The sequence below is a fragment of the Azospirillum sp. A26 genome, assembly GCF_042604635.1.
GTDB lineage: Bacteria > Pseudomonadota > Alphaproteobacteria > Azospirillales > Azospirillaceae > Azospirillum > Azospirillum palustre.
In genome coordinates this window covers 1-56,725 of the sequence record NZ_CP170475.1, presented here as the reverse complement: position 1 = coordinate 56,725, position 56,725 = coordinate 1, and the positions used below count along the sequence as shown (strand labels likewise).

The 56,725-nt window shown below is 67.8% G+C and carries 48 protein-coding genes (1 of these 48 cut by a window edge); 20 read left to right on the top strand and 28 right to left on the bottom strand.

Annotation, left to right across the window (positions count from 1 at the left end; translation table 11 throughout):
- Positions 1–2,562 carry the 3' portion of a phosphoenolpyruvate carboxylase gene (ppc, locus tag ABNQ39_RS29155; protein ID WP_376965478.1) on the top strand. Its footprint begins 210 nt before the window's first position, so 2,562 of the gene's 2,772 nt are visible here — the last part of the coding sequence; its start codon lies beyond the left edge, outside the window; it ends in the stop codon at positions 2,560–2,562.
- Positions 2,563–2,855: 293 nt separating this feature from the next.
- A complete protein-coding gene (locus ABNQ39_RS29150) occupies positions 2,856–3,047 on the top strand; it encodes a hypothetical protein (RefSeq protein ID WP_376965476.1) in 192 nt (63 codons plus the stop codon).
- A gap of 102 nt (positions 3,048–3,149) precedes the next feature.
- Here ABNQ39_RS29150 and ABNQ39_RS29145 read toward each other — a convergent pair whose 3' ends face one another.
- Entirely contained in the window at positions 3,150–5,786 is a 2,637-nt protein-coding gene (locus tag ABNQ39_RS29145; RefSeq protein WP_376965474.1) for a methyl-accepting chemotaxis protein, read from the bottom strand.
- Between the two features lie 344 nt (positions 5,787–6,130).
- Between ABNQ39_RS29145 and ABNQ39_RS29140 the strand changes: the two genes are divergently transcribed.
- Genes ABNQ39_RS29140 through ABNQ39_RS29130 form a run of 3 tightly spaced genes read left to right on the top strand, consistent with a single transcriptional unit; the run spans position 6,131 to position 12,355 of the window.
- Entirely contained in the window at positions 6,131–7,291 is a 1,161-nt protein-coding gene (locus tag ABNQ39_RS29140; protein ID WP_376965472.1) for an FIST signal transduction protein, read from the top strand.
- Positions 7,292–7,295: 4 nt separating this feature from the next.
- Positions 7,296–11,228 carry a PAS domain S-box protein gene (locus tag ABNQ39_RS29135; RefSeq protein ID WP_376965470.1) on the top strand — a complete coding sequence of 1,311 codons (3,933 nt, stop codon included), beginning with the start codon at positions 7,296–7,298 and terminating at the stop codon, positions 11,226–11,228.
- Entirely contained in the window at positions 11,225–12,355 is a 1,131-nt protein-coding gene (locus ABNQ39_RS29130; protein WP_376965468.1) for an HD-GYP domain-containing protein, read from the top strand. Before ABNQ39_RS29135 ends, ABNQ39_RS29130 begins: the two co-directional genes overlap by 4 nt.
- 27 nt (positions 12,356–12,382) lie before the next feature.
- Here ABNQ39_RS29130 and ABNQ39_RS29125 read toward each other — a convergent pair whose 3' ends face one another.
- Entirely contained in the window at positions 12,383–12,580 is a 198-nt protein-coding gene (locus ABNQ39_RS29125; protein WP_376965466.1) for a hypothetical protein, read from the bottom strand.
- A gap of 384 nt (positions 12,581–12,964) precedes the next feature.
- The gene (locus ABNQ39_RS29120; RefSeq protein ID WP_376965464.1) at positions 12,965–13,774 is read right to left on the bottom strand and encodes a DUF2076 domain-containing protein; all 810 of its coding nucleotides are present in this window, start codon (positions 13,772–13,774) and stop codon (positions 12,965–12,967) included.
- A gap of 377 nt (positions 13,775–14,151) precedes the next feature.
- Here ABNQ39_RS29120 and ABNQ39_RS29115 point away from each other — a divergent pair, with 377 nt between their 5' ends.
- From ABNQ39_RS29115 to ABNQ39_RS29105, 3 genes are read left to right on the top strand one after another with little or no spacing between them, the layout of a single operon-like run.
- Complete coding sequence (locus tag ABNQ39_RS29115; protein WP_376965462.1) at positions 14,152–14,832, top strand: chemotaxis protein CheX; 681 nt, start codon at positions 14,152–14,154, stop codon at positions 14,830–14,832.
- Positions 14,813–16,708: a sensor histidine kinase gene (locus tag ABNQ39_RS29110; RefSeq protein ID WP_376965460.1), complete on the top strand. Its 1,896-nt coding sequence runs from the start codon at positions 14,813–14,815 to the stop codon at positions 16,706–16,708. The genes ABNQ39_RS29115 and ABNQ39_RS29110 overlap by 20 nt, the downstream gene beginning before the upstream one ends.
- Positions 16,705–17,106 (top strand): response regulator, encoded by a 402-nt coding sequence (locus ABNQ39_RS29105; protein WP_098735247.1) that lies wholly within the window; start codon positions 16,705–16,707, stop codon positions 17,104–17,106. The genes ABNQ39_RS29110 and ABNQ39_RS29105 overlap by 4 nt, the downstream gene beginning before the upstream one ends.
- Positions 17,107–17,128: 22 nt before the next feature.
- On the opposite strand, the gene ABNQ39_RS29100 is transcribed toward ABNQ39_RS29105, so the two are convergent.
- From ABNQ39_RS29100 to gloB, 10 genes are all read right to left on the bottom strand, one after another.
- Positions 17,129–18,937: an ABC transporter ATP-binding protein gene (locus tag ABNQ39_RS29100; protein WP_376965457.1), complete on the bottom strand. Its 1,809-nt coding sequence runs from the start codon at positions 18,935–18,937 to the stop codon at positions 17,129–17,131.
- A gap of 263 nt (positions 18,938–19,200) precedes the next feature.
- The gene (locus ABNQ39_RS29095) at positions 19,201–21,315 is read right to left on the bottom strand and encodes a YgiQ family radical SAM protein (protein WP_376965455.1); all 2,115 of its coding nucleotides are present in this window, start codon (positions 21,313–21,315) and stop codon (positions 19,201–19,203) included.
- Between the two features lie 202 nt (positions 21,316–21,517).
- Positions 21,518–22,762 carry a TCR/Tet family MFS transporter gene (locus ABNQ39_RS29090; protein ID WP_376965453.1) on the bottom strand — a complete coding sequence of 415 codons (1,245 nt, stop codon included), beginning with the start codon at positions 22,760–22,762 and terminating at the stop codon, positions 21,518–21,520.
- Between the two features lie 370 nt (positions 22,763–23,132).
- On the bottom strand, positions 23,133–23,945 hold the full coding sequence (gene pstB / locus ABNQ39_RS29085; RefSeq protein ID WP_376965735.1) for a phosphate ABC transporter ATP-binding protein PstB: 813 nt from the start codon (positions 23,943–23,945) through the stop codon (positions 23,133–23,135).
- Positions 23,946–23,998: 53 nt separating this feature from the next.
- Entirely contained in the window at positions 23,999–24,880 is an 882-nt protein-coding gene (pstA, locus tag ABNQ39_RS29080; protein WP_376965451.1) for a phosphate ABC transporter permease PstA, read from the bottom strand.
- A 5-nt stretch (positions 24,881–24,885) separates the two neighbouring features.
- Complete coding sequence (gene pstC / locus ABNQ39_RS29075; protein WP_109051234.1) at positions 24,886–25,869, bottom strand: phosphate ABC transporter permease subunit PstC; 984 nt, start codon at positions 25,867–25,869, stop codon at positions 24,886–24,888.
- Between the two features lie 108 nt (positions 25,870–25,977).
- A complete protein-coding gene (pstS, locus tag ABNQ39_RS29070) occupies positions 25,978–27,045 on the bottom strand; it encodes a phosphate ABC transporter substrate-binding protein PstS (protein WP_376965733.1) in 1,068 nt (355 codons plus the stop codon).
- A 200-nt stretch (positions 27,046–27,245) separates the two neighbouring features.
- Complete coding sequence (locus ABNQ39_RS29065) at positions 27,246–29,855, bottom strand: methyl-accepting chemotaxis protein (RefSeq protein WP_376965449.1); 2,610 nt, start codon at positions 29,853–29,855, stop codon at positions 27,246–27,248.
- A gap of 283 nt (positions 29,856–30,138) precedes the next feature.
- A complete protein-coding gene (locus ABNQ39_RS29060; RefSeq protein WP_376965447.1) occupies positions 30,139–30,744 on the bottom strand; it encodes a glutathione S-transferase N-terminal domain-containing protein in 606 nt (201 codons plus the stop codon).
- A 38-nt stretch (positions 30,745–30,782) separates the two neighbouring features.
- Complete coding sequence (gene gloB, locus ABNQ39_RS29055) at positions 30,783–31,550, bottom strand: hydroxyacylglutathione hydrolase (protein WP_376965445.1); 768 nt, start codon at positions 31,548–31,550, stop codon at positions 30,783–30,785.
- 54 nt (positions 31,551–31,604) lie between these two features.
- Here gloB and ABNQ39_RS29050 point away from each other — a divergent pair, with 54 nt between their 5' ends.
- Complete coding sequence (locus tag ABNQ39_RS29050) at positions 31,605–32,414, top strand: methyltransferase domain-containing protein (RefSeq protein WP_098735257.1); 810 nt, start codon at positions 31,605–31,607, stop codon at positions 32,412–32,414.
- On the opposite strand, the gene ABNQ39_RS29045 is transcribed toward ABNQ39_RS29050, so the two are convergent.
- Complete coding sequence (locus ABNQ39_RS29045; protein WP_376965443.1) at positions 32,415–33,641, bottom strand: methyl-accepting chemotaxis protein; 1,227 nt, start codon at positions 33,639–33,641, stop codon at positions 32,415–32,417.
- A 168-nt stretch (positions 33,642–33,809) separates the two neighbouring features.
- Here ABNQ39_RS29045 and ABNQ39_RS29040 point away from each other — a divergent pair, with 168 nt between their 5' ends.
- Positions 33,810–34,358 (top strand): RBBP9/YdeN family alpha/beta hydrolase, encoded by a 549-nt coding sequence (locus ABNQ39_RS29040; protein ID WP_376965441.1) that lies wholly within the window; start codon positions 33,810–33,812, stop codon positions 34,356–34,358.
- Between the two features lie 74 nt (positions 34,359–34,432).
- A complete protein-coding gene (locus ABNQ39_RS29035; RefSeq protein ID WP_376965439.1) occupies positions 34,433–35,473 on the top strand; it encodes a 4-(cytidine 5'-diphospho)-2-C-methyl-D-erythritol kinase in 1,041 nt (346 codons plus the stop codon).
- A gap of 17 nt (positions 35,474–35,490) precedes the next feature.
- On the opposite strand, the gene ABNQ39_RS29030 is transcribed toward ABNQ39_RS29035, so the two are convergent.
- From ABNQ39_RS29030 to ABNQ39_RS29020, 3 genes are all read right to left on the bottom strand, one after another.
- Positions 35,491–35,808: a DsrE family protein gene (locus ABNQ39_RS29030; RefSeq protein ID WP_376965437.1), complete on the bottom strand. Its 318-nt coding sequence runs from the start codon at positions 35,806–35,808 to the stop codon at positions 35,491–35,493.
- A gap of 5 nt (positions 35,809–35,813) precedes the next feature.
- On the bottom strand, positions 35,814–36,896 hold the full coding sequence (locus tag ABNQ39_RS29025) for an ABC transporter substrate-binding protein (RefSeq protein WP_376965435.1): 1,083 nt from the start codon (positions 36,894–36,896) through the stop codon (positions 35,814–35,816).
- Positions 36,897–37,005: 109 nt separating this feature from the next.
- Positions 37,006–38,232, bottom strand: a complete 1,227-nt coding sequence (locus ABNQ39_RS29020) for a Bcr/CflA family multidrug efflux MFS transporter (protein WP_376965434.1) — start codon at positions 38,230–38,232, stop codon at positions 37,006–37,008.
- Between the two features lie 271 nt (positions 38,233–38,503).
- Here ABNQ39_RS29020 and ABNQ39_RS29015 point away from each other — a divergent pair, with 271 nt between their 5' ends.
- Positions 38,504–39,511 (top strand): BMP family lipoprotein, encoded by a 1,008-nt coding sequence (locus ABNQ39_RS29015; RefSeq protein WP_376965432.1) that lies wholly within the window; start codon positions 38,504–38,506, stop codon positions 39,509–39,511.
- A gap of 7 nt (positions 39,512–39,518) precedes the next feature.
- Here ABNQ39_RS29015 and ABNQ39_RS29010 read toward each other — a convergent pair whose 3' ends face one another.
- Complete coding sequence (locus ABNQ39_RS29010; protein ID WP_376965430.1) at positions 39,519–40,712, bottom strand: pentapeptide repeat-containing protein; 1,194 nt, start codon at positions 40,710–40,712, stop codon at positions 39,519–39,521.
- Between the two features lie 281 nt (positions 40,713–40,993).
- Between ABNQ39_RS29010 and msrB the strand changes: the two genes are divergently transcribed.
- The 4 genes from msrB (at position 40,994) to ABNQ39_RS28990 (ending at position 43,817) form a co-directional block, all read left to right on the top strand.
- Positions 40,994–41,410, top strand: a complete 417-nt coding sequence (gene msrB / locus ABNQ39_RS29005; protein WP_376965428.1) for a peptide-methionine (R)-S-oxide reductase MsrB — start codon at positions 40,994–40,996, stop codon at positions 41,408–41,410.
- A gap of 241 nt (positions 41,411–41,651) precedes the next feature.
- Positions 41,652–42,215, top strand: coding sequence for a hypothetical protein (locus tag ABNQ39_RS29000; RefSeq protein WP_376965426.1), 564 nt, complete (start codon positions 41,652–41,654; stop codon positions 42,213–42,215).
- Between the two features lie 28 nt (positions 42,216–42,243).
- The gene (locus ABNQ39_RS28995; RefSeq protein ID WP_376965424.1) at positions 42,244–42,873 is read left to right on the top strand and encodes a hypothetical protein; all 630 of its coding nucleotides are present in this window, start codon (positions 42,244–42,246) and stop codon (positions 42,871–42,873) included.
- Between the two features lie 50 nt (positions 42,874–42,923).
- On the top strand, positions 42,924–43,817 hold the full coding sequence (locus ABNQ39_RS28990; RefSeq protein ID WP_376965422.1) for an alpha/beta hydrolase: 894 nt from the start codon (positions 42,924–42,926) through the stop codon (positions 43,815–43,817).
- Here the strand turns inward: ABNQ39_RS28990 and ABNQ39_RS28985 are convergent, their stop codons facing one another.
- Complete coding sequence (locus ABNQ39_RS28985) at positions 43,818–44,513, bottom strand: response regulator (protein WP_376965420.1); 696 nt, start codon at positions 44,511–44,513, stop codon at positions 43,818–43,820. It abuts the gene before it with no gap.
- Between the two features lie 204 nt (positions 44,514–44,717).
- Between ABNQ39_RS28985 and ABNQ39_RS28980 the strand changes: the two genes are divergently transcribed.
- Positions 44,718–46,124: a PLP-dependent aminotransferase family protein gene (locus ABNQ39_RS28980; RefSeq protein ID WP_376965418.1), complete on the top strand. Its 1,407-nt coding sequence runs from the start codon at positions 44,718–44,720 to the stop codon at positions 46,122–46,124.
- A gap of 197 nt (positions 46,125–46,321) precedes the next feature.
- Positions 46,322–47,041 (top strand): hypothetical protein, encoded by a 720-nt coding sequence (locus ABNQ39_RS28975; RefSeq protein ID WP_376965416.1) that lies wholly within the window; start codon positions 46,322–46,324, stop codon positions 47,039–47,041.
- 12 nt (positions 47,042–47,053) lie between these two features.
- Here the strand turns inward: ABNQ39_RS28975 and ABNQ39_RS28970 are convergent, their stop codons facing one another.
- On the bottom strand, positions 47,054–47,722 hold the full coding sequence (locus tag ABNQ39_RS28970) for a response regulator transcription factor (protein WP_376965414.1): 669 nt from the start codon (positions 47,720–47,722) through the stop codon (positions 47,054–47,056).
- Positions 47,723–47,889: 167 nt separating this feature from the next.
- Positions 47,890–48,933: an OmpA family protein gene (locus tag ABNQ39_RS28965; protein WP_376965412.1), complete on the bottom strand. Its 1,044-nt coding sequence runs from the start codon at positions 48,931–48,933 to the stop codon at positions 47,890–47,892.
- A 212-nt stretch (positions 48,934–49,145) separates the two neighbouring features.
- On the opposite strand from ABNQ39_RS28965, the gene ABNQ39_RS28960 reads away from it, so the two are divergent.
- Entirely contained in the window at positions 49,146–50,237 is a 1,092-nt protein-coding gene (locus tag ABNQ39_RS28960; protein WP_376965410.1) for an MBL fold metallo-hydrolase, read from the top strand.
- Between the two features lie 6 nt (positions 50,238–50,243).
- On the opposite strand, the gene ABNQ39_RS28955 is transcribed toward ABNQ39_RS28960, so the two are convergent.
- Positions 50,244–50,450 (bottom strand): hypothetical protein, encoded by a 207-nt coding sequence (locus ABNQ39_RS28955; RefSeq protein WP_042696427.1) that lies wholly within the window; start codon positions 50,448–50,450, stop codon positions 50,244–50,246.
- A gap of 228 nt (positions 50,451–50,678) precedes the next feature.
- On the opposite strand from ABNQ39_RS28955, the gene ABNQ39_RS28950 reads away from it, so the two are divergent.
- A complete protein-coding gene (locus ABNQ39_RS28950) occupies positions 50,679–50,960 on the top strand; it encodes a hypothetical protein (protein WP_376965408.1) in 282 nt (93 codons plus the stop codon).
- Between the two features lie 99 nt (positions 50,961–51,059).
- Here ABNQ39_RS28950 and ABNQ39_RS28945 read toward each other — a convergent pair whose 3' ends face one another.
- From ABNQ39_RS28945 to ABNQ39_RS28920, 6 genes are all read right to left on the bottom strand, one after another.
- Positions 51,060–52,160 carry a branched-chain amino acid ABC transporter substrate-binding protein gene (locus ABNQ39_RS28945; RefSeq protein ID WP_376965406.1) on the bottom strand — a complete coding sequence of 367 codons (1,101 nt, stop codon included), beginning with the start codon at positions 52,158–52,160 and terminating at the stop codon, positions 51,060–51,062.
- A 201-nt stretch (positions 52,161–52,361) separates the two neighbouring features.
- The gene (locus ABNQ39_RS28940) at positions 52,362–52,715 is read right to left on the bottom strand and encodes a DUF6867 family protein (RefSeq protein ID WP_376965404.1); all 354 of its coding nucleotides are present in this window, start codon (positions 52,713–52,715) and stop codon (positions 52,362–52,364) included.
- 1 nt (position 52,716) lies between these two features.
- Complete coding sequence (locus tag ABNQ39_RS28935; protein ID WP_014189439.1) at positions 52,717–53,427, bottom strand: ABC transporter ATP-binding protein; 711 nt, start codon at positions 53,425–53,427, stop codon at positions 52,717–52,719.
- 3 nt (positions 53,428–53,430) lie between these two features.
- Positions 53,431–54,318 (bottom strand): ABC transporter ATP-binding protein, encoded by an 888-nt coding sequence (locus ABNQ39_RS28930; protein ID WP_376965401.1) that lies wholly within the window; start codon positions 54,316–54,318, stop codon positions 53,431–53,433.
- 8 nt (positions 54,319–54,326) lie between these two features.
- Positions 54,327–55,814 (bottom strand): high-affinity branched-chain amino acid ABC transporter permease LivM, encoded by a 1,488-nt coding sequence (gene livM, locus ABNQ39_RS28925; protein WP_376965399.1) that lies wholly within the window; start codon positions 55,812–55,814, stop codon positions 54,327–54,329.
- Between the two features lie 5 nt (positions 55,815–55,819).
- A complete protein-coding gene (locus ABNQ39_RS28920) occupies positions 55,820–56,725 on the bottom strand; it encodes an ABC transporter permease subunit (protein ID WP_109491242.1) in 906 nt (301 codons plus the stop codon).

Below are 56,725 nucleotides of genomic sequence, written 5' to 3'. Positions count from 1 at the left end.
AACAGCCTGTCGCCGCCGCAGACGGCGCGGGTGGTGCGGGCCTACAGCTTCTTCTCGCACCTCGCCAACATCGCGGAGGACCAGCACCACATCCGCCGCACCCGCGCCCATGCGCTCGCCGGGTCGGCCGCGCGCGACGGCACCATGGCCCATGCGCTGGACGAGGCGGCGAAGGCCGGCGTCACCACCCAGCAGCTGAAGGAATTCTTCGACGGTGCGCTGGTCAGCCCGGTGCTGACCGCCCACCCGACCGAGGTGCAGCGCAAGAGCATCCTGACCGTGCAGATGCTGGTCGCCAAGCTGCTCGCCGAGCGCGACCATGGGCCGATGACGCCGGAGGAGGAGGACACCAACCTCGAATCGCTCCAGCGCGCCGTCCTGACCCTGTGGCAGACCGCGATTCTGCGTGCCACCAAGCTGGCGGTGACGGACGAGGTGGCCAACGGCCTGACCTTCTACGACTACACCTTCCTGCGCGAGATGCCGCGCTTCTACGCCCAGCTGGAAGACCACCTGCGCAAGACCGACCCGTCCTGGACGACGACGGAACTGCCGTCCTTCCTGCGGATGGGCAGCTGGATCGGCGGCGACCGCGACGGCAACCCCTTCGTCACCGCCCCCGTGCTGCGTCAGGCGATGCGGATGCAGAGCACCCGCGCCCTGCAATTCTATCTGGACGAGCTGCACACGCTGGGGTCGGAGCTGTCGCTCAGCACCCGCGTCATCGACGTGTCGGAGCCGCTGCGCCAGTTGGCCGAGCGTTCGCCCGACCCGTCGCCGCACCGCAAGATGGAGCCGTACCGCCGCGCGATTTCCGGCATCTATGCGCGGGTCGCCGCGACGCTGCGGACGCTGGACGGACTGGAGGCGCCGCGCCACGCCGTGGGCGACGCGCCGGCTTACCAGACCCCGGCGGAATTCCGCGCCGACCTCGACATCATCGACCGCTCGTTGACCGTCAACGGCTCGGCCGCACTGGCGAAGGGCCGGCTGCGTCACCTGCGCCGCGCCGTCGATCTGTTCGGCTTCCATCTCGCCAGCATCGACCTGCGCCAGAACTCCGACGTGCATGAGCGTTCGGTGGCGGAGCTGCTGTCCTTCGCCGACGCCGGCGTCGATTACACGGCGCTGTCGGAAGACGAGCGGATCGAGATTCTGGTGCGCGAGCTGGACACCAACCGACCGCTGGCCTCCAGCTACGCCGACTATTCCGAAGAGACCAGTTCCGAACTGGACATCCTGCGCACCGCTGCCGAAGCCCGCGTCCGCTTCGGCACCGATGCGGTGGTGAACTGCGTCATCTCCAAGACCGACGGCGTGTCCGACATCCTGGAGGTCGCCGTCCTGCTGAAGGAAGCCGGGCTGCTGCGGCCGAAGGACAAGGCGCTGGACCTGAACATCGCCCCGCTGTTCGAGACCATCGGCGACCTGCGCAACTGTGCCGCCACCATGGACCGGCTGCTGTCGATCCCGGCCTACCGGCGCTTCCTGGAGAGCCGCGGCAATCTGCAGGAGGTGATGCTCGGCTATTCGGACAGCAACAAGGACGGCGGGTTCCTCACCTCCGGCTGGGAGCTGTACAAGGCCGAGATCGCGCTGGTCGAGGTCTTCGCCAAGCATGGCGTGCGTCTGCGTCTGTTCCACGGCCGCGGCGGCTCGGTCGGCCGCGGCGGCGGTCCCAGCTATCAGGCGATCCTGGCCCAGCCGGCCGGCGCCGTGCAGGGCGCCATCCGCATCACCGAACAGGGCGAGGTCATCGCCGGCAAATATTCCAACCCGGAGGTCGGCCGCCGCAACCTGGAAACGCTGGCCGCGGCGACGCTGGAAGCCACGCTGCTGCACCCGGAATCGGCCGCCCCCTGCACCGACCTGTTCCTCCAGACCATGGAAGAGCTGTCGGAGCATGCCTTCAAGGCCTATCGCGGGCTGGTCTACGAGACCGAGGGCTTCGAAAAGTATTTCTGGGAATCGACGGTGATCGGCGAGATCGCCAACCTCAACATCGGCAGCCGCCCGGCCTCGCGTAAGAAATCGACCAGCATCGAGGATCTGCGCGCCATTCCCTGGGTGTTCAGCTGGGCGCAGTGCCGCCTGATGCTGCCGGGCTGGTACGGCTTCGGGTCGGCGGTGAAGGCCTATCTGGCCCAGCATCCCGACGGGATGGAGCGGCTGCGCGCCATGCACCGCGATTGGGGCTTCTTCAGCACGCTGCTGTCCAACATGGACATGGTGCTGTCCAAGTCGAACATCGCCATCGCATCGCGCTATGCCGGGCTGGTGTCGGACCCGGCACTGCGCGACGCCATCTTCACCCGCATCCGGGCGGAGTGGCAGGACAGCATCGACGCCCTGCTGGCGATCACCGAGCAATCGGCCCTGCTGGAGAAGAACCCGCTGCTGGCACGGTCGATCCGCAACCGCTTCCCCTATCTGGACCCGCTGAACCACGTCCAGGTCGAGCTGCTGAAGCGTCACCGCACCAGCGACAGCGGCGAGCAGATCGCCCGCGGCATCCATCTGACCATCAACGGCATCGCCGCCGGCCTGCGCAACAGCGGCTGATCTCCCCGCCGTTTTCTTGCCGCAGCGCAGCGGCGGGCGACGTTCCGCCGCATGGTTGCCGACAAAAACGCCCTTCCTCCACCGCGAGGAAGGGCGTTTTATGTTTGCGGACGAACGGCTTGGTCCGTCTTGTCCTTTTCTTGTGCGATGCACGATCAACTCTTCGGCATCGCAAAACAAAGCTCGGTCGTTGGTGTTGAGGCCAAAATAAGTCACGACGGATCTGCCTAAAATCACAGTTGATCGTCGATGAGTATTTTGATACCTCATGCCTCCCCGAGAGGAGAAATGGTATGACCACTCAGTCCCAGCAGCAGCAAATGGCCCAGCCGCCTCAAGAGCGGACGGCCACCGGCACCCAGGGCAACCGCAACACCCAAAGCGGTGCCACCGACACCCATGAGGAATTCTGCGGCGGCGCCTGCGGTGCCGGTGCCGGCGCCGCGGTGATCTGGCGCCCGATCACGGTCGGAACCCGGCGCTGACCAGCGACGGTCTTCACATGAGAAAAGCTCCTCTCCGCCGGCGGGAGAGGAGCTTTTTTCTTTCGGTTCCGTTTTTGGTTTTCCCAGGTCCCGGCGGCCCGGTCAGCCCGCCCGCATGCGGTTGACGAGACTGTCGACCTGAGAGCCCAGCGAGCGCACCTCGTCCGCGACGGTGGAGGAGGCGGTCAGCACGCGGGTGGCGGACTCGCCCGACTCCGCGGCGGCGCGGGCGACGCTGTCGATGTTGCGCCGGACATGCTGGGTGCCGTCCGCCGCCTCGCCGACATTGCGGGCGATCTCGCGGGTGGCCGCACTCTGCTGTTCGACCGCGGCGGCAACGGTGGCGGCGATCTCGTTGATCTCGCGGATGGTGCCGGCGATGGAGCGGATGGCGTCCACCGCATCCTGGGTCACCGCCTGCATCGCCTGGATCTGGCTGGAGATCTCCTCCGTCGCCTTGCCGGTCTGGTTGGCGAGGCTCTTCACCTCGCTCGCCACCACGGCGAAGCCCTTGCCGGCCTCCCCGGCGCGGGCCGCCTCGATGGTGGCGTTCAGCGCCAGCAGATTGGTCTGGCTGGCGATGTCGTTGATCAGCTGCACCACCTCGCCGATCTTGTTGGCCGACTGCGACAGGCCCTCCACCGTACGGTCGGTGCGCTCCGCCTCGGTCGCCGCCTTGCGGGCGATCTGGCTGGAGGCGTGAACCTGGCTGCCGATCTCCTGGATCGAGGCCGACAGCTCCTCGGTCGCGGCGGCGACCGCCTTGACGCTGCCTTCGGCCTGCTGGGACGTGCTGGCGGCGGTTGCCGCCTCACCGGTGGTGGCCTCGGCGTTGCGGCTCATCCGCTGGGCCATGTCCTGCATCTCGCCGGCGGCGCGGGCGACGCGGTCCAGCACGCCGCGCACGCTGCTTTCAAAGTTCTCGGCCATCTCGACCATGGCGCGGCGGCGCTCGCCGGCGGCACGGCCGCGTTCGGCCTCGGCCCGCGCATTGGCGGCATTCGCCTCGTTGGCGGTGTCGCGGAAGACCATCAGGGCGCGGGTCATGTCGCCGATCTCGTCCGAACCGGCGGCGGGGATCGGCGCGTTCAGGTTGCCGGCGGCAATCGCCCGCATGGCATCGGACAGCTGGCTGAGGCGCGCGACGATGTTGCGGCCGACCACGAACCAAGCCAGCGCCGCGGCGCCGATCAGGCTGCCGACCGCGAACAGGATCAGCATCTTGCGCCCGGCCGACAGCGCGTCGGTGGCCCCGGCGGCAGCGGTGTCCGCCTCCTGCTTCATCGCGGCGATCTGGCCGTCGACCATGCCGGCGAATTGCTGGGCGATCTGGCGGTTCTCCGCCAGCACCTTCTCGTTCTCCGCGGCGGCGCCGAGTTCGGAGCGGCGCAGCTTGAACAGGCTGTTGTCGCCCTTGCCGAAGCCGGCCAGCAGTTCGGCACTCTTCACCAGCTTCGGCAGCCCGTCGTCGCCAGCGGCCTGGAGCGCCTTCAACCGCTCCTCCATCGCCTTGGCGGCGGTGGTGAAGCGGGTTTCCAGCATGGCCAGCCGGTCGGCGCTGGGCGCCTGCGTCGCCTCGTTCAGCGCGCCGACGGTTGCGGCGGCGTAGGTCGACAGTTCCAGGTATGTGCGGAAGCGGGCCAGACCGTCGCCCAGCAGATCCTGCATCGAGTCACGGGTCTGCGAACGGATGTTGACGCTCGACAGCTTGATCTCGGCCTTCAGCCGCATCAGCGGCGATTCCATCTGGTCCAGCAGAGCGGCCTGCCGGCGGGCGGCATCGGCCAGGACCTCGGCCGTCTTCTGGCGGATGGCGTCGCGCTCGGCGCTGCCGACCGGAAGTTCCAGCGCCTTGCGGCGCATGTCGAAGGCGCCGTCGGCGCCGTCGCCCAGCAGGAAGAAGGCGTCCAGCCCCTCCGAGGTCTCCTTGCTCAGCCGGCTGCCGATCTGGGCGGTGGCGCTGACCATACGGGCGGCCGCTTCCAGATAGTTCTGCTGGAACTGGGTGACGGCGAAAGCGGTTTCGGCGCCACCTGTGCGCGTCAGCGCCTCCGATGCAAGGCCGAGATCGCCGCGCACCTCGTACATGGTGATCAGCGAGCGGATGGCGTCGCCCAGCGAATTCATGTCGCGCTCGGTGCTGCTGTCCAGCGTCTCGCCCTTGCCGCGCAGCGTGGCGCCGGCCCGCTCGGTCAGCGGGGCGAGATTGGCGAGGAAGGCGTCGTAGGACTTGGCCAGATCGACCGCCATCGTCTCGCGCGTGCCGCGGACGGACAGGCGCAGGTTGGCGGCGGCGTTGCCGCGTTCCAGCGTCGCGATCAGCCCCTGGGTCTTGGCGCGCAGGTCGCCGATCCGCGGATCGCCGGACCGGTGGGTCGCCAGTTCCTCCACCAGGGCGCCCAGCGCCTTGCCGTTGCCCATGATCTCGCCATAGACGCGCTCGCGCTCGCTCTGGCTTTCGGCGGCGGCGAGCACCGGAGCGGCGGCGGCGATGCCGCTGCTCTCACCGGACAGGCGCTTCGCCAGCTCCATCTCCGGCAGGCCGGTACCGACGATCTGCGTCAGCGGCCGTTCCACCGCCGAGAAGGAGGTCAACCCGACCATGCTGGCGGCGACCGTCATGCCGGCCATGCCGGCGAAGGCGAGCAGAAGCTTGCCGCGCACGCCCAGCCTGCGGCCGCCTGTGGCACCGGTTGGATGGTGGGGTATCGAGGTGTCGTCGCGCGCGTCCATCGTCATATGCGTCCTGCTCCCCGGAAAATGCGTCTAGGCCGGGCTTTCCGCCCATTCTGCCCATTTCGTTGGTCCCCGCCGGCTGCGGACCGCTCCCCCGCTCCCAGGGATTGTACCGACCCACACTGCTTGGCTGACCAACCATACCGCAGTGTGGTTGACAGATCCTTACAGGGGAACTCTCATTTTCTGCCTTCACCGGTCATGACCAAAGCGCTACCACAAGTTCGGATGGCGACTTTGGCATGCGTCATTATGACCATCAGAAGCCTACGAACGTTATAGAGCCTCTTCCTGACCTTGGCCCCATGATAGTCTCGGACTGGAAGTCATCGACGATGGGGAGAGGCATGCGGGTCTGGCAGTCGGCGTTTGCACCTCCGGGGGTGGAACTGTCTCCGCAGTCCGCCGATCTCGTCCTGGTTTTCGGCTCCGTCGACATCTTCGATAGTCCAGGCTTCGCCACCCGGCTGACCGCAGCCTACCCTGACGCGATAAGGGTGGGATGCAGCACGGCGGGCGAGATCGCCGGGGACAGCGTCCTCGACGGTTCCTGCGTCGCCACAGCCATTCGCTTCGGCAAGGGCACCGCCGTCACCGCCACGGAGGCCGACATCGCATCTGCCGACGACAGCCAGCGCGCGGGTGAGGCGCTCGGGGAGGCGCTGACCGCCCTGCCGGGCCTGTCGGGGGTGCTGCTGTTCGCCCGCGGCGTCGGGGTCAACGGCAGTGCGCTGATCGACGGGCTGTCGTCGCGCCTGCCGTCCGGCGTGCCGGTATCGGGCGGGCTGGCCGGCGACGGCGGTGCTTTCGTTCGCACGCTGGTGCTGGGGCCGTCCGGCGTGTCCGACGAACGGGCGGTGGCGGTCGGGCTGTATGGCGATGCCATGCATCTCGGCCTCGGGTCCGTCGGCGGCTGGGAGCCGTTCGGGCCGGCGCGCAAGGTGACGAAGGCAGTCGGCAACCTGCTGCTCCAGCTGGACGGCGAACCGGCGCTGAACGTCTACAAGCGCTATCTCGGCGATCATGCCCGCGACCTGCCGGCATCCGGCCTGCTGTTCCCCTTCGAGCTGCTGAACGGCAACCATGATTCGGTCGGGCTGATCCGCACGATCCTCGGCATCGACGAGGCGGCTGGCGGGCTGATCCTGGCCGGCACGGTGGAGGAAGGCTTCTATCTGCGGCTGATGCATGCCAGCACCGACGGGCTGGTCGACGGGGCGGAACAGGCCGGCGCCATCGCCGCCGCCGCCAGTGCCGGCGCCATGGGGAGCGATGCCACCGCCGAAACGGCGGGAGACCGGCTCGCCCTGCTGACCAGCTGCGTCGGGCGCAAGCTGGTGATGGGCGACCGGGTGGAGGAGGAGGTGCAAGCGGTGGCCGACCGGATGGGCTCCGGCGCCGTGCTGGCCGGCTTCTATTCCTATGGGGAGATCGGTCCAATGCGCGATCTGGTCGATTGCCGGCTGCACAACCAGACGATGACGGTCGCCCTGTTGACGGAACGCTGACCGCATGCATCGCCTGCTGCAAAGCCAGTTCAAGCGGGTGCTGGGCCTGCCGAGCGCCGAGGCGGCGGACTCCGTCCTGGCGGAGTTGAAGGCGCTCGCCGGCACCGCCGGTCTGTCGGCGGAAGCGGCGCGGATGCTGGAGACGCTGCCGGCGCTGTTCACCCGCATCGGCCAGAGCTATGAGCAGGCCGACCGCGACCTGACGCTCCGGGCACGAAGCCTGCAACTGAGTTCGGAGGAGCTGGCCGACACCAACGAGCGCCTGCGGCGCGAGGCGGCGGCGCAGGCCCATGCCATCCGCCGGCTGCGCGGCATCGCCAACAGCCTGCTGCGGGCGGACGGCCATCCCGAATTGCCGGATGCGGCCGACAGCAGCCCGACCGACAGCCTGGAACGGCTGAGCCAGCTGATGGCGGGGCTGGTGGAGGAGCGCTCCGCTGCGCAACGGGCACTGGAACAGCAGAAATTCGCGCTCGACCAGCATGCCATCGTCAGCATCACCGACCACCGCGGCATCATCACCTACGCCAACGACAAATTCTGCCAGATCAGCGGCTTTCCCCGCGAAGAGCTGCTGGGCCGGTCGCATCGCATCGTCAATTCCGGCCACCACCCCTCCGGCTTCTTCGCGGAGATGTGGCACACCGTCAGGGACGGACAGGTCTGGCACGGCGAGATCTGCAACCGCACCAAGGCGGGCGAGGAATATTGGGTGGCGGCGACCATCGTCCCGCAGCTGACCGCCGACGGCCGGCCGCACCAGTACATCGCCATCCGCACCGACATCACCGAGCGCAAGCGGATGGAGGCGGAGCTTGAGGACAGCCGCCGCTTCCTGCAAAGCATCACCGACAGCATGGGCGAGGGCGTCTTCTCGCTGGACCGCAACGGCTTCTGCACCTTCCTGAATCCGGAAGCCGAACGGCTGCTCGGCTGGTCGCTGGAGGAGCTGCGCGGCATCACCCTGCATGATGCCGTGCATTACAAGGACGGGCAGGGGCGGCCGGTCGCCGGCAGGGACTGCACCGTCCTCAACAGCGTCCGGCTCGGCGAGATCCATCGCTCGGAAACCGATCATTTCGTCCGGCGCGACGGCACGATCTTCCCCATCGCCATCACCGCGGTGCCGCTGCGCGAGGATGGCCGCATCGTCGGCTCGGTCACCGTCTTCCAGGACATCACCGAGCGCCAGCGCATGCTGACCGCCTTGCAGGAAAGCGAGGAGCGGCTGATGGTGGCGCTGGACGCCTCCATCACCGGGCTGTGGGACTGGAACCCGGTGACGGACCATGCCTATTTTTCAGACCTCTGGCTCGGCATGCTCGGCTATGCGCCCGGCGAACTTCCGGGCAGGGGCGCCACTTGGTTGGCACTGCTGCACGAGGGCGACCGCGACCGCGTGCTGGCGACGCTGGAGGATCATGTGGCCGGCCGCGCCCCGGTCTTTGAGGTCGAGTTCCGCATGCGCCACAAGTCGGGCGCCTGGGTCTGGATCCTGTCGGCCGGCAAGGTGACGGACCGCGGCGCCGACGGGCTGTCGACCCGCATCACCGGCATCCACAAGGATGTGACCGACCGCAAGCGGACCGAGGACGAGCTTGCCCGCGCCAAGGAGGAGGCCGACCGCGCCAACCGGCAGAAGAGCGATTTCCTGGCCAACATGAGCCACGAGATCCGCACGCCGATGAACGCGGTGATCGGTCTCAGCCACCTGATGATGAAGACGGAGCTGACGCCACGCCAGCGCGATTACCTCGACAAGATCCACGCCTCCTCGCGCAGCCTGCTCGGCATCATCAACGACATCCTCGACTTCTCGAAGGTCGAGGCCGGAAAGCTGACGATCGAGACGATCCCCTTCCACATCGGCGACGTGTTGCAGGAGGTGGCGACCGTCGTCCTGCCTAAGGTGCGGGAAAAGGGCCTGGAGCTGATCGTCGACCTGCATGGCGGCGTGCCGGGCACCCTGGTCGGCGACCCGCTGCGGCTGGGTCAGGTCATCCTGAACCTCGTCTCCAACGCCGTGAAGTTCACCGAACGGGGCGAGGTGGCGGTGACGGTCGGCGGGCGCATCGGCACCGCCGACGATTACCGGCTGGAGGTGGAGGTCTGCGACACCGGCATCGGCATGTCGCCGCAACAGGCCGCCGCCCTATTCCGCCCCTTCACCCAGGCCGACAGTTCCACGACACGGCGTTTCGGCGGCACCGGGCTGGGGCTGGCGATCTGCCGGCAACTGGTGGAGCTGATGGGCGGAACCGTGTCGGTGGAAAGCCGGCCGGGCGAGGGCAGCATCTTCCGCTTCTCCATCCGCTGCCGGGTCGCGACCGGCGACACCACCGACGACCGGCTGCCACGCGACCTGATGGACCGCCGCGTGCTGGTGGTCGACGACAGCGACGCCGTGCGCTCGATTCTGACCGACATGCTGGAACGCTTCGGCCTGACCGTCGAATCGGTCGGCGACGGCCTGTCGGCGCTGCGCCGGCTGGAGGAGGGGCAGGCCGGCATCAGGCCGCCGGTGGAGCTGGTGGTGCTGGACTGGCGCATGCCGGAACTGGACGGGGTGGAGACGCTGCGCCGCCTGCGCGCGTTGCCAGGCGCCCAGCCGCCGGTGGTGATGACCACCGCCTACGGCGCCGACGGGGTGCAGGGGGCGCTGGACGGCGCGTTGCAGAACACGAGCGAGGCCGGTCCCGACCGGCCGGTCACCGCCGTGCTGGAAAAGCCGGTGACGCCGTCCGCCATGTTCGATTCGGTGATGATGGCCCTGGGCGGGGCTGCGGCCCGGCCCGCCGAGTCCGGACGCCGCGTGCATGATCCGGCCCAGTCGACCGAGCTGTCGGCGCTGGTCGGCCGCAGCGTGCTGCTGGTGGAGGACAATCTGGTCAACCAGCAGGTCGCCTGCGGCCTGCTGGAGCTGGTCGGCATCGAGGCCACCGTGGTCGGCAGCGGCGAGGAGGCCTTGCAATGCCTGCGCGAGGTGAAGTTCGACCTCGTGCTGATGGATGTGCAGATGCCGGGCCTCGACGGCTATGAGACAACGCGGCTGATCCGGCGAAAGCTGGAGCTGTCGAGCCTGCCGGTCGTCGCCATGACCGCCCACACCATGGCCGGCGACCGCGAGCGCTGCCTCGATTCCGGCATGAACGACCATGTCTCCAAGCCGATCGATCCGGGAACGCTCTATGCCGCACTCGCCCGCTGGCTGAAACCGGTGCGCGGACTCGGCGGCGGCGCGGCGGCCACCGGGAATGCCACAATGCCGGCGGTCTCCGCGGTATCGGCCGCCCAGGCGCTGCCAGACAGCCTGCCGGCGCTCGACCTCGCGGTCGCCCGGCGCAATGTGAACGGCAACCTTGCCCTGCTGCGCCGGATCCTGATCGATTTCGCCGCCACCCACGAGGGAGAAGCGGTGCGTCTGTCCATCGCCGTTTGCGAGGGACGCTGGAAGGACGTGCTCCGGCTGTCCCACACCCTGAAGGGCACCGCGGCCACCATCGGCGCCATGGAACTGTCCGGCTTGGCCGGCCGGGTGGAAGCCGGCGCAATGACGGCGCCACCGGCCATCGAGGACGGCCTGCTCGACCGGCTTGCCGACGCCCTTGCGCGGGTGGTGGAAGGGATCGGCAGCCTTGGCCGGCCGGCTGCGGCCATCGCCCCGCAGCCCGAACCGACGGCACCGGCCGGCCTTCCGCGCGACATGCTGCGCGCGGCGCAGTCGCTGTCCGACCGGCTGGGCGGCCTGCTGATCGCCGGAGATCCGGAAGCGGGCGATCTGGCCGATGCGCTTGCCCGCCTGCTGGCCGGCAGCCCGGTGACGGCTTTGGCCGAGCGGGTGAACCGCCATGCCGGCGCCTTCGATTTCGACGACGCCTCCACTGCCCTGACCGAACTGCGCGACCGCCTGCGCGATTTGAGAGAGACCGCGACATGAGCCTGCCGCACCCGGTTGGACAGCCGAGCGGCGACAAGCCGCGCATCCTGATCGTCGACGACGAGCCGATCAACCTGAAGGTCATGGCCGATCTGTTGCGCGACAGCTACGGCCTGATCGTGGCGAAGGACGGCCCGCAGGCGCTTGCCCGTCTGGCCGGCGACCCGCTGCCCGACCTGATCCTGCTGGACGTGATGATGCCGGGCATGGACGGGGTCGAGGTTTGCCGGAGGCTGAAGGGCGACGCCCGCACCCGCGGCGTGCCGGTGATCTTCATCACCGCCATGGGGCAGGTCCATGACGAGACCCGCGGATTCGAGGTGGGGGCCGTCGATTACATCACCAAGCCGATCTCGCCGCCCGTGATGCTGGCGCGCATCCGCACCCACATCGCGCTCCGCGAGGCGCAACGCGCGCTCGCCGACCAGAACCGGCAACTGGAGGATCGTGTGGCGGAGCGCACCCGCGACCTGCTGCGCGCCCAGGACGCCACCATCCGCGCCATGGCCTCGCTGGCGGAAACCCGCGACAACGAAACCGGCAACCACATCCGCCGGACCCAGAACTATGTGCTGGCGCTCGCCCTCCATCTCAGCCGCGACTCGCGCTATGCCGGCCAGCTGGACGAGGAAACCATCGAACTGCTCTATAAATCGGCTCCGCTGCACGATGTCGGCAAGGTCGGCATTCCGGACTCGATCCTGCTGAAGCCGGGCAAGCTCAGCGACGACGAGTTCGAGGTGATGAAGACCCACGCGACCCTGGGGCACGACGCCATCTTCGCCACCGAGGGGCAGGCCGACCTCGCCATCGCCGGCGGAAGTTCGTTCCTGCGCATCGCCCGCGAGATCGCCCACGGCCATCACGAGCGCTGGGACGGCACCGGCTATCCCCAGGGCCTGGCAGGGGACGCGATCCCGCTGTCGGCCCGCCTGATGGCGGTCGCCGACGTGTACGATGCGCTGATCAGCCGCCGCTGCTACAAGCCGCCTTTCCCGCACGAAAAGGCGGCCTCCATCATCCGCGAAGGCAGCGGCAGCCATTTCGATCCCGCCATCGTCGCCGCTTTCAACGCGCTGGAGGACGAATTCACGGACATCGCCAGCCGCTATAAAGACGAGGAGTGAGGATCGGACGCTGTGTGGCGCCCATGCTTAGAACAGCTCGATCTCGACCTCGCGCCGGCCGATCACCGCAGCCTCCTGGCCATCCGAGTCCAGAATGTGGATCGGATCCCCGTCGCAATCGTCCGACATAGCCTGGGCGATCTCAAGCAGCTGAAGCGGCAGCCGCATCCGGCCATTCGGCAGCCGGTTGGCGCGGCAGGGGGCGATGGTGACGGTGATGGCCATGGAGGGTGTTTCCGTTTGAACTGAACCGCGACCAAGTGAGCAAGGCTCATACCAGAGCAGGACGGTAAAGCTCTCGATCAGGGAAAGACCTTATGCGCGGGAAAGACTGCACCGGCACGCGGCGGTGATCGGCCCCTTCCGCCCGCCAAGGGTCGCGCGCCTGTTAACCATGGCTCGGATCGTCATAAGGAGGCCATCCCTCGATGCTGCATTCTGCGACGCAACAGGCAATCGCAGACTGCAGAATCGCGAGCCGGGCCGAACTTGCCCGTAACCCTAGAGTTTGTCTGGCGCTTATTGAAGCACCAGACAAACTCTAGGGTTTTGGTTTTCCGTGTGATTCACGCTTCAAGCGATTCCGCTTGAACCGATCACACTCTGGGCTCAGACCCAGGAATCGTCCCCGCCGCTGCCGCCATCGTCGAAGGACGGATCGTCGTACGAAGCATCGTCGGCCGGCGGCGGATCGGGCGCATAGGCGGCGTCCTGCGCGGTATCGCCGCCCGCATCGCTTTGCGGTCCCTGGTCGTCGCCGTAGTAGTTGTTGGTGATCACCGTCTCGTTGATCGTCTCACCGGCCATGGGCTGGGCCATCGCCGTGCCGAAGGGGCCGGGCGAATGGTGCAGCAGGGAGGAGATGGCGCTCGCCGCCAGCATGCCGCCGGCCACGCCCGCCGCGGTCTGCGCCGCACCGGCGAAGAATCCGCCGCCGCGCGGGGCCATGCCCGGCTGCGGGAAAGGGGAGGGGCTGTATTGCTGCTGCGGATAGGCGGCACCCGGCGCCGACCCCCACGGGCTACGCCCGGCGGCCGGCTGTTGCAGCGGCTGTCCCTGGGGCTGTCCCTGCGGTGCCTGCGGGTAGGAGGGGGCAGGAGGTTCGGCCCCACGGCCCCACGGGCTGCGTCCGATGCCGAGCGCGTTGGACAGGAAGCTGCCGCCGGACTGGGCCGGTTGGACCGGACGCTCGCGCAGCTGGCGCTCCAGCTCCTCGATCCGGGTCTGTGCCGCGGTCAGCGCCTGCTGCTGCACCAGGACGGTCTGCGCCATATAGTAGGACGACAGCGGCTGGTCCTGCACCGACCGGCGGATGAAGTCCTCCGCTTCGGCGTCGCGCGGCTGGGAGGTCTGCTGGGACTCCACATCGCGCAGGCGGCGGAACAGGTCGGACAGAAGCGTGCGTTCCTCGGGGGTCATCGACGTCTCCTAAGACATGGCGCCCATCGCAAGGGGACGCCGCCCCTAAATGTGGAGTCGCCATCCCCCGCAGGACAAGTCCCTTGTGAGATGTTCCCGTCTTGAGAGACTGTCCCGCCCCACAACACTACACCGGTCAGTTAGTTTCGCGCCTCAAGCAATGTTGCGCAAAAATTCCAGCGACTTGCCAAAGATTCCGATCCTGGGTCTTTGGATGGTGGATTGTCGGGCTGACCATTGTGGGAAGCAGGCAGCTATATCGGCTATGGCGTCGCGGGATTAACATATGACATTGACGGGGGTGCCTTTTTTCCCATCGATAGGCCACATTTGTGACGCGACCGCCCGGCGGCGCCGGTTGAGAAGCCGAGACCAAGATGAACAGGCGCCGAGAGATGGTGGAACTGACCGACCTGGAGCGCGATGCGCTGACCGAGTTGGTGAATATGGGGGTCGGCCGCGCCGCCACCCATCTCAGCCGCATGGTCAACGACCAGGTTCTGCTGTCCGTGCCGACCGTGGACATCGTCAGCCGGCAGGAGGCGTCCGATTTCCTGTCTGCGCGCGAGCGCAACGGGCTGGTAGCGGTGGAGCAGCAGTTCCAGGGCTCCTTCGACGGCCGCGCCATGCTGATCTTTCCGGAGGCCAACAGCCTGGAGCTGGCCCGCGCGGTCCTGGGCGGCGACCTGACCCTGGCGGAAATCGTCGATCTGGAGCAGGACGCCCTGGCGGAGATCGGCAACATCATCCTGAACGGTTGCCTGGTGGTGGTCGCCAACGCGCTGAAGGACCGGCTGACCATCTCGCTGCCGGCGGTGCTGCGCGGCGACGGCGCCAACATCCTCAAGGACAAGGTCGGCGGCGGCGACGAGCTGGTGCTGTTCCTCTACATCGACTTCACCATCCGCAGCCGCAGCATCCGCGGCTACATCGCCCTGCTGATGGGGGTTTCGTCCCTGCAGTCCCTGAAGCAACTGATCCACGCCTTCATCGAAGGCATCGCCGCCGAAGAACCCACATCCGCTGGAACGTCGCCTCATGGCTCCCAGATTGCCTGAACAACCCACCTGGGCACTGGATGTCCTCGGCGCGCTGGATGCCGGCATCCTGCTTCTGGACCGCCATTGCCGCGTTCTCTACTGGAACGGCTGGATGGAGCAGGCCTCCACCCTGACGGCCAGGGAGATCCTTGGGCATGACCTGTTCGACGCCCTGCCAAACCTGCGGGAATCGCGCCTGCACATCGCCGTGCGCGACACGCTGGCCACCGGTGCGCCCGGCGTCCTGTCGCACACGCTGAACCCCATGCTGTTCCCGCTGCGCCTGCCGGACGGGCGGCGGATGGTCCACAACGTGGTGATCCGTCCGCTGCCGTCGCACGCACCCTCGCCCCATTCGCAATCCGCGGGCAACGAGGCGCGCTGCCTGATCCAAGTGACCGACGTCACCGCGTCGGTGAACCGCGAACGGGTGCTGCGCGAACAGCGCGACGCGCGCTATCGCGCCATCGTCGACACCGCTCCCGACGCCATCATCACCACCGACACCCGCGGAATGGTGCAGTGGATGAACGGCACCGCCACGCGTCAGTTCGACTATCGCCCGGACGAGCTGATCGGACAGAGCGTTGCCGTGCTGCTGGGCGAGGATGCTCCCGACTGGATCGCCATGGCGGAGGGCAGCGGGCCGGGGGCTGCCGGCATGGATAGCGCAGCCCAGCCGGTGGAGCTGTCCGGCCGGCGCCGCGACGGCAGCCACATCGACCTGGAACTGTCGATGGCGCGCTGGGAATCGGAAGGACGCAGCTTCATCACCGGCATCCTGCGCGACATCACCGAACGCCGCCGCACCCGGGAGGAGCTGCGGACCAGCGCGCTTGCCATGCGCCAGCTGGCCGAGCAGACCAAGGCGACGCTGGACGCGTTGCCGGCCTTCATCGCGGTGCTCGACCGCTCCGGCCACATCGTCTCGGTCAACCGCGCCTGGGCCGAAGCCGGGCCGGAGACGACCTTCCTCGGCCAGGGCTGCATCGTCGGCGACGATTATCTCGACCATTGCGGCCGGGGCGAGACCGCCGACCCGCGCGCCGACACCGTGATGGACAGCCTGCGCAGACTGCTGAGCGAAGGTGGGCCGCCCGTATCGGCGGAATATGTCACCAACAACCAGCACTGGTTCCGCTGCCTCGCCGCCCCGATGCCGGCAGGCCCCTTCGGCGGCACCGTGCTGATGCACATCGACGTGACCGAGATCAAGTCGATGGAGGCGGCGCTGCGCAAGCTGGTCGGCCAGAAATCGACCCTGCTTCGCGAGGTCAACCACCGCGTCAAGAACAGCCTGCAGCTGGTGTCCAGCCTGCTGACCCTGCAGACGCTGAGCCTCCCCGACGAGGGGGTGCGGGTACATTTCCAGGATGCCCGCAGCCGCATCGAGGCGATTGCCCGCGTCCACAACCGGCTCTATCAGGCCGATCAGTTCCAGACCATCGAGTTCGGCACCTACCTGAACGAGCTGTGCGAGGATCTGGCCCGCGCATCCGGCGGCGACAGCATGTGCGACATCGTGGTGCGGTCGGACGTGATCGACCTGCCGATCGACCATGCCGCCCCGCTCGGCCTGATCGCCAACGAACTGATCACCAACGCGGTCAAGCACCGCGGCAAAAGTGCGGCGCGGGTGACGGTCACCTTCCGGCGCGAAGACGAGAAGCTCGCCCTGACCGTTTCGGACCGCGGTCCCGGCCTGCCGTCCAACTTCGACATCCGCAAGAGCCGCAGCCTGGGCATGCGCCTGATCTCCAGCCTCGCCGGCCAGATCCGGGCCAGCGTCGACATCGACACCACCACGCAAGGCACCACCTTCCGCATCGAGCTGCCGGTGCCGGACGAGGTGCCGCTGCTGGAGACCTCCTCTCCAGAGGAGATCTCGGGATGAAGATCCTGCTGGTTGAAGACGAGGTGCTGATCGCGCTCGAACAGCAGCTCTATCTGGAAAATGTCGGCCACAGCGTCATCGGCCCGGCGGTCACCGCCGTAGAAGCGGTGGAAATCGCCGCGGACGACAAGCCGGATCTCGCCCTGGTCGACGTGCATCTGGGCATGGGCACCAACGGCATCGACGCCGCACGGGGGCTGACCAGACTGGGCGTGCCCTGCCTGTTCATCACCTCCTTCCGCGACGAGTTGAAGAAGGACGGCCCGTTGACCGGCATCGGCTGCCTGCCCAAGCCCTTCACCGAAAGCGGCCTGCTCGCCGCCGTCGACGTCGCCCGCGCCATCCTGGCGGGGGAGACCCCGCGCAACGTGCCTCAGACGATGGAACTGTTCGTGTGAGGGGAGGGGGCTTCCCCTCGCCTCACCCCCCGATCCGCCGGACCGGCTTCGGCGCCGATTGCTGTTCGAACAGGCGGCGATAGAGCCCGCCCGGCCGGTGGAGCAGGGTGGCATGGCTGCCTTCCTCCACCACCCGGCCCTGATTGAAGACCAGGATGCGGTCCAGCGTGCGCACGGTGGACAGGCGGTGGGCGATGATGATGGCGGTGCGGCCCTGCATCAGCCGCTCGATGGCCTCCTGGATCAGCGCCTCCGATTCCGAATCCAGGCTGGAGGTCGCCTCGTCCAGGATCAGGATCGGCGCGTCGGCCAGGAAGGCACGGGCCAGCGCCACCCGCTGCCGCTCGCCGCCCGACAGCTTGACGCCGCGCTCGCCGACCAGCGTCGCATAGCCCTTCGGCAGGCGGACGATGAAGTCGTGGGCGTTGGCGAGCTTGGCCGCCCGCTCGATCTCCGCCATCGACGCGCCGGGGCGTCCGTAGGCGATGTTCTCCGCGAGCGTGCGGTGGAACAGGATCGGCTCCTGCGGGACGATGGCGATCTGGGAGCGCAGGGAGTGCTGCGTCGCACCCGCCACCTCCTGCCCGTCGATCAGCACCCGGCCGTCGGTCACGTCATAGAGTCGCTGGATCAGCTTGACGAAGGTGGTCTTGCCCGACCCCGACGGACCGACCAACCCGACCCGCTCGCCCGCCTTGATGGTCAGCGACAGGTCGCGGTAGAGCGGCGTGGTGTGGCCGCCATACTGGAAGGTGACGCGGTCGAAGCGCACTTCGCCCGCCCGGATGCGGATCGGGGTGGCGTCCGGCCGGTCCTCCACCCCCAGCGGCTCGGCATGGATCGCCACCAGCTCCTCCATCTCATTGACTGAGCGCTGGAGGTGGTTGATGTGCATGCCGATGTCGCGCAGATAGCCATGCACGACGAAATAGGTGGTCAGCACATAGGCGACGTCGCCCGGCGTCGCCTGCCCACGCCACCACAGCCACAGCGCCGTCGCGACCACGGCACTGCGGATCAGCAGCAGCACGACCAGTTGCACGGTGCTGTGGCGGGTATGCCGGGTCCAGGTGCGGTGGGTGCGGCGGCTCCACTTGCCGACGACGGTGGAAAGGCGGTCGTCCTCGCGCGGCTCGGCGCCGAAGGCCTTGACCACGGCGTTGCAGCCGATGGCGTCGGCCAGCGTTCCGCCGAGCTTGGTATCCCAGGCGTTCGACAACCGGGCGGCCGGCGCGATGTAGAGGGTGGAGAACATCACCGTCATCGCGATGTAGATTGCGGTGCCGAGCGCGATGACCAGCCCCATCGCCGGCCAATGCAGCCCCAGCGTCACCATCGTGCCGATCAGCACGACCAGCGACGGCCACAGCGCCAGCAGCAGCGTGTCGTCCAGCGTGTCGAGCGCCCACATGCCGCGGGTGATCTTGCGCACCACCGATCCGGCGAAGCTGTTGGCGTGCCAGTCGGTGGAGAAGCGCTGGATGCGATGGAAGCTGTCCTGGCCGACATCCGCCATGATGCGCAGGGTGAAGGGGATGACGCTGCTCCAGGCGATGTGGCGCATCACCACCATGCCGACGCCGAGCGCCACCATGGCGCCGAAGGCGGTCAGCGCCGCATGCAGCGCCGCGTCGCGGTCGCCCGGCAGCATCGTGAGGGCATCGACCAGCCGGCCGGCGAACAGCGGCATGAAGACGTCGGCCAGCGTCGACAGGGCGATGGCGCCGGCGATGCCGACGGCCAGCGGGGTCTGGCGGCGCCAGTGACGGAAGGTGAAGGCCAGAACGCTGCGGATGGCGTTCGGGCGCAGGGTGCGTTTCGACTGTGCCATGGGAATCCAACCGGGGCAGGGGCCGGCCACACGGGCGGCAGCCCCGCCAAAGGAGCCATTGGGAGAAATGCGGTGTTGAATTCCCTCTCCCGCCCCCGGAGAGGGAAGGGGCACATGGCATTGCCATGGGAAGGGTGAGGGGTTCGGCACGAAACGATGAGTTTCGGGAGTCTTGGGTCACCCCTCACCCTCCCCACCGCTTCGCGGCGGGTCCCCTCCCTCTCCCGGGGCGGGAGAGGGCAACTGGGAAACTTACATTACGCTTACCGGCCCTTCAAATTGGTCTGGCGCGGCTTCATGCCGGACGGCTTGCCGCCGGCCCCGGCGGCCGGCTTCGCCCCCGGCGCCTTGCCCACCGGCGGCACCACGCGGCGGCCCTGGCCGGCCTGCTGGGTCAGGAAAGTCTTGCCCCCCTTCTCCCGCGGCTTGGCGGTGGCGCCGACCGGTTGCCAGCCCGGGATCAGATGCTCCTCGCCCGGGCCGATCAGGTCCTCGCGGCCCAGGCGTTTCAGCGCCTCGCGCAGGATCGGCCAGTTCTCCGGATCGTGGTAGCGCAGGAAGGCCTTGTGCAGGCGGCGCTGCTTCAACCCCTTCGCCGACGAAACGATTTCCGACCCGACGCGGCGGACCGGCCGCAGCGGGTTGCGCTCGCTGTGGTACATCGCGGTCGCCAGCGACATCGGCGAGGGCAGGAAGGTCTGCACCTGATCCGCCTTGAAGCCGTTCCGCTTCAGCCACAAGGCGAGGTTCATCATGTCCTCGTCCGTGGTGCCGGGGTGGGCGGCGATGAAGTAGGGGATGAGGTAGAGCTTCTTCCCGGCCTCCTTCGCGGCCTTGTCGAACATCCGCTTGAACTCATCGTAGGCCCCCATGCCGGGCTTCATCATCTTGCCAAGCGGCCCCGGCTCTGTGTGTTCCGGCGCGATCTTCAGGTAACCGCCGACATGGTGGGTCACCAGCTCCTTCACATATTCCGGATTGCGGACGGCGAGGTCGTAGCGCAGGCCCGACGCGATGTGGATCTTCTTCACCCCCGGCACGGCGCGGGCCTTGCGGTAGAGCTGGACCAGCGAGGAATGGTCGGTGTTCAGGTTCTTGCAGATGTCCGGGAAGACGCAGGACGGGCGCCGGCAGACCGACTCCGTCTCCTTGTCCTTGCAGGCGAGGCGATACATGTTGGCGGTCGGCCCGCCCATGTCGGAGATGACGCCGGTGAAGCCCTTGGTCTTGTCGCGGATATGCTCGATCTCGCGCAGGATCGACCCTTCCGACCGGCTCTGGATGATGCGTCCCTCATGCTCGGTGATCGAGCAGAAGGAACAGCCGCCGAAGCAGCCGCGCATGATGTTGACCGAGAAGCGGATCATCTCCCACGCCGGGATGCGCGCATCGCCGTAGGACGGATGCGGCGCGCGGGCATAGGACAGGTCGTAGACGCCGTCCATCTCGTTGGTTTCGAGCGGGATCGGCGGGGGGTTCAGCCAGACGTCGCGGTCACCGTGGCGCTGGACCAGCGCGCGGGCGTTGCCGGGGTTGCTCTCCTGATGCAGCACGCGGCTGGCATGGGCATAGAGCACCTTGTCGGCCGTCACCTGCTCGAAGCTGGGCAGCCGCACCGCCATGCGGTCGGCGCCGGCGGCGCGCGGCGACACCGGGGTGGACGGATCGTCGATGGAGCTGCTGTCCACCACCGTCCAGCCGTCCGGCAGGGACGAGCGCATGATCGCGGTACCGCGTATGTCGGTCATCGCCTTGGGCGATTCCCCGTTCAGCGCACGCTGGGCGATCTCGATGATGGCGCGTTCGGCATTGCCGTAGACCAGCATGTCCGCCTTGGAATCGACCAGGACGGAGCGGCGGATCTTCTCGCTCCAATGATCGTACTGGGCGATGCGGCGCAAGCTGGCCTCGATGCCGCCCAGCACGATGGGCACGTCCTTGAAGGCTTCGCGGCAGCGCTGGGAATAGACGATGACGGCGCGGTCCGGCCGCTTGCCGCCCTCGTCGTTCGGCGTGTAGCTGTCGTTGTGGCGCAGGCGACGGTCGGCCGTGTAGTGGTTGACCATCGAGTCCATGTTGCCGCCGGTCACGCCCCAGAACAACCGTGGCTTGCCCAGGATCTTGAACGGCTCCGCACTGCTCCAGTCCGGCTGGGCGATGATGCCGACGCGCAGCCCCTGCGATTCCAGCAGCCGGCCGATGATCGCCATGCCGAAGCTGGGATGGTCGACATAGGCGTCGCCGGTGACGACGATGACGTCGCACTGGTCCCAGCCCAGCCGGTCCATTTCCGCGCGCGACATTGGCAGGAAGGGCGCCGCCTTGGGGCGCACGCTCCGGTCCGGGCGGTGGGCGAACAGGTTGGGGGCCGCGAGCATCGCGTTCTCCGGGTCTCAATCAACAATGCGGATGGATAAGCCGACAGTCTTACCTTGTCGGCCGGCAAATTCCCACCGCTGATAACGCAGCGGAGCAATGGGACATTGTGCGGCGTGGCGCGACAGCTATGTGGGACGCCCCACAGCCGGTGCAAGGGTCGGCCAGGGAGCAAGCCACGGGAGAGGGCAGGGCGGTGGAGAGTCAGGCCGCAACGCCGCCCGCTTCTCCGGCCCGGCCATTACGCCGTGCCACCACCCAGCCGATCAGCGCGCCCACCAGCATCACCAGCGCCGCGATCAGGAAGGCGGCGCCCGGATGCGGGAACAGCGGAGCGCTGCCGACCGAGGCGGAATAGACCGTGCCGAAGAAGACCGGCGACAGGATGCCGGCGACGCTCGCCACGCTCATGTTGGCGCCCTGAAGCTGGCCCTGTTCGGACGGGCCGACCCGCTGCGTCATCAGCGACTGGATGGTCGGCATCGCCAACCCCCACAGCGCGTTCGGCACGATGGCGAAGGCGAACCAGCCGCCGTCCGGCGCCAGCCCCATGCAGGCCAGCCCGACCGCCCCGCCGAACAGGCCGACGATCATCGTGCCGCGGTCGCCCAGCCATTTCACCACGCGCGACACCACCAGCCCCTGCATGAGCATGTCGAGCGCACCGACCATCGACAGCAGAAGCCCGACATCCCAGGCACTCCAGCCATAGCGGTGCGCGGCATAAAGCACGAAGACGGCGGGGAAGACCTGATGGGAAACGTGCAGCATGAAATTGACCATCGCCAGACCGGACAATTCCGGGTGCGAGCGCAGCAACTGGAACGCCCCGAACGGGTTGGCCCGGCGCCAGGAAAAGGCCATGCGGCTTTCCGGCGGAAGCGATTCCGGCAGCACCGCCAGACCATAGAGGAAGGCAAGCCCGCTGAGCAGGCCGGCACCCCAGAAGGGTGCCCGCGGCGAGATCTCGCCCAGCACTCCGCCCAGCAACGGTCCGGCGATGAAGCCGGCGCTGAAGGCGGCGCCGATCAGGCCATAGGCGCGCGCCCGCTGTTCTGGCGGCGTCACGTCGGCCATATAGGCGAAGACCGTGGTGAAGCTGGAGGAGGTGATGCCGGCAACGGCACGGCCGACCACCAGCCACCACAAATTCGGCGCCACCGCCATCAGCACATAGTCCGCCGCCAGCCCCAGCGCCGACAGCAGGATCACCGGACGCCGTCCGAAACGGTCAGACAGCGACCCGATCACCGGCGAGGAGAAGAACTGCATCAGAGCCCACAGCGCCACCAGCGCGCCGTTGATGGTGCCGGCCTGCGCATCGGCCCCGGCGAACTCCTCGATCAGCGCCGGCAGCACGGGAATGACGATGCCCATCGCCACGATGTCGAGCGCGGCGGTGACGAGAATGAAGGCTATCGCGGCCTTGCGCGGACGAACGGACGACATGGAAAGCCTTTGGACTCAAAAGATGTAAGCGCCCAAAAGGGACGCGGGCGTGCCCCGGCCGGAGTGGGCGGGCCGGACGGCATCGCGAAGTTGGGGTGGATCATAGAGGAAGCGAAGGCATTTTGGAAGCGGAATATTTCCGATAGCGGATGTATCTTTGCGCCGCTTCGATACGGCTGACATTTTGACATTGCGCCTACATTGCGCCTACAGAATGAAGGCGCATAAGAACGATTATGGAAATTTATAAAGCCAGAGAAGTCTCCGCTGCTTCATAGCCTGCCGAATCCTGATCGAGGGAAAAACAAAAGGCTCCCGCCACCGGATGGCAGCGGGAGCCTTTCGCTTCACTGAGCTTGATGCAAACGCGTCAGCCGAAACGGCCGGTGATGTATTCGGACGTCTTTTCCTTGGTCGGGTTGGTGAAGATCTCTTCCGTGTTCCCGAACTCGATCAGTTCGCCCAGATACATGAAGGCGGTGAAGTTGGAGATGCGGGCCGCCTGCTGCATGTTGTGGGTCACGATGGCGATGCAGTAGTCGGACCGCAGCTCGTCGATCAGCTCCTCGCACTTCGCGGTGGAGATGGGGTCGAGCGCCGAGGTCGGCTCGTCCAGCAGCAGGACCGACGGCTTGACCGCGATGGCGCGGGCGATGCACAGGCGCTGCTGCTGGCCACCGGACAGGCTCATGCCGTTCTGGCGCAGCTTGTCCTTCACCTCGTCCCACAGCGCGGCACGGCGCAGCGAGAACTCAATCCGCTCGTCCATGTCGGCGCGGGACAGCTTCTCGTACAGCTTCACGCCGAAGGCGATGTTGTCGTAGATCGACATCGGGAACGGCGTCGGCTTCTGGAACACCATGCCGACGCGGGCACGCAGCAGGTTCAGGTCCTGCTTGGGCGACAGGATGTTGACGCCGTCCAGCATGACCTCGCCGGTGGCGACCTGCTTGGGGTAGAGGTCGTACATCCGGTTCAGGATGCGCAGCAGGGTCGACTTGCCGCAGCCCGACGGGCCGATGAAGGCGGTGACCTGACGGTCGTAGAGCGGCAGCGAGATGCTCTTCAGCGCGCGATAGCCGTCATAAAAGAAGTCCAGGTTGCGGACGCTGATCTTTTCGGGCAGGCCGGCACCGGCGATGGCACGCTCGGCGACGGTTCCGGCGAGCATGCCCGGAGGCATCTGGTGGCTGCCGTGGGCGGGGCTGTTGGCGTCCATGTGGGTCATCGTCATGGTTACTTTCTCGTCGTGCCGAGACCGGCCAGCAGCCGGGCGCCGATGTTGAGGAGCAGGATGGCGACCGTGATCAGCAGCGCGCCGCCCCAGGCCAGCTGGCGCCAGTCCTCATAGGGCGACATCGCGTATTGGAAGATGACCACTGGCAGGTTGGCCATCGGCGCGTTCATGTCCGCGCTCCAGAACTGGTTGTTCAGGGCGGTGAACAGCAGCGGCGCGGTTTCGCCGCTGATGCGGGCGACGGCCAGCAGCATGCCGGTGATCATGCCGTTGCGGGCGGCACGGTAGGCGACCATCGTGATCACCTTCCATTGCGGAGCACCGAGCGCGGCGGCGGCCTCGCGCAGGCTGTTGGGCACCAGCTTCAGCATGTCCTCGGTCGTGCGGACGACGACCGGGATCACCAGCACCGCCAGGGCCATGGCGCCCGCCCAGGCCGAGAAATGGCCCATGCGGACGACCAGCACCTCGTAGACGAACAGGCCGACCATGATCGACGGCGCGCTCAGCAGCACGTCGTTGATGAAGCGCACCACCTCGGCCAGCTTCGTGTTGCGCCCGAACTCGGCCAGGTAGGTTCCAGCCATGACGCCGACCGGGGTGCCGACCGCGGTGGCGACCGTGGTCATGACGACGCTGCCGAAGATGGCGTTCAGCAGGCCGCCCTCGCCGCCAGGCGGCGGGGTGTTCTCGGTGAACAGGCTGAGGTTGATGGCCGACAGCCCGTTGTAGAGCAGCGTCCACAGGATGGCGACCAGCCAGAACAGGCCGAAGCCGGCAGCCCCCAGCGCCAGGGACAGCGCCACCTTGTTGGCGATGCGCCGGCGGTGATAGAGCCCGCCGATGGGCGTCGCCAGCGTCGCGGAATTGGACATCGTCATGGGCCTCAGACTCCGGCCTTGCGCTGGAGGCGGAGCAGCATCAGCTTCGCGATCGACAGCACGGTGAAGGTGATCAGGAACAGGATCAGGCCGAGCGCCACCAGCGAGGAGGTGTAGACGTCGCCCACCGCCTCGGTGAACTCGTTGGCGATGGAGGCCGAGATCGTCGTGCCCGGCGCCATGATCGAGGAGCTGATGCGGTGCGCGTTGCCGATGACGAAGGTCACCGCCATCGTCTCGCCGAGCGCACGGCCCAGCCCCAGCATCACGCCGCCGACGACGCCGGTGCGGGTGTAGGGCAGCACCACGTTCCACACCACCTCCCAGGTGGTGGCGCCCAGCCCGTAGGCGGATTCACGCACCATCGGCGGCACCGTCTCGAAGACGTCGCGGGTGATCGAGGTGATGAAGGGCAGAACCATGATGCCCAGGATCAGGCCGGCGGTCAGGATGCCGATGCCGTAGGGCGGGCCCATGAACAGGTTGCCGATGCCGGGGATCTGGCCCAGCGTATTGATCAGGAAGGGCTGGATGGTCGACTGCATGAAGGGGGCGAAGACGAACAGGCCCCAGATGCCGTAGATGATGCTGGGGATGCCGGCGAGCAGCTCGATGGCGACGCCGAGCGGGCGCTTCAGCCAGGCGGGGCACATCTCGGTGATGAACAGGGCGATGCCGAAGCTGACGGGAATGCCGACAGCCATGGCGATGACCGACGTTATCAGCGTGCCGTAAATGGGGGCGAGCGCGCCGAATTCCTCCGACACCGGGTTCCAGACTTCGGTTGCGACGAATCCGAAGCCGAACGCGCGGATTGCCGGCAGCGCGCCGTCGATCAGGGAAACCGTGACGCCGCCCAGGATCAGCAGGACGAGCAGCGCGAATGCGAGAGTGGCGTTGCGGAAAGCCGCATCCTGCAGGCGCTGGCGGCGGGCCCGTCGGGCGGTGGAGGCGTGTGCGTCGGTCAAGGTCAGCGCGATCTCGGTCATGGCCGCTCCGTGAGGCGTGCAAAGGGGACGGCGCAATTTCCGTCCCCTCCGGCGATCATGCCCTCGGGCGAGCCGGTCGGCGGCCCGCCCGAGGTCGGTTGGCCGTCGTTACTTGGCCGACGCGGTCCAGACCGGCTTGCCGTCGGCCTGGATGGTCTGCGACCAGGTCTTCTGGACCATCGACACGACCGACTCCGGCATCGGGACATAGTCCAGATCGGTGGCCATCTTGGAACCGCTCTTGTAGGCCCAGTCGAAGAACTTCAGCGCTTCGGCCGAAGACGCCACGTCCTGCGGGGCCTTGTACATCAGGATGAAGCTGGCGCCGGTGATCGGCCAGCTCTCCGCACCCGGCTCGTCGGTCAGCAGGACATAGTAGCCCTTGGCATTGGCCCAGTCGGCGTTGGCGGCGGCGGCCTGGAAGGCCTCGATCTTCGGAGAGACGGTCTTGCCGTCCTTGTTCTGCAGGTCGAGGTGGGTGATGTTGTTCTGCTTGGCGTAGGCGTATTCGACGTAGCCGATCGAGCCGTCCGTCTGCTTGACCATGTTGGCCACGCCCTCGTTGCCCTTGGCGCCGATGCCGGCCGGCCACTGGACGGAGGTGTTGGCGCCGATCTGGGTCTTGAACTTCGGGCTGGTCTTCGACAGGTAGTCGGTGAACAGGAAGTTGGTGCCCGACCCGTCAGAGCGGTAGACCGGGGCGATGGCGGTGTTCGGCAGGTTGACGTTGGGGTTCAGCGCCTTGATCTGCGCGTCGTTCCACTTGGTGATCTCGCCCATGTAGATGTTGGCGAGAACGGTGCCCGACAGCTTGACCTCGCCGGCCTTGATGCCCCTCAGGTTCACGACCGGAACCACGCCGCCCATGATCATCGGGAACTGGATCAGACCGGCCTGCTCCAGCTCTTCCGGCTTCAGCGGCATGTCCGACGCGCCGAAGGTGACCGTCTTGGCCTTGATCTGCTTGATGCCGCCGCCCGAACCGATCGACTGGTAGTTCAGGCCCGTGCCCGTCTCCTTCTTGTAGGCGTCGGCCCACTTGGCATAGATCGGGTACGGGAAGGTGGCGCCGGCGCCGGAGATGTCGGCGGCCGAAGCGACCGAAATCGGGGCGACCGACACGGACAGGACGGCCAGGGCACCGAAGGCAGCGCAGCGAACGAACGCCGAGGTCATGGTTTTCACGGCTAAACTCCCGATAGGTTTGGACGGTTTGGTTGGGTTTTTCGGAAAAACCCGGCCTTGGCCGGATGTCGGAACCCGCCTTCTTCGTCGCGGTGACCATAGCCGCCGCCGGTGACGGGTTTGTTTTGTTTACGTGTCAGTTTTATGAAACCGACCCGTTCGAGACCGGGAACGCGAAGTCCTGGTGAGGCTCATCGCGCGGCCCGGATTTCCTGGAGGAACAGATGCACGGCGGAGCCGAGGCTGGTCGCCTCGTGCGACAGGCCTTCCGCCACCAGCAGGACGTCGCCGGCTTGGGCGCGCACCTTCGCCGCGGCCTCCGACAGGCCGGCGACGTGGTCCGACGCCGCCTGGGTGCCGACCGCCACGCGGTGGGAGCTGTCGACGATGCTCGACGTGATGGTCGCCTGCTCCTCCACCGCCGCAGCGATGGCCGAGGCGTTGGATTCGATGCGCTGGACGCTGCCGGCCATGGCCGCCACCACTTCCGCCGTCTCGCGGCTGGCCGCCTGGGTCGCGGCGATCTGGCGGGCGATCTCGGCGGTGGCCTGGGCGGTCTGGCCGGCAAGGGCCTTCACCTCTCCGGCGACCACGGCGAAGCCGCGGCCCATCTCCCCTGCCCGCGCCGCCTCGATGGTGGCGTTCAGCGCCAAGAGGTTGGTCTGGCCGGCAATCTCGTCGATCAGCCCGACGACGGTGCCGATCTCTCCCGCCGTGCTCGACAGGTCGGCGACGGTGGCCTTCACCTGCTCGGCGCCTGCGGCGGTGTCGCCGATGATACGGGCCGATTCGCCGGTGCGCTTGCTGATCTCGGCGATGGACTGGGAGATTTCCGAGGCGGCGGTCGCCACCTGCTGGATCCCCGCCGCCATCTCGCCGGACAGCTGCATCGCGGCATCGGCGCGGTCGTTGGCGTTGGCGGCGATGTCGGTCAGCGAGCGGGCGCGGGCGGCCATCTGGCGCGCGGCCTCGGCCAGGGTTTCGACGCTGCTCAGCACGTTGCGTTCGAACTGGTCGGCGATTTCCAGCATGCTGGTGCGGCGGGCCGACGCGGCGTTGCGGCGCTCGATCTCCACCTTCTCGTGCGCCTCTTCCATGGCGCGGGCGTTGGCGATGAAGACGAACAGCGCGCGGGCCATGTCGGTGATCTCGTCATTGCCGTCGGCCTTCTGCTCCACCGTCAGGTCGCCGTCGGCAACCCGGCGCATGGCATCGGCGAGCGTCTCCATCCGGCCGACGACGCGGCGCCCGACATAGAGCGAGACGATCAGCCCGGCCAGCAGCACGCCGGCGGTCGCCAGCAGGATCTGAACCTGATTGGTGCGCTCCAGCGCCTCGTGGGCAGCGGCGGCTCCGTCGGCGGTCGCCTTTTCCGCCGCCTGGACCAGCCCGTCGACCATGGCGGTCAGGGTGGCGCCGGTGCTGCGGTTGCTGTCGATCAGCGTGGCATTCTCGGCATAGGCCGCCAACTCGCCGGCCCGCAGCGCCAGGATGCCGTCATTGCCGAAGCCGAGTTCCAGCAGCCGCTCCGCCAGCCGGCGCACCTCGGCCCCCAGATCGTCGCCGGAGGCGGTCAGGGTGCCGCGGATCGTTGCCGCCAGCGGGTCCAGCGTGCGGCGGGCGGCAGCCAGGCGGGCCGGCGTCTCGGCATTGCCGGCTTCCGCCAGCTTGCCGGCCAGCAGATTGGCGTCGGCCATCAGGCCGCTCAGCACGGTGTAGCGCTGCTGCGCGGCCGGGACCATGTTGGTGGACAGATCCTGCATCCGCTCGGCGATCGCGTTGCCGGCCGCGGCGATGCGGCCACGTGAGTTCAGCATCAGCGGCAGCATGCGGGCGTTGGCGTCGCGGTCCAGCCGGACGATGTCGTCGACGCTGGCGTTCAGCGACTCGGTCAGCTTCTGCCCTTCCGCTTCCGGAATGCCGGGGGTGAGTTGGCGGACGCGGCGGGTGTAGACGCTGGCATCGCCGTCGCCGAAGGCGGCAAGCTCGTTGATCGTCGCCACTACCGGTGCCGCCGCTTCGCTTTTCGCCAGCGGACGCAGCGCGCCCTGAAGGTCGGACAGGGCGGAGTCGAAGTCGGTGGACAGCGACATCACCTTGGACCGGTTGGCCTCGAAGGCGCCGATCAGCAGAGATTTGGCCAGGGCCGCCTCGGCACCGCGCAGCTGGAACAGCGGGATCACCGTCTGCCCCAGCTCGGCGCCGATCACCGCGGAGGATTCGGAGGTCGCCTGCACCATCGCGGAAATCGCCTGGGCCAGCTGTTCGCGCGAGGCCTGCATGTCAGGCTTCAGCGCGGCGAGCAGACGGGCGTGCGCGTCGCTCAACTCCGCCAGCCGACCGCTGCGCTGTTCCTGCAAGGTCAGCCGCCGGCCGGTCGCCGTCCCCAGCGCATCGATGGTGCCCAGCAGAGAGCGCGCGGTGCCGGTCAATTCGGCGACGCGGGCCGCATCGCCACCAGTGTGGCCCTGTCCGACGGCCAGCTGGGCGAGCTGACCGTCCAGCGCCCGGCGCTGCTCGCCCGCCGCGTTGCGCAGCCGGACCAGATCCTCCTCGGACGATGCGGCGTCGATCAGCGGCCCCAGCGCCAGCACCCGCGCCGTGGTGGTGGCAAGGCCGTGGGCGGCGCTGAGCACCGGCACCTGCGTGCCGGTGATGTCGGCGACATGGCCGCGGACGGCGCCGTAGGACATCCAGCCGATCACCGCCGCGATGCAGGGCAGTGCCGCCACGGTTCCGAAGGCGATCAGCATCTTCGACTTGATGCCGGACCGCCGGCGCTGGTCGACAGGCTTTGCCATATGGGCCACCCGTGGCTTGGAGGTTGTCCGTACCGCGCCCGCGGTTCTCCGCAAGCCGGCCGGTGCCATGGGTAGCCCTTCTGGTTGGATGAATCGGTGACGGTTGGATGAAGTTTTCGCTACGCACAATCGAAAGATTGCTGCACGCCGGAAATCATCGGTCGCGCGGGCGGTCATGGTGAATCGAAGGTAAACAGCGCGTGAAACGAATAGCGGCGCCCGACTGGGCCGGGCGCCGCGTTACTGCACGCATACCGCGTAAAATCTGGAAGGAACGCCGACGTTACACCGGCGGCGCCGTCCGCCGCAGGCTGTCACGGTCAGAGGCCTTGGTGAACCAGCCGGTCAGCGCCGGGCGCCCCTCGCGCCAATCCTCGTGCCCGAAGCGGAAATCGAGGTAACCGAGCGCCACCAGCACCGACAGGCTGCCGATGGTGGCCTCCCCCTCCAGCGACGCGGCTTCCGCCTCCAGCAGGTCGAGCGAGCGGGCCACCGCCTTGCGCTGCCGCTCCATCCAGTTGGCCGATTGCTCGCCATTCGGACGCATGGATTCCAGCCGGCGCAGGATGGCGGCGTCGCAGATGCCGTCGGCGATGGCCTGCTGGCGCAGCGCTGTCCAGCGCGCCGGTCCGGCCGGCGGGAACAGCGGCGCCCGGGCGCCCAGCGAATCGAGATACTCGACGATCACCGGGCTGTCGAACAGCGTGATGCCGTCCTCCAGCGTCAATGCTGGCACCTTGCCCAGCGGGTTGTCCGTCGGCAGATCGGTGTCGGCCGACCAGGGATCGGTCGTCACCCGCTCCACCCGGTCCTCCAGCCCGCGTTCGATCAGAATCATCATCACCTTGCGCACGTAGGGCGAGGTGGGGCTCCAGCGCAGCTTCAACATGGATGCTCCTTCCGCATTCGATTGGTTGTCGGCAAGCTTCACCCGCGGAAATGGTCCTTGCGCCGGCGCAGTTCGGCGAACACCTCCACCGATGGGGCGCCGGCCATGCCGATGGCGGCCTGGACACCGGGATCGTCGGCGCGCAGGAAGGGGTTGGTGCGCCGTTCCATGCCGATGGTGGTGGGAAGCGTCGGCCGGTTCCGCTCGCGCAGCTCCGCAACCTCCTCCATCCGCTGGTGCAGGGCGGCGTTGGCGGGATCGACGGTCAGGGCGAAGCGGCCATTCGACTGGGTGTATTCGTGGCCGCAATAGACCAGGGTCCGGTCGGTCAGCGCCCGCAGGCTTTGCAGCGACTCCCACATCTGCGCCGGCGTGCCTTCGAACAGCCGGCCGCAGCCCAGCGAGAACAGGGTGTCGCCGCTGAACAGGGTCTCCGCCGCCTCGAACCAGAAGGCGATGTGGCCGCTGGTGTGGCCGGGCACGGCGAAGACGCGGGCGGTCTGCTCGCCGAACACCGTCCGGTCGCCGTCGCTGAGCGCCACGTCCAGGCCGGGAATGCGGTGGGCGTCGGCGCGGGCGCCGACCACGCTGGCGCGATAGCGCTCCTTCAGCGCCGCCGCCCCGCCGATATGGTCGTCGTGATGGTGGGTCAGGAAAATGTGGGTCAGGGACCAGCCGCGCCGGTCCAACTCGGCCTGCACCGGGGCTGCGTCGCCGGGATCGACCACGCCGACCTTGCCGGATGCCGCGTCGCGCAGCACATAAATGTAGTTGTCGGCGAAAGCCGGAACGAGAATGACCTCCACGGCAGCGGACTCCCTGCTGTTGCGATACGAAACCCGTGTTACGCTTGGGATACCATGTACACTGATATCGTCGATCTGAGGGAGTTCTACGAGTCCGGATTGGGGCAGACCGCCCAGCGGATGATCCGCCGCCGCATCCGCACCATCTGGCCGGACGTGCGCGACCAGATCGTTCTCGGCGTCGGCTACACCACGCCCTACCTGCGCCCCTTCATGGGCGAGGCCGACCGGGTGGTGGCGGTGATGCCGGCCAGCCAGGGCGTCAGCTTCTGGCCGGCGGAAGGGCCGGGCATGGTGGCGCTGGGCGACGAGGCCGACCTGCCCTTCGGCGACAACACCATCGACCGCGTGCTTCTGGTCCATGGGCTTGAGGGCACGGAGCAGCTTCGCCCGATGATGCGCGAGATCTGGCGCGTGCTGGCCGGCGGCGGCCGGGTGCTGGCGGTGGTGCCGAACCGCCGCGGCCTGTGGGCCCGCGCCGACTGGACGCCCTTCGGCCACGGTTTCCCCTATTCCGCCTCGCAGCTGAAGCAGGTGCTGCGCGACACCATGTTCGTGCCGGAACGCACCCGCCACGCCCTGTTCATGCCGCCCCTGCGCTCGCACTTCCTGCAAAAGACGGCACCCGCCTGGGAAGAGGTCGGCGGGCGCTGGTTCAAGGCCTTTGCCGGGGTGACGATGATCGAGGCGTCGAAACAGATCTTCGCCGGCGTGTCGCGCCGGGCGGCACAGCAGCCGGTGAAGCGCCGGCTGATCGTGCCGCTGCCGGGCGGTGCGGCCCCCGCCGCCCGAAGCGGCAGTCCCCGCACCACCATCGTCGGCGGCGACTCCGTCGACTGCCAGCAGCCTTATCCCCGGACTTGATTAATTGCGCACCTGACGCAGCGCATCGGTGACGCGGCCGGCGAGACCGCTGCCCAGGCTGCCGGCCCGCTCCGCGATGCTGCGGCTCAGCGCCGTCAGCTCCTCCAGATTGCGGGTCACGCCCCCCAGCGTCTGTTCGGCGTCGCCGATCCGCTGCTCCGCCGCCATGGCGTCCTGACGCGAGCGGTCGAGCGACCGTGCGACGTCCGAGGTCAGGGTCGCCTGCTCGTCGATGGCGGCGGCGACGGTGCCGTTGATCGCTTGGATCGAGCCGATGGTGGAGTGGATGCGGCCCAGCGCCTCGTCCACTGCGGCGGTTTCCTTTTGCAGATTGGCGACCTGATCGGCGATCTGCTTGGTGGCGTCGGCGGTCTGGCGCGACAGCGCCTTCACCTCGTTGGCGACGACGGCGAAGCCGCGCCCCGCCTCTCCCGCCCGCGCCGCCTCGATGGTGGCGTTCAGTGCCAGCAGGTTGGTCTGGCTGGCGATGGCGTTGATCAGCTTCACCACGCTGGCGATCTGTTCGGCGGCGGAGCGCAGCGAGTTCATCACCGTGGTGGCGCGGTCGCTGTCCGACGCCGCGGCAAGGCTGATCTCCCGCGCCTTGCTGGTGTCGCCGGAAATCTGGTCGGAGGTCGAGGCCAGCCGGTCGAGCATCCCGGCGATGGCGCTGACCGAGCCATCCACGGCACGCGCCGCCCCCGCGGCGTCGGCGGCCTGCCGCAACCCATCCGTTCCGGCGGAACGGGCGGCCGCGACCGCCGATTCCAGCTTGCGGCCGGCATCGGCCAGTTCGGTGGCGAACCCGCCGACGTCGCGCTCGACCCGTTCCGACAAGTCGCGCATCAGGGCGACCCGGCGCGTTTCCGCCGTTTCCGCCCGCAGGGTCGCCAGCACCCAATGGCGGGCGAGGCGGGCGAACCGGCGGGCCTGATCGGCCGGCGCCGCGATGGCGAGCGCCCCGACCCGTTCGCCGTCCAGGTCGATGGCAATGGCATAACCTTCCCGCATCGTGCCGCCCGACTTGGCGGCCTCATCGCGGGTGACCGCTCGCTCGTCCAACCGGCGGGCCACGATGTCGCCGGCGACCGGATGGCTGGTGCCGATCCGCTCCCGCGCGGTTGAGGCGATGACGGCACCGCTCTTGCCTGCGATGGAGACGACGGAGTCCAGTTCCTGGCCGATGGAGTCGCAGAGATCCTGTGCGATGGTGGCGCTGATGTCCAAGACGCTTCTCCCCTTCTTCCCGATTATGGTTTTCAATTGGAGTCTTGCGGTGGCACCCGCCATGACGGGGCATGCCGGCCGCCCAACTACCGTGTGGCGAGCACCGCTTTCGCTCGCACGCAATCTCCAGACAGTACACACAACATTTACAAACGAAGAGTTGAAAGAATGACGCAGCCGACCGTTCTGGTGCTTCCCGGTCTGGGCAACTCCGGCCCCGATCACTGGCAAAGCTGGCTGGAAAGCCGTCTGCCGGCCCTGACCCGCGTCGATCTGGGCGATTGGGACGCGCCGGAGCCGGACCGCTGGGTGGAGCGGCTCGACGCCGCGGTCCGTGCCGCACCCGGTCCGGTGGTGCTGGTCGCGCACAGCCTTGCCTGCATCCTCGTCGCCCGCTGGGCCGCGGCCAGCGACAGGACTGAGACGGTCGCCGCCGCTTTGCTGGTCGCCCCGCCGGATGTCGAATCTCCCCGGACCGTGCCGGCCGAGGCCTGCCGCTTCGCCCCGGTGCCGACCGATCCCCTGCCCTTCCCGGCGGTGGTGGTCGGCAGCCGCAACGACCCCTATTGCACCGCCGCCCGCGCCTGCGGCTTCGCCGCGCTGTGGGGCGCCGACTTCATCGACGCGGGCGAGGTCGGCCACATCAACGGCGCCAGCGGCCATGGCCCCTGGCCGATGGGAGAAACGCTGCTGAAGGACATGCTGGCCCAGCTCTAACCTCCCCTTGCCGCTGCGGGCGAAAGGGTGCGACACAGGAGCGTCGTCGCGCGCCCGCCAGCGGATTGGAGCTTATGACCGGTCTTCCCATCGTCGAGGCCGCCCCGGCCAAGCTGAACCTCTACCTGCATGTCACCGGCCGGCGCGCCGACGGCTATCACGAGTTGGACAGCCTCGTCGCCTTCGCCGAGTTCGGCGACAGCATCGCCCTGACGCCGGCTGCGGCACGGGTAGCCCTGCGCGGTGCCGACCTGCCGCCGGCCGGCCCGCGTCTCGCCATCGCCGGTCCTTTCGGCCCGGCCCTGATGGGCGAAAACCCCGCCAGCAATCTGGTGATGCGCGCCGCCCATGCCCTGGCCGTCCGGCTGGGGCGCGAGGCCGACGTGATGATCGCCCTGACCAAGGCGCTGCCGGTCGCATCGGGGATCGGCGGCGGATCGGCGGACGCCGCCGCCTGCCTGAGGGCGCTCGCCCGGCTGTGGGGAGTGGCGCCGGACGACACGGCGCTGTTCGCGGTGGCCGCCGGGCTGGGCGCCGACGTGCCGGTCTGCGTTGCCGGGCGAAACTGCTATTTCGGCGGCATCGGCGATGAGTTGGACGAGGCGCCGGACCTGCCGGAAACCCATGTGGTCCTGGTCAATCCGAATGTCCCGGTGCCGACCCCGGCGGTGTTCAAGGCGATGGCCGCCGCCCGCGCCGAAAGCGGCGGCGCCTTCTCTGCCCCGGCCCGCTTCACCCGCAAACCGGCCGACGCGGCCGATCTCGCGGCCCTGCTGCTGGAGCGCAGCAACGACCTGACCGCCCCAGCCCTGACGGTGGCGCCGGTGATCGCCGACGTGCTGGCGGCGCTGGAGCGCAGCGCCGGCTGCCTGCTGTCCCGCCTGTCCGGCAGCGGCGCCACCTGCTTCGGCCTCTACTCCACAGCGGAAGCTGCCAACTCCGCGGCCAAATCCATCGCCGCGGCATCGCCCGGCTGGTGGGTCACGCCGACCGGCCTGCTCTCGACTCCGGCCGGCGCCCCTGCCCTGCCGCGCGGCATCGTCGCCGAGCCCGCAGCGGCGGTTCCGCCGCCAGCAGCGCCCTTCCCCGACACCGGCGGCTGGGGCGTGGGCTGACGAGGGTTCCCGAGAGCTTACGCCCGCATGTAGCCCCAGCCGTCCGCCTGCGCCTCGGCGATGTCGAGGACGCCGGCGGCGACCACCGTCAACCCCTCGGCGCTCCGGCCGGTCTTCGCCAGCGTGTTGCCGCAGACCCGCAGGAGCCGGTCGGTCTCATCATCCGGGCTGTCGAGGGCTGCCGCGACCGCACCGGCATTGACGACGATGCGCACCTCCGCATCGGGCCGCGCCTTCAGCAGGTTGCGGGCATTGTTCCGCGCCCGCTCCAGCGCGGCCGGGGTGGGGGCGTGGATGAGCAGCCGCAGGGGAGACGCCATGTGCGGAGATGCCATTTTCGTCACTTCCTCTTCGCCGCGTCATGGAAGGTGAAGTCGAACAGCGCGTCGACATCCACCGGTTCGGTGATCTGGGCCAGCGTCTGCTGGAAGGCCTGCATCTGTTTGGTGGAGTCCAGGATCACCCGCGGGTCGTCGACGAAGGTCGTCGCGTCGGAGGTCAGCGCCGCCCGCATCACGTCGCGTTCGACCAGCCCCTTGCCGATGATGTCGGTCACCAGTTCCGCCGTGCGGTCCGGGTTGGATTTGGCGAAGGCGGTGGCGCGGATGTGCAGCTTGACCAGCTCGGCCACCGCGTCGCGGTTTTTGGCGATGGCGTCCTCCGTCACCACCAGCACCGCACCCGGCTGCTTAGGGAACATGCTGCCGGCCTTGGCGATGATCGCGGCATCCTGAAGACGCGACTGCACCAGCGTCAGGATAGGCTCCAGGATCGACGCGCCGTCGATGGCACCGGTCAGCAGCGCCTGCTGCAAGGGCTGTTCGCCCATCCCAACGATCTCGATGTCCTCCGACGGGATGCGGGCGACCTCCGCCATCCAATAGCGCAGCACCGTGTCCGGCACCGATCCGGCGGGCAGCGAGCCGATCTTCGGCCGCCGGCCGTTGGCGGCGCGGAAAGCCTTCACCCCCTCGGCCGGGCTGGCGGCGCCGGCCATCGCCTTCACCAGCGGGCCACGGCCGAGCAGCGCCACCTGATCGATGACGTTGGCGGCGACGACCTTCAGCTTCACCCCTTTCGAGCGGGCGATCATCGCCGGGCCAATGCCGACATAGGCGACGTCCAGCGTCCCGGAGGCGAGCGCCTGGATCATCGCCGGCCCCGACTGGAAGCTGGTGGTTTGCAGAGCAAGCCCAGCATCCGCAGCCCAACCCTCGCCCGTCAGCACATAAAGCTGAGTCATCGGGATGATCGGGATATAGCCGACCCGCAGGCCGGTCGCCGCGAAGGCCGGCAGCGGCAGCGACGCGGAAGCGGCGGCGATACCCAAAGCCGCCGCGCCCAGCAGAAGCTCGCGCCGGCTGACGTCGGGAACGGTCGGACGGTCGGAATCGATGAACTGGCTCGGCGGGGTCTGCGGCATCACGGTCTCCTTTTGCCGCGCCAACCTAGTGGGGCCGGCCGCAAATTTCAATTCACGGCCGGTCCCGACAGGAAGAACCCCAGTTCAACACTGCATATCTGTTTTACAGTCAGGCCGACAACCGGCGGCGGACCGGGCGGATCAGCCACAGGTTCAGCGCCAGACTGACCAGCGCCGCACCGCCGATCACCCCTGCCATCGGCATGGCGGTGCCGTCGGCCATCAACCCGACCGCCCAGCCCGACAGCGCGCCGGTGCTGAATTGCAGCATGCCGGCAAGCGCCGACGCGGTGCCGGCCATCTGCGGGAAGGCCTGCAACGCCCCGGCCATGGAGTTGGCGAAGCAGAATCCGGTCACCGACATGAACAGGAACAGGCAGCCGACCAGGCCCCACAGCCCGCCCCAGCCGCCCAGCACGCAGGCGACGAGCAGGATGCCGGTGGTGGCGGCCAGCCAGACGCCGATCCGCAGCATCACGTCCGAGCCGAAACGCATCACGGCGCGGCTGTTCAGCGTGTTGACGATGATCATGCCGACGATGTTCAGCCCGAACAGGAAGCCGTAATTCTCCGGCCGCACGCCGAACAGCTCGATGTAAACGAAGGGCGAGCCGGAGATGAAGGCGAACATCCCCGCATAGATGAAGGACGATCCCACCGCATAGCCCAGGTAACGGCGGTCGGTCAGCAGCTTGCGGTAGGCCTCTCCCAGCACCATCGGGCGCAGGCTGGTGCGCCGCGAGTCGGGATGGGTTTCCGGCAGGCTGGCAAGCGCCAGCAAGGCGACGATGCCGAAGGCAGCCTGGGCCCAGAAGATCCAGCGCCAGTTCGCCCACACCAGGATCTGGCCGCCGATCAGCGGCGCGATGATCGGAGCGGCCCCCATCACCAGCATCATCATCGACAGCACGCTGGCCGCCCGGTCGCGCTCGAAGACGTCGCGGATCATGGCGCGGACCAGCACCGGGCCAGCGCAGGCCCCCACCGCCTGCACGAAGCGCCATGCCGCCAGATGGCCGACATCGACGGTCAGCGAACAGCCGACGCAGCCGATGGCGTAAAGCAGGATGCCGGTCGCCACCGGAATCCGCCGGCCGAACCGGTCGCTCAGCGCCCCCCACAGCAACTGCCCGACGCCGAAACCCAGGAAGAAAGCCGACAGCGTCCACTGCACCTGATCCTGCGCCGCATGCAGGTCCCGGCCGATCGCCGGCATGCCGGGCAGATACATGTCGGTGCCCATCGGCCCGAACGACATCAGCACGCCCAGCGCGGCGATGAAGAACGGGCTTTCGGCAGGCGAACGGGAACGGACGGCGGCAAGGCGCGCGAGCATCAGGAAATCCGGATATGAATGAATGGGGGAGTCGGCCGGACGGAATCCGCAGCTTTTAAGCTGATCCCTTCGCTGCTGGACGCAAAGTCCTGTCTCGGCATGGCAGCCTTGAGCAAGCCGCGACGTAACGCCGCCGCGACAATCTGGGTTCCGGTCAAATCACCGCCCAAATCGCCGCGGGCACAGCGCAATAAAATTCTGGTTCGGCCCAGTAATCCATGCCTAAAATTGAACCCGGATCACAGGCTTCCACCCAGCCAGAGGCCGCGCCATGCCGCACCCCACCCGCCGGTCGGTCCTGTCCCTCGGTGCCGCCGGCACCGCCCTGGCTCTGCTTCCGCACCACGCGCATGCGGCAGCCATCCAGCCCGGACTGGTCCCCGGACTCGTCTATGCCGCCGGGCAGAAATTCGACAAGAGCTTCAACGAGGGCGCCTTCACCGGAGCGGAGCGGTTCAGGAACGCCACCGGCATCGCCGTCACCGAATATCTGCCCAACACGCCCGTGCAGTTCGATCAGGCGGCGGCCTCGCTGCTGCGGCGCGGGGTGACCGATCTGGTCGCCATCGGCTTCTACTACGCGACACCGCTGGCGCGGCTGGCCCCGGCGCACCCGGCGGTCAGCTTCACGCTGATCGATGCGGTGGCGGAGGGGCCGAACATCCGCTGCGTCACCTTCAAGGAACAGGAGGGGTCCTTCCTGGTCGGCGTCCTGGCGGCGCTGGCATCGAAAAGCGGGACCGTCGGGTTCATCGGCGCGCTCGACATCCCCCTGATCCGCAAATTCATCGCCGGTTACGAGCAGGGCGCCCGCCATGCCCGCGGCGACATCAAAGTGCTGGTCAACTTCGTCGGCACTACGCCGGCCGCCTTCAACGATCCCGCCAGCGGGGCCGAGGTGGCGCGCAGCCAGTTCCAGCGCGGTGCCGACGTGGTGTTCGCCGGGGCCGGCGTCTCCAACTTCGGCATCTTCGCCGCGGCGAACGAGGCAAGGCGGCTGGCCATCGGCGTCGACAGCAACCAGAACTACCTTTACCCCGGCTCCATCCTGACCTCGATGCTGAAGCGGGTCGATCTGGCCGTGGAATCGAGCTTCGAGGCGGCCCGCCAGGGCCGGTGGACCGCCGGCACGGTGGCGCTCGGCCTTGCCGAGTCCGCGGTCGATTATGCGCTCGACGAAAACAACCGCGATCTGGTGACGACCGCGATGGTGGAGGCGGTGGAGGTCGCCCGCCGCGGCATCGTCTCCGGCCGCATTCCGGTGGCCGACGGAAGCTGAACCACGGTTATGCCGGTGCCTCGAACGGCTGCCAGCCGCGGGTACCGGTCAGGTCGGCACCCTTCAGCGTGGTGAAGCTGGTCTTGATCGCGGTCAGGTCGGTGCCGCGCAGCACCACGCCGGCAAGGCTGGCGTCGCGCAGGTCGGCGCCGTTCAGCCGCGCCTTGGCGAAGCTGGTCGGCCACAGCCGGCTGCCGTCGCCGCTGAGATCCACCTTGCGGAATTTGGCCCGCCACAGCTTCGCTCCGGCCAGATTGGCACCTTCCAGATTGCAGCCGGACAGGTCGGCGCTGGTGAAGTCGGCATCGCGCAGGTCGCTGTAGGACAAATCGGCCATCATCAGCTTGGCGCCCGAGAAATCGGCCCCGCGCAGCCCGCAGAACCGCATCACCGCCCCGCACAGCAGCTGGTTGGCAAAGTTGTAGCCGCGCAGATCGACCCGCTGGAGCTGGATGCGGTCGCCGCCCTTGCCGAGCTTGTCGACCCAGATCTGATGCTCGGCGATCAGTTCGCTCATCCGCGCCGCGGTGGTGGTCAGGCCGGTGCCGTCGACATCGATGCCGTGCCGCTCCAGCGCCGTGCGCAGCTCGTCGTTCAGCCGGGCGCCGCACATCAGCACGCCGTCCAGCGTCGTCTTGCGCATGGTCGCCCCGGTCAGGTCGGCACCGATCAGGATGGCGCCGCTGAGGTCGCTGCCGGTGAGGTCGGCGCCGGACAGGTCGCTGCCGCTGAAATCGCACTGCGCCATCCGGCAATCGGTCAGCACCGCCTCGGACAGGGTGCAGCCGACGAAGGTGGTGGTGCCGTCGGTATTGCCGGCGGCCCGGAACTCGCCGCTGTCCAGAACCATGCCGCGACGGAGGTCGGCGCCCTGGAGGTTGGCATTCTGCAGCCGGGCGCCATCCACCCTGGCCCCGCGCAAATCCGCCCCCTGCAACTGCGCCCCGGTCAGGTCGGCCTTCGACAGGTCGGCGCCATACAGGTCCGCCTTGGACAGCAGGGTGCCGACCAGCCGCGCCCGTGTCAGGCTGGCGCCGGTCAGCTTGGCGCCCGACAGGTTGACGCGGTTGAGGCCGAGCCCGGCCAGATCGTAGAAACTGAGATTGGCGCGCCGCCCCTTCCCCGCCGGGTCGCGAAGCAGCCACTGCTGGTGGCGCACCAGCGCATCGCGAACCGCCCGGAGGTAGCGTTCATCCATCATGCGGCGCGTCGTTGCCCCGGCATTTCCGTCCCGGACACGCTGTCCCGGACTGTTGGCGTGCTGGATGTTACCGAAATCGGTTGAATTCCGGAAGATGCCAGCCGTCGAACCTTGGGCGGATCGGCAAGAATCTTTTGTTGCAGGGGACATTTCCGGTCCGACATAGGCCGACCCGCAGGTCACGACCGCGTGATCGATGCCTCCTCCGGCTTGGGTAGGGGGAATGGCGACCCAATATAGGGGGCTCAGAACACCGACCATCTGCATGGGAGACCGGCGGCATGCCCGAATCGGACAAGACAGCATCGGCCAAAAGCGAACAGGAGTGGAAGCAGGACCTGTCGCCCAACCAGTTCAAGGTTCTGCGCGAGCACGCCACCGAATATCCGGGCACCAGCCCGCTGAACGACGAGAAGCGCCACGGCGTCTACCGCTGTGCCGGCTGCGGCCAGCCGCTGTACGCCAGCGACACCAAATACGAAAGCGGGTCGGGCTGGCCCAGCTTCTGGGAGCCCCTGCCGGGCGCGGTCGAAACCTCGACCGACTACAAGCTGGCCTATCCGCGCACCGAGGTTCATTGCGCATCCTGCAAAGGCCATCTCGGCCATGTCTTCGACGACGGGCCGCGGCCGACAGGCAAGCGCTATTGCATGAATGGCGTCGCCATGAGCTTCGAGCCCGAAGAAAAGTCCGACTGACCGGCAGAACTATGACCGGCCGCCGGCTTTCCTTCGCCTTGTCGGCGTTCGGTCATAAACCTTAATAAAAAAGGCGGGTTTGCCCCTATTTCGGCTAAAAATGACAACCCCGGCACGGAGCGCGATGGTATGATCCGCCCCGTGCGACGGGTTGTCGCGAGGGCATCGCCGCCCTTCGCCGGTCGTGGCACCATGCGTCGATGGACGGGCGCAGGCATTCGGTGCGGCTGGCGGAGGGCGAATGGTCATTTCGGCCGAATTCCTGGGGATGCTGCTTCTGATCGCCAGCGCCGCCGCGCTCGGACTTTCCATCGTCGTCGATGTCGGCCGCGTCAGCGCGGAAAAGACCCGAGAGGCGATGAACCAGCGCCAGTACGACAAGAAACGCGCCGCACTCGCCGAATGGCGCCAGAAGACGGAGCGCAAGCGCGTCGATCTGACGACCCTGCAAGCCCGCCTGACCGAATTCAACGGCCGGCGCCAGAAGGCGTTGACCGAGCTGCGGGCTCTGGAATTCTCCAAGATCGAACTGGTCCACGAGCTGGGCGACCAGGACAGCGACGGCGACATCTATTGGGCGCAGCTGGCGGTCGGCCCGAATTTCAACGAGCTGGACCGCAAGGACATCGTCTTCTCGCGCCAGATTTGGGAATACCGCAACGTCGCCCACATCACCGCTCCGTCCGCCGAACAGGCCCATGGCACGGTGCGGAGCAGCTTTTCCCAGCGCAACGGCGTGATCTGCTCCCCCGTGGTCCCCCTGGCGCTCGCTCCCGACCCCGAGGTCGAGGCTGACGCGGCATGATCGGGGAACGGATGAGGGAGACGGCGCCATGACCGGCATGATGCTGTATTTCGCTCTGGGCCTGATGGTGCTGACCGTCCTGTCCAACCGCTACTGGCGCCGCCAGCTGGTCGTGACGCGGATCGCCATGTCCAAGCTGAAGGAGAAGGTGGAGGACGTGACCAGGGTGGTCGCCGACGTCGCCTCCGACTATGCCCAGCTGGCGCACCACTATGCGGATATGGAAAAGCGCGTTCAGAAGGCGGAGATCGACATGCAGGCCGCCATTCTGGAGCTGGACCAGAAGAAGTCGGCCCCGATGCAGCGCTATGTCGTCTTCGACCGGAACGAGCCGCGTCCCGGCCGTTTCTGGGAGGTCGCGGTGCGCTGCCACCCCATCGGCGTCAGCCTGTCCGACCAGCGCGGATATCGCGGCTGGACCGGGGTGCGCCGCTTCCTGCTGATCGCCGACGGCGAGCGCGAGGCGCGCGAGCGGGTCGCCGCCCGCTATCCCCGCAAGGCCGGTTTCGAAATCGTCGAGGTCGCCGGCTGCCGCCTCAACGGCCTGACCGTCAACCGCATTTCCGAACTCAGCACCTTCCGCAAGCCGGCCAAGCCGGAGGAGGACGGCGCAGCCGCCGCCCGCCCGCAACGCCGGACCTCGCCCGCGCAGTCCTGAGACCGTTTCCCCTTTCCCGTCGCCGGCTGCGCCCTATCTGCTGTCGGGCCATGCCAAGACGTGCCCTGAAACGACCAAGACTGAACCCTTGGGTTCTCGCCCCTCTCCTGCTCCTGCCGCTTCTGGGTGCCTGTTCCGGCCCGCAGATCGTCGATGCGCTTACCCCACGGTCGGGCTACACGGTCGCCACCGACCTGCCCTTCGCCGACGATCCACGCCTGCGGCTGGATCTCTACCGCCCCGACCGGCCGGTACCGGGAGCGCCGACGGTGGTGTTCTTCTATGGCGGCAATTGGGAGACCGGCGACAAGGGCATGTATCGCTTCGTCGCCCAGGCGCTGACCAGCCGCGGCTACAGTGTTGCCATCCCCGACTACCGGCTCTATCCGCAGGTGCGCTATCCGGAGTTCCTGCGCGATTCCGCCGCCGCGGTGGCCTGGGTCCGGCGCCACGGTGCCGAACATGGCGCCCAACCCGGACCGGTGGCGGTGATGGGCCATTCGGCCGGGGCCTACAATGCCCTGATGCTGGCGACGGATCGCCGCTGGCTCGCCGAACAGGGGCTCGACCCCGCCCGCGACCTGCGCGCCGCGGTGGGACTGGCCGGTCCCTACGACTTCCTGCCCCTGCAGAGCGAGATGCTGAAGGACCTGTTCGGCCCGGAGAAGACACGGCCGGACACCCAGCCGATCGCCCATGTCGCCGCCCCGCTGCCGCCGCTGTTCCTCGCCACCGGCACCGCCGACGAGACGGTCCTGCCCCGCAACAGCCGCAATCTGGCGGCCAAGGCCCGAGAGGTCGGCGGAAGCGTGCGCACGGTGGAGTATGACGATATCGGCCACATCCGCATCGTCGCCGCCCTGGCCGCGCCCTTGCGCTGGCTGAACCCGGTGCTGGACGATGTCGATAATTACCTCAAATCGCTGCCGGAAATCGGAAGCTGATCAATCCACCGCGGCCTGGAACATGTACCCCATGCCATGGACGGTGACGATGCGGGTGGGGTCGGCAGGGTCATGCTCAACCACCCGGCGCAGGCGGCGGACCAGCCGGTCGATGGAGCGGTCGTACGGCACCGAATCGCCGCGCAAGGTCAGGTCGAGAAGGTCGTCGCGGCTCAGCACCCGCCCCGGATTCTCGACGAAGGCAGCGAGCAGCTCGAATTCGGCGGAGGTCAGCCGCGCGTCCTCCCCATCGGGGGCGCGCAGCCGGCGCTTGTCCAGATGAAGCTCCCACCCGTCGAACCGCTTCACCCGCCCGCCGGCCGGTCTGGTCGGCTTGACGATGCGGCGCAGCAGGCTGCGGGTGCGCGCCAGGATTTCGCGGGGTTCGAACGGCTTGGTGATGTAGTCGTCGGCGCCCAGCTCCAGCCCGATCAGCCGGTCCATGCGGTCGGACCGCCCGGTGATCAGGATGATGCCGATGTTGGAGGCTGCCCGCAGTTCCCGCGTCACCGCCAGACCGTCCTTGCCGGGCAGCCGGATGTCCAGCAGCAGCAGGTCGATGCGCCCCCGCGCCAGCAGCGCCGACAGCTGGTCGCCGTCCCGCGCCAGCATCACCCGATAGCCTTCCCCTTCCAGGTAGGCCTTCAGGGTCTCGCGGGTGATGGGATCGTCGTCGACCACCGCGATGGTGTGCATTGTCCCCCGTACCGGACTGAGACGGGTGGCGGATTGTCTGCCACACCCAGCACCGAAACTATCGGTTCCGGCAATTTGACACAAGCTGGAGTGTAACGGAACTGCGACAGGCATTGGCAGATTGTTCCACCTCGCCACAGTGGCCGATAGGGACAATTGCAGCCGATCTTGCCAGCAGGTCGGGACAATGCCACATTTGTCCCCATGACAAACTGGACCCCGAACCTGGAGGGCCGTCCCGGCCCGCTCTATCGCGTCATCGCCGACGCGCTGGCCGACGACATCGCGGAGGGCGTGCTGCCGACCGGCACGCGGCTGCCGACGCACCGCGACCTCGCCTTCCGCCTCGGCGTGACGGTGGGAACGGTGACGCGCGCCTATACGGAGGCCGAGAAGCGCGGGCTGATCGGCGGCGAGGTCGGCCGCGGCACCTTCGTCCAGGGACAGCGTCCGCCAACCACCCCCCTGCCGCTCGGCTGGCCGCCGGCCGGGGAGATCTCGGCAGGTCCCGCCATCGTCAACATGACCACGGTCCATCCCGAACATGCCGTGGCGGTTCAGACCTTCGGCCAGACGCTGTCGGCCATCGCGGCATCGGGGCATGCGGCGAGACTGATCGGCTACGGCCCTCATGCCGGCCTGCCCGACCATCGCGCCGCCGCAGCGGCTTGGCTGGAACGCCAGCACCGGGTAAAGGCGACGCCTGAGTCGGTGCTGCTGACCACCGGGGCGCAGAACGCGCTGGCGGTGGCGCTGGCCGCCGTGGCCCGTCCCGGCGACGTCATCCTGGCGGAGCGGCTGACCAACATCGGCACCAAGGCGCTGGCCGCCACCCAGGGTTATCATCTGGAAGGCGTCGCCATCGACGAGCATGGTCTGGTGCCGGACGCCTTCGACAGCGCCTGCCGCCGGCTGGGGCCGAAGGCGGCCTATCTGGTGCCGACCCTGCAGAATCCGACGGCGGTCGTCATGCCCGCCGCCCGCCGGCGCGAGATCGTCGAGATCGCCCGCCGCTATGGCGTGATCCTGATCGAGGACGACGTGTTCGGCTTCATGGTGCCGGATGCCGTGCCGATCCAGACCATGGCCCCCGACATCACGCTCTATGTGTCCAGCGTGTCGAAGAGCCTCGCCGCCGGCCTGCGGCTGGGCTTCGTCGTCGCCCCGGCGGAATTGCGCACCCGTGTCGAGACCGCCATCCGGGCCCTGCAATATTCCGCTCCCGCCCTGCCGGCGGAGGTGGCCACGCGCTGGATCCGGGACGGCACCGCCGACCGCATCGTCGCCACCCAGCGGGAGGAGGATCTGGCCCGCCAGCGGCTCGCCCGCTCCATCCTGCCGGCCGAGACCGTCTATGGCCACCCGGCGGCCCAGCATCTGTGGCTGGTCCTGCCCGAACCCTGGCGGCGCGAGGACTTCATCGGGGAAGCGCGCCGCCGCGGGGTGATCGTCACCGGCGCCGACGCCTTCGCCGTCGGCCGCGCCAGTGCCCCCCACGCGGTGCGCATCGGCCTGTGCATGCCGCGCAGCCGCGACGAGGCCGCCCGCGGCCTGCGCGCCCTCGCCGATGCGATCGACGCGCCGGCGGCGGCAATGCTGTCCATCGTCTGACCGGAATGCCGGGACAGCCGACCCGATGCGGGAGTGCCGCTGGGTAAATCCTGCCGCCCCGCCGGTCCAAATCTGCCGCCCGGCACCGATGGGCCTGCCATAGCCCCTGTCAAATCAATATCTTAGCTCTGGCCCATATCCTGCACACCCTTCGATTGTCATTTCCTGACGGGAATGTGGAACGAGGGGAGCGCACCATGGTCAGCCTGTCCAGTTACGCCGATGTCGGCAGCATGGCTCAAAGCCTGCAGCAGTCGATCGATGCCGCGGTCAAGCGCGTGCAGCAGCAGGCGGCAGGCAATGGTGGCGCGACCGGCAAGGTCCAGGAGTACGAGCAGACCGTCAACAAGTCGGCGCTGAACGCTGCCCCCTTCGCGACGAGCATCGGCACTCTGGTGAAGGACACCAGCCGGCTGAACGTCTTCAGTTCGCTGGCCTCCAACGATCCGACCGATTTCTACAAGTTCAACGTGCCCACATCCGGCGCCGTGACGCTGGGAACGGTCGGCGATGCCGGCGTCCGGCTACAGCTGATGGACCGTGGCGGCAAGGTCATCGCCGACAGCAACAAGGATGCCGGCGCCAGCTATGACGCCTTCCAGAAGCTGAAATCCGGCCAGATGACGCTGGACAAGGGCGACTACACCCTGCGCGTCGCCCGCGACAAGGACGTCCCGGTCAAGGATGCCAAGAGCTACGGCGTCCAGCTGCGCATGGGCAACTACAGCAAGGACTACGACACCATCGCGAAGCAGCCGGCCAAAGGCGACAACCCCTTCGGCGGCAACACCAAGCTTCAGAGCCTGGCCTCGATCCTGGGCGCGGGCAGCGCCTCGCTCAACCCGTCGGCGATGCTGCTGGGCGGGTCCGGCGGCAGCTATGGCGGGCGCGGGTCGCTGCTGAACGCGATCCTGTGATCGCCGCGCGCCTCAGACCAGACGGTCGCGCCCCGATTCCTTGACCAGGAGAACCGCCTGGGTGCGGCTGCCGACGCCCAGCGCCTTGAGCACGCCGGTCACGTGGGTCTTCACGGTGGACAGGTTCAGGCCCAGCCTCTCGCCGATCTCCTGGTTGGACAGGCCTTGGGCCAGCAGGTCCAGAACCTCCAACTGGCGGCGGGTCAGCCCGTCGAAGATGCTGGGGGCCACGGCGCGCGGGGTCCCGGCGGCCGCGTGGGCCGGTGCGCCCGGCATGCCCAGCACCGGCGGCACATAGGATCCGCCGGCCATCACCAGCCGCAGGATGTTCACCACCAGCACGTCGTCGGTCGATTTCGGAATGAAGGCGCGGACGCCGCGCGACAGCACCGCGCGCATTTCGTCCGGCGACTCGATCATCGAGAAGATGGCGACCGGGACCGGCGCGACGCGCTTGACCAGCGCCTCGACATCCTCCAGCCCGCCGAGACCCGGCATGCGCAGGTCCATCACGATGAGGTCGAACGCGGTCCCGCCGTCCTGCATCGCGCCGTCGAGGATGGCGTTCAATTGGCTGAAGCTGGTGGCGGCCACCACGGTGGCCTGCTCGTCCAGTTCACCCACCAGATGGGTCAAGCCGCTGCGGACGATGGAATGATCGTCGGCGATCAGAACCTGCATGTAACGTCTCGGACCGAAGATGCCTTGGGTACCGTATGGTCATACGCTGACGCAACGGTCCGCGCTACCTCCTTCGCACGTCCGGCACCTTGGTTCCACTGCCGCGACGCCTGGAAGGATTGCAGGCGCCTGCGGGGAGAGGCGGTCGCCCCTCCCCCCTTTGCCGTTCAGGAGATCTTGATCATGATCTGGGCACGGCGGTTCGACGGCTCGCGCACGTTCGGACCGGTCGGGACCATCAGCTGGTTCTCGCCGACACCTTCGATGGTGATGATGTTGGCCGGCGTGCCATGCTTGATCATGGCCTGTCGCACCGCCTCGGCGCGGCGGAGCGAGAGCTTCTGGTTGTAGGACGGTGCGCCCGAGGTGTCGGTGTGGCCGATCACCTGGATGCGGACGGCTCGGGCACGGCTGGCACCGTCGGCGGCATCGGCGATGATCTTGTCGGAATTCGGCGTGATGACCGCCTTATCCCAATCGAAGAACACCTGATACTCGCTCTGCGGCTGGGCGGCCATCGGCGGGGCTGCCGGTGCCTGGGCGGCGATGGGCGTCGCACGCTCCGGACCACCGAAGGTGTAGCGCAGGCCGGCGAGGATCGTGTGGTTGCGGTACTCGCCCTTCGAGGTCACCGGCCCCAGCTCGAACTCCGGATCGACGGTGGCGAAATACCGGTAATCCAGCGTCAGCGCGACATTGTCGTTGATCGCATAGGAAGCGCCGATGATGCCCTGATAGGCGAAGACCCAGTCGCGGTCGCTGGCGCCGTTCAGCGACTGCTTGACCCCGGCGATACCGGCACCGGCACCGATATAGGGGGTGATCGGCAGGCCGATGTTGATGTCGTACAGCAGGTTGCCCATGAAGGCGACCGAGCTCATCTTGCCGCCCAGATTGTTCAGGCCTGGGGTGGCGCTGCTGGTGCCGTCGACGCTGTTGCGCCACCGCCAGGCAGCCTCCAGTTCGGCGCGCAGGCCCATCGCGGTGGCGTAGCCGACCGACAGGTCGCCGATGCCGCCGATCTTGAACTCCTCCTTCAGGCCCAGGCCGGGAGCCGGATAGCTGCTGAGGTCGGCATCCTCGGTCCAGTTCACGCCGGCGCCAGCACCGACATAGAAGCCTTCCGTACCGGCGAAAGCGGCGGTCGGGACGGCCAGCGAAGGCAGGGCGACGGTCAGTGCCGTGCCCAGCAAAATCCCACGCATCGTCATGTTCTTGTTCCCATCGTTGACGGCGTTGGTCGATCGGGACATCCCGGCCTGCGGTGAAGTGCGTGACAGAACGGGCTCCGGCCCCGACAATGGATACGGATCCGCAGCTTCCAATCCTGCTGCCGCAGGCCCATTTTTCCTGTTGCAGATCTGCCTCAGCCGGCTCAGAGGCATTTCCTGTCGCGATAACAATAACTTGGACAGACACCTCAATGCCCTCTACCCCGGACGGTTCGGTCGATTACCCCCTCTGCACCACTCCCGATCCCGGCGGCTGGCAGGAGGTGGCGCCCGGTGTGCTGTGGATCCGGCTGTCCCTGCCCTTCCAGCTCGACCACATCAATGTCTGGGCGCTTGACGGCGGCGCGGCCGGCTGGACGCTGGTCGATTGCGGGCTCGGCGATCCGCGCAGCCGCGCGGTGTGGGAGGTGCTGCTGCGCGATGCGCTGGGCGGGCGCCCGGTGGAGCGGTTGGTCGTCACCCATTTCCATCCCGACCATATCGGCGCCGCCGCCTGGCTGGTGGAGCGGACCGGCGCCGGCTTCGCCACCTCGCTGACCGAATGGCTGCTCGCCCGCACCCTGTCGGCCGGCAACGATGCCGCCACCGACGCGGTGGTCGAGCAGTTCTACCGCCGCTGCGGCCTGGAGGAGGATACGCTGCAATCGCTGCTCGCCCGCAAGGGGGCTTACAGCCGCGGCGTGCCCGCCGTGCCGGCGACGCTGACCCGTCTGCGGGCCGGCGACCGGCTGCCGGTGGGCGACCGCCACTGGACGGTGATCGGCGGCAGCGGCCATACGGCGGAACCCGTCAGTCTGCATCGGCCGGCCGGCGGCGGCAGCCCGGACCTGCTGATTTCCGGCGACCAGATCCTTCCGCGCATCAGCCCGAACATCAGCGTCTGGCCGTCTGAACCGGACGCCGATCCGCTCGCCGACTACCTTGCCAGCCTTGAGGGATGGAGCGTCCTGCCGGCGGAGACGCTGGTCCTGCCGTCCCACGGCCGCCCCTTCCACGGCCTGCACCGGCGTGCGGAGGAGTTGGCTCTCCACCATGGGGAGCGGTTGGCCGAGATCGAGACTCTGTGTGCGGTCCCCCGGACTGCCGCCGCGGTGACGCGGGCACTGTTTCCGCGCCCGCTCGACCCGCAGCAGATGCTCTTCGCCGTGGGCGAGGCGGTGGCCCACCTCAACCACCTGATCCGCAAGGGGCGGCTGGAGCGGACCGCCGGGCCGGCTGTCGAGCCGGCTTCGCTTCCGCCGGCCGACCTCTACCGCCGGCCGGCCGCCATCGCAGCGGCCTGACGGCGGTTATTCGGTGACGATCTCGAACTCGTGCGGATCGAGCAGCGTCGCCACCGACAGGGTTTTCAACGTCTTCGGGTCGTCGGTGCGCTTCATCTGGGCATGCTGGGTGCCCATGCCGTCCTTGCGGATGGCGATCACTTCCCAATAGCCGCCGCTGGGGGACAGCTTGCGATAAATCTGTCCCTCGACCACCTCGCGCTTCCTGCGCATTTTCGTTCTCCAAAACCCGTCCCATGCCGGCGACCGTCACAGTCGCCGCGAAGGGCGCCATTGAAGCACAAAAACCCCCTGCCGTGGCGAGTGTCCGTTCGGTGACCCTTTGCCGATGCCGCATTTGCGTTGTTGCGATGCAGCACGTCCGGGGCACCCCCGATGACCCTTTGCCGCAGGGCTCTTTCAGAGTGGAACTAAAGGCGCGGCTGTGGGTTCATAGCGGTCATGAACACCGATCTCGACGTGCTTGTCTTCGCGACCCGCCTGGTTGATGAACTGGGCGAAACAGCGATTCGAATGAGCCGCGTTCGTCTTGTCGAACTCACGGCCGCCAACCACACCCGTGCCGCCGCCTTCTGGCGGGAGGTGATGGGCACATGTGAACGACTGCTGGCCGAGCGGTCGGGCCGTCGTGTGGCGACCGGGCTCTCCCCCCAGGCAATTGCTGCGGCGCAGCCAGCCATGGCCCAGCACCGCGTCGCCTATGTTCCCCGACCTATTCCCTGACCGGCTTGTTCGACAAGCCCGGTACTTCTTTGAACCATCAAAGAAAAAGGCCGGCACTGACGTGCCGGCCCCTTCTCGCGGAACGCGGACGCGTTTCGCTTACTTCACTTCGGCGTACTGGCCGTTGTGCCACTTGTACCAGACATAGGCCGGGCTGGTGACGTCGCCCTTGGGATCGAACCCGATCTTGCCGATGACGGTATCGTAGCTGCCCTTGCGCATGACGTCGGCAACCTTGGCAGCGTCGGTCGAGTTCGCCTGCTTCACCGCGTTCGCCCAGATCTGGAGAGCGGCGTAGGTGTACAGGGTGTAGCCTTCCGGCTCATAGCCCGCCTTGCGGAACTTCTCCACGACGGCCTTGGCGTCCGGCTTCTCGCGCGGATCCGGGCCGAAGGTCATCATGGTGTCCTCGCCGGCGTCGCCGGTGATGGCCCAGTACTCGTTGGTCACCAGCGCGTCACCCGACACGATGATGGCCTTCAGGCCCTGGTCCTTCATCTGGCGGGCGATCAGGCCGGCCTCGGTGTGGTAGCCACCGACATAGACGGCGTCGATGTTCGCCTGCTTCAGCTTCGACACCAGAGCGGAATAGTCCTTCTCACCGGCCGTGTAGGCTTCGTAGATGGCTTCCTTCTGGCCGCCGGCATTCAGCGCCTTCTGCGTCTCGTCGGCCAGCCCCTTACCGTAGGCCGACTTGTCGTGCAGGATGGCAATGTTCTTGCCCTTGTACTTGTCCAGCAGATACTTGCCGGCGATCAGGCCCTGCTGGTCGTCACGGCCGCAGACGCGGAAGACGTTCTTCAGGCCCTGCTCGGTCAGCTTCGGGTTGGTCGAAGCCGGGGAGATCTGCAGCATGCCTTCCTCGGCATAGACCTGGCTGGCCGGGATCGACGAGCCCGAGCAGAAGTGGCCGGCCACGAACTTCACACCGGCCTTGGCCAGCTGGTTGGCGACAGCCACGGCCTGCTTGGGATCGCAGGCGTCGTCGCCGACTTCCAGCTTCAGCTTCTGGCCCAGAACACCGCCGGCGGCATTGATGTCCGCGACGGCCTGCTCCATGCCCTTCTTCATCTGCTCGCCGAAGGTGGCGTACTGGCCGGTGATCGGGCCGGCGGTGGCCACCGCGATGTCAGCCTTGGCGGCCGTGGCGGAGAGCGCGGTCGCCGCGATCGCGGCGAGAAGGGACAGCTTGAATTTCATGGGTGTGCTTGCTCCCTGTTCTATGAAGTGGTCCCTGTTGCAACATACCCCCGGCCCTTTCGGGCCTTGCCGCCGGGTCCCCTCCGGCGGGTTCCAGAATACCATACCCCGAGTGGCGCACAGTGCGACAGTTTCGCGGGCACCAATCAGCCGTACGGTCTAATTCCTTATGTCTAGTCGCACCCGCTTAACCGGCCCTGCTCAACCGGCGGTGCCGGTGCGGTCGCGCCAAGCAAACGGTCCCGCGCGCTCATAAAGCCACGGATACTGGTTGACCATGCGTCGTGCGATGGCGATGCGGTGTGCGGTCAGCGTGATCAACCCGATCACGACGGTGTGGACGATGAAGCCCCACAGCGACAAGAGCTGCTCGCCGAACAGGCCCCAGGCGAGGAAGCGGTCGCCCACCCCCAGCAGCAGCGAGTAGGCCAGCACGCTGGAGACCGGCTTCCACCCCTCCGCCAGCGTCTGCCCGGTCAGCACGCCGCAGCCGCCGAACACCAGGACTGTCAGGAACACGAACACCGGAACGGAGGAGCCAAGGATCGTTTCCATCTCAGTGTCCCCCTTCCAGATAGGCCGCGCGAACCTCCGGGTCGGCCAGAAGCTGCGCCCCCGTCCCCGTCATCGTGATCTTGCCCGTCACCATCACATAGGCCCGGTGCGCCAGCTTCAGCGCATGGAAGGCGTTCTGCTCGACCATGAACACCGTCATCTTCTGTTCCCGGTTGATCTCCTGGATCACCTGGAAGATCTGCTTCACGATCAGCGGCGCCAGTCCCAGCGACGGCTCGTCCAGCAGCAGCAGACGCGGCTGGCTCATCAAGGCCCGGCCGATCGCCAGCATCTGCTGCTCGCCGCCCGACATCGTCCCGGCGCGCTGGTTGATGCGCTCCTTCAGCCGCGGGAACAGCGTCAGCACCCGCTCAAGCTCGCGCTCGAAGCTGCCGGGCTGGGCGACGATGGAGCCCATCTGCAGGTTCTCCAGCACCGTCATGCGCGGGAAGATGCGACGGCCTTCCGGAGACTGGGCGATGCCGCGCCGCACGATCTCGTGGGTGGGCAGGTCGGTGATGTCCTCGCCCTCGAAGAACACCCGGCCCTGGCGCGCCCGCGGACTGCCGCAGATCGTCATCAGCAGCGTCGACTTGCCGGCCCCGTTGGCGCCGATCAGCGAGACGATCTCGCCGGCGCCGATCTCGATGTCGATGCCCTTCAGCGCCTCGATGGCGCCGTAGAAGGTGTGGACGCCCGATACCTTCAACATGGCTCAGGCTCCCTTCTGGCCGGCGGTGGGCGCGATGTTCAGGTCGGCGGCGATCTCCGGCGGCAGGGCTTCGTCCTCGTCCTCGCCCAGATAGGCGCGGATCACCGCCGGGTCGTTCTTCACATGCTCCGGATCGCCGTCGGAAATCTTCCGGCCATAGTCCAGCACCACCACATGGTCGGAAATGCGCATCACCACGCTCATGTCATGCTCGATCAGCAACACGCCGGTGCGGTGGCCCTGCGGCGTCTGCACGTCGCGGATGAAGGTCAGGATCTCGGCCAGCTCCCCCGACTCGCGCGGGTTCAGGCCGGCCGCCGGCTCGTCCAGGCACAGCAGCACCGGCTCGGTGCACATCGCCCGCGCGATCTCCAGCCGGCGCTGGGCGCCGTAGGGCAGGTTGCCGGCTTCCCAGTCGGCGAACTCGGTCAGGCGGACCCGGTCCAGCCAGTATTTCGCCAGCTCCACCGCCTCATGCTCGGCCTTGCGGAAACCGGGCAGGCCGAGCAGGCCGGCGATGGCGAAGCCCGACGCCCGCATCAGCTTGTTGTGCTGGGCGACGATCAAATTCTCCAGGACGCTCATGCCGCTGAACAGCCGGATGTTCTGGAAGGTGCGCGCCACGCCCGCCAGCTGGGCGATGCGGTAGCCCGGCATCCGCTCCAGCAGGAACTCCTTGCCGGCCGGGTGGCGTAGCGTCAGCCGCCCCACGGTCGGGGTGTAGAAGCCGGTGACGCAGTTGAACAGCGTCGTCTTGCCGGCGCCGTTCGGGCCGATCAGCGCGGTGATCTCGCCCGCCCGCGCCTCGAACGACACGTCGTTGTTCGCCACCAGACCGCCGAAACGCATGGTCAGGTGTTCGACGCTCAGCAAGGGCTTATCGGTATTCATCGCGGCGCTCATTTCGCGGCTCCCGCCGGGATCGGCTTCTTGCCCCCATGCAGGAGGATGGTCGGGTCGCGGTGGGCCAGCAGGCCGCGCGGACGCCACAGCATGATCACCACCATGCCGGCACCAAACGCCAGCATGCGGTAGTCGGCCAGCTCGCGGAACGCTTCCGGCAGGCCGATCACCAGCAGGGTGGCGACCACCACGCCGATCTGGCTGCCCATGCCGCCCAGCACCACGATGGCCAGGATGATCGCCGACTCGATGAAGGTGAAGCTCTCCGGGCTGATGAAGCCCTGGCGCGTGGCGAAGAAGGAGCCGGCGAAGCCGCCGAACATCGCCGCAATCGCAAAGGCCGCCAGCTTCATGTTGGTGCGGTTGATGCCCAAGGACGCGCAGGCGATGTCGTCCTCGCGCAGCGCCTCCCAGGCCCGGCCCAGCGGCAGCTTGCGCACCCTGAGCGTGAACAGGTTCACCACCAGCGCCAGCGCCAGGATGAGGTAATAGAGGAAGACGATGCGGTGGAGCGGCGAGAACTCCAGCCCGAACAGCTCGTGGAAGGCGGCCATGCCGTCGGAGGGCGTGCGGGAGAAGTCGGCGATGCCGAAGAAGCTCGGCCGCGGAATGCCGGAGATGCCGTTCGGGCCGCCGGTGAACTGGTACCAGTTGACCAGGATGATGCGGATGATCTCGCCGAAGCCCAAGGTCACGATGGCGAAATAGTCGCCGCGCAGCCGCAGGACCGGGAAGCCGAGCAGCACGCCCGAGCAGGCGGCGAGCAGGCCCGCCAGCGGCAGGCAGAGCCAGAAGCTGAGCCCGAAGTAATGCGCCAGCAGCGCGTAGCTGTAGGCGCCGACGGCGTAGAAGGCGACATAGCCGAGGTCGAGCAGGCCGGCGAGGCCGACCACGATGTTCAGGCCCCAGCCCAGCATGATGTAGGTCAGCAGCAGGATGCCGATGTCCAGCAGCATGCGGTCGGCCAGCGGCGTCATCGGCAGGATGGCGGCGAAGACCACGGCGACCGGGCCGATGTATTTGCTGGCGTGCTGCACCTTGGCGGCGACGCGGTCCATGCGCTTGTCGCGGTCGGCCTGGGACAGCTTGGAACGGCCGGTGGCGACCGTCATGGCGGCGCGCAGCGCGATGACGCCGCCGCCCAGCACCAGCACCAGGCGCAGCACCTGGGTCGGCATCGGCAGCACCAGCCCGACGCCGGCGCAAAGGACCGCCAGGATCAGCACCGGCAGCGCCATGCCCTGGCGGATCAGCCCGAGCCCGAGCCGGCCGAGGAAGACCAGCAGGATGGAGGCGACGACCTCCTCCGGCCGGGCTTCGATGCCCAGCCCGGTGGGGCGGTCCACCGTGCGCAGTCCCACCAGCGGCACGGTCAGCAGCAATGCCACGAAGGCGGCGAGGCCGGCGTCCTTGATCGTGGCGGCCCAGTCGACGCCGCGCGTGGCGCCGCGCCCGGCGGAGAGGGTGTTGGAATGGGTGGTCATGGCGCTTACACCTTCTCGATCTCGGGCCGGCCGAGCAGGCCGGTGGGCCGGAAGATCAGGACGAGGACGAGGATGGAGAAGGTTGCGACGTCCTTCCATTCGGACCCGACATAGCCGGACCAGAAGGCCTCGATCAGGCCGATGACCACGCCGCCGAGCATGGCGCCGGGCAGCGAGCCGACCCCGCCGAGCACGGCGGCGGTGAAGCTTTTCACCCCGGCCAGGAAGCCGATGTAGAAGTCGATGACGCCATAGATCAGCAGCACCATCATGCCGGCGACGGCGGCGAGCGCGGCACCCATGACGAAGGTCAGCGAGATGACGCGGTCGACGTTGACGCCGAGCAGGCCGGCCATCTTCTTGTCCTGCTCGCAGGCGCGCTGGGCGCGTCCCAGCGAGGTGCGGTTGATCAGCATGGTGAAGCCGACCATCAGGACCAGGGTGATGATGATGGTGGCGAGGCGGACGTAGCTGACGGAGACGGCGCCGTCCATCAGGGTGAGGTTGCCGGGCAGGATGGGCTGCAGCGGCTTGGAGCGGGCGCCCTGGAGGATCTGGATGTAGTTCTGCAGGAAGATCGACATGCCGATGGCGGAGATCAGCGGCGCCAGCCTTGGCGAGGAGCGCAGCGGCCGGTAGGCGATGCGCTCGACCGTCCAGCCATAGACGCTGGTGAACAGCATGGAGGCGAGCAGCATGATCAGCAGCGCCAGCGGCACCCAGGTGATGCCGAGCGCGCCGATGGCCAGGAAGGTGATCAGCGCCACGAAGGAGCCGATCATGTAAATCTCGCCATGGGCGAAGTTGATCATCCCGATGATGCCGTACACCATCGTGTAGCCGATCGCGATCAGGCCGTAGATCGCTCCAAGCGACAAGCCGTTGATCAATTGCTGAAGAAAATATTCCAT

What these genes read in the sequence shown, in the direction of transcription:
- ABNQ39_RS29150 (WP_376965476.1), top strand. Translation starts at nt 2,856, where the DNA reads ATGACCACTCAGTCCCAGCAGCAGCAAATGGCCCAGCCGCCTCAAGAG.
- ABNQ39_RS29145 (WP_376965474.1), bottom strand. Translation starts at nt 5,786, where the DNA reads ATGACGATGGACGCGCGCGACGACACCTCGATACCCCACCATCCAACC.
- ABNQ39_RS29140 (WP_376965472.1), top strand. Translation starts at nt 6,131, where the DNA reads ATGCGGGTCTGGCAGTCGGCGTTTGCACCTCCGGGGGTGGAACTGTCT.
- ABNQ39_RS29135 (WP_376965470.1), top strand. Translation starts at nt 7,296, where the DNA reads ATGCATCGCCTGCTGCAAAGCCAGTTCAAGCGGGTGCTGGGCCTGCCG.
- ABNQ39_RS29130 (WP_376965468.1), top strand. Translation starts at nt 11,225, where the DNA reads ATGAGCCTGCCGCACCCGGTTGGACAGCCGAGCGGCGACAAGCCGCGC.
- ABNQ39_RS29125 (WP_376965466.1), bottom strand. Translation starts at nt 12,580, where the DNA reads ATGGCCATCACCGTCACCATCGCCCCCTGCCGCGCCAACCGGCTGCCG.
- ABNQ39_RS29120 (WP_376965464.1), bottom strand. Translation starts at nt 13,774, where the DNA reads ATGACCCCCGAGGAACGCACGCTTCTGTCCGACCTGTTCCGCCGCCTG.
- ABNQ39_RS29115 (WP_376965462.1), top strand. Translation starts at nt 14,152, where the DNA reads ATGAACAGGCGCCGAGAGATGGTGGAACTGACCGACCTGGAGCGCGAT.
- ABNQ39_RS29110 (WP_376965460.1), top strand. Translation starts at nt 14,813, where the DNA reads ATGGCTCCCAGATTGCCTGAACAACCCACCTGGGCACTGGATGTCCTC.
- ABNQ39_RS29105 (WP_098735247.1), top strand. Translation starts at nt 16,705, where the DNA reads ATGAAGATCCTGCTGGTTGAAGACGAGGTGCTGATCGCGCTCGAACAG.
- ABNQ39_RS29100 (WP_376965457.1), bottom strand. Translation starts at nt 18,937, where the DNA reads ATGGCACAGTCGAAACGCACCCTGCGCCCGAACGCCATCCGCAGCGTT.
- ABNQ39_RS29095 (WP_376965455.1), bottom strand. Translation starts at nt 21,315, where the DNA reads ATGCTCGCGGCCCCCAACCTGTTCGCCCACCGCCCGGACCGGAGCGTG.
- ABNQ39_RS29090 (WP_376965453.1), bottom strand. Translation starts at nt 22,762, where the DNA reads ATGTCGTCCGTTCGTCCGCGCAAGGCCGCGATAGCCTTCATTCTCGTC.
- pstB (WP_376965735.1), bottom strand. Translation starts at nt 23,945, where the DNA reads ATGCCTCCGGGCATGCTCGCCGGAACCGTCGCCGAGCGTGCCATCGCC.
- pstA (WP_376965451.1), bottom strand. Translation starts at nt 24,880, where the DNA reads ATGACGATGTCCAATTCCGCGACGCTGGCGACGCCCATCGGCGGGCTC.
- pstC (WP_109051234.1), bottom strand. Translation starts at nt 25,869, where the DNA reads ATGACCGAGATCGCGCTGACCTTGACCGACGCACACGCCTCCACCGCC.
- pstS (WP_376965733.1), bottom strand. Translation starts at nt 27,045, where the DNA reads ATGACCTCGGCGTTCGTTCGCTGCGCTGCCTTCGGTGCCCTGGCCGTC.
- ABNQ39_RS29065 (WP_376965449.1), bottom strand. Translation starts at nt 29,855, where the DNA reads ATGGCAAAGCCTGTCGACCAGCGCCGGCGGTCCGGCATCAAGTCGAAG.
- ABNQ39_RS29060 (WP_376965447.1), bottom strand. Translation starts at nt 30,744, where the DNA reads ATGTTGAAGCTGCGCTGGAGCCCCACCTCGCCCTACGTGCGCAAGGTG.
- ABNQ39_RS29050 (WP_098735257.1), top strand. Translation starts at nt 31,605, where the DNA reads ATGTACACTGATATCGTCGATCTGAGGGAGTTCTACGAGTCCGGATTG.
- ABNQ39_RS29040 (WP_376965441.1), top strand. Translation starts at nt 33,810, where the DNA reads ATGACGCAGCCGACCGTTCTGGTGCTTCCCGGTCTGGGCAACTCCGGC.
- ABNQ39_RS29035 (WP_376965439.1), top strand. Translation starts at nt 34,433, where the DNA reads ATGACCGGTCTTCCCATCGTCGAGGCCGCCCCGGCCAAGCTGAACCTC.
- ABNQ39_RS29030 (WP_376965437.1), bottom strand. Translation starts at nt 35,808, where the DNA reads ATGGCATCTCCGCACATGGCGTCTCCCCTGCGGCTGCTCATCCACGCC.
- ABNQ39_RS29025 (WP_376965435.1), bottom strand. Translation starts at nt 36,896, where the DNA reads ATGCCGCAGACCCCGCCGAGCCAGTTCATCGATTCCGACCGTCCGACC.
- ABNQ39_RS29020 (WP_376965434.1), bottom strand. Translation starts at nt 38,232, where the DNA reads ATGCTCGCGCGCCTTGCCGCCGTCCGTTCCCGTTCGCCTGCCGAAAGC.
- ABNQ39_RS29015 (WP_376965432.1), top strand. Translation starts at nt 38,504, where the DNA reads ATGCCGCACCCCACCCGCCGGTCGGTCCTGTCCCTCGGTGCCGCCGGC.
- ABNQ39_RS29010 (WP_376965430.1), bottom strand. Translation starts at nt 40,712, where the DNA reads ATGATGGATGAACGCTACCTCCGGGCGGTTCGCGATGCGCTGGTGCGC.
- msrB (WP_376965428.1), top strand. Translation starts at nt 40,994, where the DNA reads ATGCCCGAATCGGACAAGACAGCATCGGCCAAAAGCGAACAGGAGTGG.
- ABNQ39_RS29000 (WP_376965426.1), top strand. Translation starts at nt 41,652, where the DNA reads ATGGTCATTTCGGCCGAATTCCTGGGGATGCTGCTTCTGATCGCCAGC.
- ABNQ39_RS28995 (WP_376965424.1), top strand. Translation starts at nt 42,244, where the DNA reads ATGACCGGCATGATGCTGTATTTCGCTCTGGGCCTGATGGTGCTGACC.
- ABNQ39_RS28990 (WP_376965422.1), top strand. Translation starts at nt 42,924, where the DNA reads ATGCCAAGACGTGCCCTGAAACGACCAAGACTGAACCCTTGGGTTCTC.
- ABNQ39_RS28985 (WP_376965420.1), bottom strand. Translation starts at nt 44,513, where the DNA reads ATGCACACCATCGCGGTGGTCGACGACGATCCCATCACCCGCGAGACC.
- ABNQ39_RS28980 (WP_376965418.1), top strand. Translation starts at nt 44,718, where the DNA reads ATGACAAACTGGACCCCGAACCTGGAGGGCCGTCCCGGCCCGCTCTAT.
- ABNQ39_RS28975 (WP_376965416.1), top strand. Translation starts at nt 46,322, where the DNA reads ATGGTCAGCCTGTCCAGTTACGCCGATGTCGGCAGCATGGCTCAAAGC.
- ABNQ39_RS28970 (WP_376965414.1), bottom strand. Translation starts at nt 47,722, where the DNA reads ATGCAGGTTCTGATCGCCGACGATCATTCCATCGTCCGCAGCGGCTTG.
- ABNQ39_RS28965 (WP_376965412.1), bottom strand. Translation starts at nt 48,933, where the DNA reads ATGACGATGCGTGGGATTTTGCTGGGCACGGCACTGACCGTCGCCCTG.
- ABNQ39_RS28960 (WP_376965410.1), top strand. Translation starts at nt 49,146, where the DNA reads ATGCCCTCTACCCCGGACGGTTCGGTCGATTACCCCCTCTGCACCACT.
- ABNQ39_RS28955 (WP_042696427.1), bottom strand. Translation starts at nt 50,450, where the DNA reads ATGCGCAGGAAGCGCGAGGTGGTCGAGGGACAGATTTATCGCAAGCTG.
- ABNQ39_RS28950 (WP_376965408.1), top strand. Translation starts at nt 50,679, where the DNA reads ATGAACACCGATCTCGACGTGCTTGTCTTCGCGACCCGCCTGGTTGAT.
- ABNQ39_RS28945 (WP_376965406.1), bottom strand. Translation starts at nt 52,160, where the DNA reads ATGAAATTCAAGCTGTCCCTTCTCGCCGCGATCGCGGCGACCGCGCTC.
- ABNQ39_RS28940 (WP_376965404.1), bottom strand. Translation starts at nt 52,715, where the DNA reads ATGGAAACGATCCTTGGCTCCTCCGTTCCGGTGTTCGTGTTCCTGACA.
- ABNQ39_RS28935 (WP_014189439.1), bottom strand. Translation starts at nt 53,427, where the DNA reads ATGTTGAAGGTATCGGGCGTCCACACCTTCTACGGCGCCATCGAGGCG.
- ABNQ39_RS28930 (WP_376965401.1), bottom strand. Translation starts at nt 54,318, where the DNA reads ATGAATACCGATAAGCCCTTGCTGAGCGTCGAACACCTGACCATGCGT.
- livM (WP_376965399.1), bottom strand. Translation starts at nt 55,814, where the DNA reads ATGACCACCCATTCCAACACCCTCTCCGCCGGGCGCGGCGCCACGCGC.
- ABNQ39_RS28920 (WP_109491242.1), bottom strand. Translation starts at nt 56,725, where the DNA reads ATGGAATATTTTCTTCAGCAATTGATCAACGGCTTGTCGCTTGGAGCG.